The sequence below is a fragment of the Microtetraspora glauca genome, from assembly GCF_040656155.1.
Classification (GTDB): domain Bacteria; phylum Actinomycetota; class Actinomycetes; order Streptosporangiales; family Streptosporangiaceae; genus Microtetraspora; species Microtetraspora glauca.
Map to the genome: position 1 here is coordinate 114,665 of NZ_JBFALK010000012.1, position 57,671 is coordinate 172,335.

The following is a 57,671-nucleotide window of genomic DNA, read 5'->3' on the forward strand; positions in this document are numbered from 1 at the left end:
CCCACGTGCTGGCGGGCGGGTGCGTGGAACTCTCGGCGGAGGGTCTGGCCTACGCGCCTTTCACCGCCGCCCTGCGGCAGCTCGTCCGGGAGCGGGGCGCCGCCGAGGTGGCCGCGCTCCTGCCCGAGGGCTCCCAGCGCGAGCTGGCCCGGCTGCTTCCCGAGTTCGGCGAGCCCGGCGGCAACCTGGACACGGAGTCCGCGCGGGCACGGCTCTTCGAGCTGATCCTCACCCTGCTCGAACGGCTCGCGGAGCGGCGGCCGGTGGTCCTCATCGTCGAGGACATCCACTGGGCGGACCGGTCCAGCCGCGACCTCATCGCGTTCCTGAGCCGCAACCTGCGCGGCGCGCCCGTCCTCATGGTCCTCACGTACCGCTCGGACGAACTGCACCGCACGCATCCCCTCCGGCCGGTTCTCGCGGAACTCGGCCGGGTGGAGGGCGTCGCCCGGATCGACCTGCCCCGGTTCACGCAGAGCGAGGTCGCGGCGCAGATGGCCGGCATCCTCGGCGTGACCCCGGAGTTCGCCAAGGTCGGCAGGGTGTTCGAGCGCAGCGAGGGCATCCCCCTGTTCGTCGAGGCGCTGATCGACTGCGACGAGTGCTCGTTCCCCGAGTCCCTGCTCGACCTGATCAGCGCGTCCGTCGAACGACTTCCCGAGGAGACCCAGCACGTGCTGCGGATCGCCGCCGCGGGCGGGATCCGCGTGGGTCACGCGCTGCTCGCCGCCGTAAGCGGGCTGTCCGACGACGACCTGGAGAACGCGCTGCGCCCGGCCATCGCCGCGAACGTCGTGCAGGTGGCCGACAGCCACGTCTACGCATTCCGGCACGCCCTGATCCGCGAGGCCGTCCACGACGACCTGCTCCCGGGCGAGCACATGCGGCTGCACGCGCGCTACGCCCTGGAGATCGACCGCGACCGGGAGCTCGTCCCGCCGGGGCGGGCGGCCATCGAGATCGCCCATCACTGGCACTCCGCCCGCGACGACCTCTGGGCGCTCATCTCGGCCTGGGAGGCGGCGGAGAAGGCGGCGCGCGCGTTCGCCTACACCGAGCAGATCGACCTGCTCGAACGCGTCCTCATGCTCTGGGACAAGGTGCCCGACGCGGCCGAACGGATCGGGGTGGACCACGTCACCGTCTTCGAGCGGGCCTCCGAGAGCGCGTACGTCTGCGGCGAGAGCGACCGTGGCAAGAAGTTCGTCCAGGGTGCGCTCGCCGAACTGGACGAGGAGACCGAACCCGAGCGGGTGGCCACGCTGCTGGTCCGCCGGGCCAACATCAAGGTCCAGAAGCACACGTCGGGGTTCATCGAGGACCTCCGCCGCGCCGAACGGCTGGTCGCCCGCCCCACCGAGGCCCGTGCCTCGGTCCTGATCCATCTGGGCCGGGTCCTCATGCTCTGCGACCAGGTGGCCGAGGGGACCGCCGTCACCGAGGAGGCGCTCCAGATCGCCCGCGACCTCGGCGACGAGTGCCTGGAGGCGGATCTCCTGCTGAACCTCGCCCTCGGACGCTCGATCTCCGGCGACCTGGAGACGACCCGGACCACCAACGATCGAGCTCTGGCCATCGGGAGGCGGCTCGACTCGGCGCGGATCACGTTGCGCGCGATCGGCAACAACGTGGACACGCTGAACAATCTCGGCAGGTCCGAGGAGGCGGTGCAACTCGCCATCGAGGGCGAGAAGCTGGCCAAGAGGTACGGCAGGTACCGTCATCAGGGCGTGTTCATCGCCAACAACCGGGCCGAGGCGCTGGAGGCACTCGGACGGTGGGACGAGGCTCTCGACGTCACCGCGCGCGCCCTGACCATGGACCCGACGCGACAGAACCGCTGGCACCTGCTGCGGGTGCGGGCCGACATCGCGATCGCCCGCGGCGAGGAGGACGTCGCCAGGGAGATCCTCGTCGAGGTCGGCGCGTTCGTCCCCAGGCCCGAGGACGGGACGCAGGAGTGGACGGCCAACGCCCGCCTGCTGATCGGCTGGCACCTGCTCCGCGGCGAGCCGCGCAAGGCGGTCGAAGTGGCCGAACTCGCTCTGAGTACTCCGCGCTGGTCCGGAAAGGCCATGCTCGGCTGGCGGCTGCTCACCGCGGTCCGGGTGGCCTGCGACCAGGCCGCATCCGTGGCCCCCGAGCTCACGGCGACCGTACGCGACCTGACCGACGCGCTCGCGTCCGACATGGTCACCGCCGGACCGGTGGGCGACGCGTTCCGCCAGGTCTATCAGGGCAGGTTCGACGAGGCGGCGGCCGGATGGAAGCAGCTGGGCCGCCCGCACACGCAGGCCAAGGCCCTGGTCTACGCCGCCGCCGCGGCGGCGGCCGGAGGCGACCGCGACGGCGCCGCCGTACGGCTCCGCGAGGCCAAGCCGCTCGCCGAGACGCTGGGCGCGGTTCCGCTCCTCACCCAGATCGACGCCATGGCCCGGCGCGTCGGCGCGGCCCTCGATGAGACCCCGGAGCAGGGACACGCGCGTGAGATCTCGCTGACGCCGCGCGAGCTGGAGGTGCTCCGGCTGGTCGCTCAGGGGCGGACCAACCGGGACATCGCCGGCGAGCTGTTCATCTCGGCGAAGACCGTCAGCGTCCACGTGTCGAACATCCTGCCCAAGCTCGGCGTCTCGACCCGGGGCGAGGCCGCCGCCGCCGCTCACCGCCTGGCCCTGCTCACCTGAGGCACGGCCGGGACCCGGCCGTGCCTGGGAACACCGTCACGTGGACCGATGCGGCGCCCCGTCGCGCCGGGCGAGGGTACGCGCCGCACCGGCCCCCGGTAGGGCGGCAGGCCGGATCTCAGTCAGGCGAGCAACGGTTCGACCAGGAGGAGCACGCCGAAGACCGCGAACGCGGCGGCCGCGCCGTACTTGATCCACTTTTCGGGGAGGTGCGCGCCGAGGAACCGGCCGACGACGATCGCGAGCGCGTCGGCCGCGACCATGCCGACGGTGGAGCCGATCCACGTGCCGAACCAGCCGTGCTGCGTCGCGAGCGTGATCGTGGCGAGCATGGTCTTGTCGCCCAGCTCGCTGAGGAAGAACGCCACAGTCACGGCGACCAGGACGTTCCGCGTGGTCCTGGCGGCCTTGCCCGACTCCTCGTCGCTGAGCTCGTCGCCGCGGAGCGTCCACGCGGCGAAGCCGAGGAAGGCGATGCCGGCGGCGATCGAGATCGCGGTGGTGGGGAGGGCGTCGCCGATGATCTGTCCGAGGCCGACGCTGAAGAGGTGGACGACGGCGGTGGCGGCGGTGATTCCGGCCAGCACCGGCCACACCTTGAACCGTGTGGCGAACGTCAGGGCCATGAGCTGGCTCTTGTCGCCGAGCTCGGCCACGAAGATCACGGCCAGTGATATCCAGAACGCTTCCAAGGGGCGCCTCTCGTGCTCGCGCGACCGGACCGCGTTCTGCACCCGGGGAGTTTTCGGGCACACGACTTCGGCCCGGCAGCATGACTGTCGGGCCGAAGGTCTCGTCCGCCACATGGGCTCCGCGACCGGGCGTGAAAGCTCACACCAGTGTGTCGATCAACGGATTCGGGACTACTCCCCTTCGGGTGGTTCCACCACAACATAGCGGACGACAGGCGGTGCGCATTCCCTCGATCCCGCCTACCGATCCAGGACGGCGGGATTCCCCAGGCCCGCGCGCCTACCGATCCAGGGGACGGCATGTATGCCTCCCGACCCCCCTACCGACCCGGGACGGTGCGCATTTTCTCGGCCCGGCCTACCGACTCAGGACGGTGCGCACTCCCTCGGCCCGGCCTACCGATCCAGGGCGATGCCGACCATGACGGGCTCGTTCACGAGGGTGACGCCGAACTTCTCCCGCACTCCGTCGCGTACCTCCCTGGCCAGGGCCATCAGCTCGGCCGCGCCCGCCTCGCCGGTGGGGTTCGTGAGGGCGAGCGTGTGCTTCGTCGAGATGCGCACCCGCCCCTTCTCGTATCCCTTGGGGAACCCGGCGTTCTCGATCAGCCAGGCGGCCGGGACCTTCACCGCGCCGTCCGGCATGTCCCAGCGGGGGTATCCGGGCGCGCGGAGTTCGAGATCGGCCGCCGCCGCGGCGTCGAGCACGGGGTTGGTGAAGAACGAGCCCGCGCTGCGCGTGTCCGGATCCAGCGGGTCGAGCACCATGCCCTTGCCCCGGCGGAGCGCGAGCACCGCCTCCCTCGCCTGATCCAGCGGCACCCGGTCGCCGATCTCCACGCCGAGCCGCGCGGCCAGTTCCTTGTACGCGATGGGGCCCGACAGGCCGGACCGGGTCAGGGCGTAGGTCACCGCCAGCACGACGTGCCGCCCAGGATCCTCCTTGAAGGCGCTGTGCCGGTAGGCGAAGCCACACTGCGCAGCGGTCAGGTCGGCGATCTCGCCGGTCATCCGGTCGTAGACGCGGACCCCTGTGATGGTCTGCGACACGTCCTGCCCGTACGCGCCGACGTTCTGGATCGGGGTGGAGCCCACCAGGCCGGGGATCCCGGACAGGCACTCGACACCGGCCAGTTCCTCGGCCACGCAGCGGGCGACCAGCGCGTCCCAGTCCTCTCCGGCCTGGACGGTCACCCGTCCGTCACCGGTGATCTCGACACCGGTGGAGGCGGCCCTGACGACCAGGCCGTCGAACCCCTCGTCGGAGACGATGAGATTGCTGCCGCCGCCGAGGATCAGCACCGGCTCGCCGTACCGGTCGGCTTCGGCCACGGTCTCGACGATCTCGTTCTCGGATCGCGCCTCGACGAAGGCGCCCGCCGGGCCGCCCATCCGCAACGTCGTGTACGGCGCGAGCCGTACCCCTGCCAAACGGTCAGCCATGCGATTCCTCAGCGACGACGGGAAGCCTCAGCGGCCGCGGTCCCGCCGCGGCAGGCCCCAGCCTACGGCCGGTCGGCGTCCCGCCGGGCGCGCCGGTCCGCCGCGGACCCGGCTCCGGCGTCGGCGTCGGCGTCGGCGTCGGTACGAGCTTCGGCTTCGGTACGGGGCTCGGCATCGGCTTCGGTACGGGGCTCGGCTTCGGCCTCGGTACGAGCGTCGACGTCGGCCCCGGCATCGTCGGTGTCCTGGTCCGCCTCCGCGCGCATCGCCTCTGCTATGGCCTGATCGACCCTGGATGTCGCGGTGCTGCCGTCCCAGAGCAGTTGGGAGGCCACCATCGACGGCTCCCCCGATGAGGTGAGACCCGTTTCGATCGTCCCGCCGGGATAGACCTCCCACTCCGGAGCCCGAGCGGTCTCCTCGGAGGCCTCACGGGCGTTCCGCGCCCGCTCCTGCGTGAGCGGTGGACCCGACGCGCGAACGGCCCGCTCAGGCCGGCCCCGGGGCGCCGCCTGAGCGGCCTCGGTGCCGGGCGCGGTCTGAGCGCCGGGCGCCGTCCCAGGGGCGGCCTCCGTGCGTGCGGCGTCGGACTGCACGTCCTCAGCGCGTACGGCCTCGGCGTCGTGCCCGGCCTCGGCATCGGGCTCGGCACGCGTGGCGGGCTCTCGGCCGCTCCCGGCGGCGCCCTGTTCGCTCGATCGGGTCATGCGGGGACGCTACCCGTGCGGTCCCCGGCAAACCTTCGGTCAGGAGAGCTGGACGACGGCGCGGGCCTTGGACAGGACCCGGCTGTCGCCCGACCTGGCGGTGAGGACGACCACGACCCGCTTGTCCTCGAGCTTCTCCTCGATGACGCCGCTGACCGTGATCACCGCGCCGTTGTCGTCGTCGGGGACGACCACCATGGACGAGAAGCGCACGCCGTAATCGACGACCGCCGCCGGGTCTCCCGCCCAGTCGGTCACGAACCGGCCGCCCTGGGCCATGGTGAACATGCCGTGCGCGATGACGTCCGGCAGGCCGACGGACTTGGCGAACCGTTCGTTCCAGTGGATCGGGTTGAAGTCCCCAGAGGCGCCCGCGTACATCACGAGGTTCACCCGGTGGACGGGGAACTCGACGGCGGGGATCTCCTGCCCGGCAGTGACCTCGTCGTACTTGACCGTCGCAGCCATGGTTACGCCGCCCCTCCACGCTCGACGATGGTGTTGTAGGTCCGGCAGACGGGTTCGCCCTCGATGGTCGACACGTCGCTGCGCACCGTCAGGAACTCGTTGCGGCCCACGCTGCGGATCTCCGTGATCGTGGAGGTGCAGATCAGCTCGTCACCGGCGTAGATCGGCCGCTGATACTCGAAACGCTGCTCTCCGTGGACGACCATGGCGAAGTTGAGCCCGAGACCGGGGTCGGAGAGCGCCTCGCCCGCACCGGCGAGGCTGAACACGATCGGAAAGGTCGGCGGCGCGACCACGTCAGGATGTCCGGCCGCTGCGGCGGCTTCCCTGTCGGAGTAGATCGGGTTGGCGTCGCCGATCGCGGCGGCGAACTCCTTGATCTTTACGCGGCTGACCTCGTAGGGGACGGGCGCCGTATACGCCCGCCCGACGAAATCACGGTTCAAAGCCATCGCTGCCCGTGCTCCTTCGCGGCTACAGAGCTGAGAGGCCGACGGTAACAGAACAAGGTTCGGCTGTCTGGGTCAGGCTTTCGCCGTACGCCGGCCAGGACCAACGTTAGCCGGGTCCGGCCGGTAGATCATGTGTCGCCCCGCGCCAACGACGACCACCATGGTTCTGTATCGACACGACAAAGCGGTACATCTACGCCAAGGAGACGAACCGTCCCCACTCCCCCGGCAGACCGGGTTTCACGGGATCACCGATGGCCGTGTCGCACCCTGGTCGGCGGGCGTGCCGGCCAGATGGGCAGGTTGCCGGGTTGGCCGGTGGCAGGTTGGCGGGCTTGCGGTCGGGTTGGCGGCCGACCGGAAACGCGAGAAACCGGCGTTCCTCAACGGGAACGCCGGTCACGCGTTGATTGCCTGGCATGCGCCAGCACAGCACCTCTGCCCGACTGCCGGGCGCACCAGCGAGAAGCCGTGATGCGCCTGGTGCGTCCTGCGCCCGGACTGAGGGGCGCGATGGGCAGTACCTCTGAAGTACTACCCCGACACTCGGCGGCGGCGCGTCTTGCTCAGCGCGTCTCGCGGTGCGCCTGGTGCGTCTTGCAGTTGGGGCAGTACTTCTTCAGCTCAAGCCGATCCGGGTCGTTGCGCCGGTTCTTCCGCGTGATGTAGTTGCGGTGCTTGCACTCCTGGCAGGCCAGCGTGATCTTCGGCCTAACGTCTGTGGCAGCCACGTGGGAGTGCCTTTCTACGTTTGGGACTACTGGACAACCCGAACCCGGCGTCCTGTGTGAGGGAAACCGAGCAGGGTAGTAGCGGAGGCCGGACTTGAACCGGCGACACAGCGATTATGAGCCGCTTGCTCTGCCTGACTGAGCTACTCCGCCTTGAACCGGCAAAAACCGACCGGCCACGCAAGGATACCCGACCTGTACGGCTGTCGCGCACGCGCATACGGCCGTGATCGAGCTCGGGCGACTCCAGTGTGCCGGAGCTCACGGGAGAAACCCAAACCGTTTTGCGATGGGCAGGCGAAAAACCACCCATCACGCCAAAAGACCCGCCCGAAACATCGAGCGGGACTTGTTAGCGAGAGCCCCCAAACGGAATCGAACCGTTGACCTTCTCCTTACCATGGAGACGCTCTGCCGACTGAGCTATAGGGGCGTGCCCGCCGCCGCTCTCGCGCTGCGGACAGGTGTAACCATACACGGCCCCGGCGGCTGATGCGAAATCAACGTGCGATGCCACAGCGCCACAGGGGCAGGGGTTGGCGGCGCCCTCGCCCTGGCCCCGCACCGTCCCCGTACTACTCTTCCGGCGTCGGGAGGGCGCCCTTCAGGTCGGCCATCTCCTTCTGGGCCGCCGGCAGCTCCGCCTTGATCGCGTACTTCGTGAAGTAGCCGTTGCCCTTGAACGGCGTGACGGCGCTGAGGGTCACCGTCGCCTCGTAGGGCCTGTCCTGGCATTGGGGCAGGCACCAGGTGCCGCTGAGCCGTCCGACGCCGACCGCCCCGCCGGGTCCCCACTTCTGCCAGCTGATCCCGTTGACGGTGCTGAACTCCGACAGCACGAGGGCCTGGGGACGCTGGTCACTCCGGCCGTTCTCGTCGCCGTACAGGTTGAGCACGTAGATCGGCGTCTCGATCGGCGTCTCGGCCGCGGGAGCCGTACGGGACGCCTCGCCCGTGCAGGCGGCGACGAGGCTCAGGGCGGCCAGGCTGAGTGCGACGGCGGGCGGGCGCATGGTTCCCCCTCATGAGTCGGAATTCTCCGAGGTTAGAGGGGTCGCGCCCGGAGCGCTGGGAACTACGGGAGCGCGGCCCGCTTATCCTCACTCCGCGTCGGCAGAGGGATTACCTCACAAAGATCAGCAAGGTCGACATACCGGGCTACCTCCTCCACGGAACGGCAGTGGGCGACAGGCCGACCGTTCTGCCGCACCTGGAGCACCTGGCGACCGTCCCGGGTCCCGGGCACGATCTCGTAGCCGCACGTCCCCACCCAGCGTGATCCCATATCCCGACAAACTATCGCTTCGCCCCGACAATTTCCCTGAGCATCACAGGTCACAACAGTTCGGGCTTAAGTCCAGACCAAACGAACTCCAAGCGACTCGGCGCAATCTGACCGCGAAGACCACGACCGAGGAGTTCCGATGACACCCCCGACGGCTACCACGACGACCCCGAACGTGCTCGGGTTCCGCATCACCCACCGGGCCATGCGCGGCGACACCCGCCGCCTCGCCGACGTGACAAGGCAGATCGCGGAGGGACGGCAGCCGTGCGACGCGCGGCGGGCCGCGGCGATCCGCGACTTCGCCGTCCGGCTCTGCGACGGCATCCACCATCACCACAGCGTCGAGGACACGGCGCTCTGGCCCGTGCTCGTACGATCCGCGGGGGCCGAGGTGGACCTCGGCGACCTGAGCGAGGACCACTCCGAGCTGGACCCGATCCTGGACGAGATCCGCGCGGTCGCGGCGGACCCCGCCCGCGCCGCGGGGCCTCTCGCGCGGCTGGCCGATCTCCTCGACGAGCACATCGAGGAGGAGGAGCGTGTGATCTTCCCCATCATCGAGCGGCACGTCTCCGTCGCGGACTGGAACGCCGTGGAGGAGAAGGCCAGGAAGGGCGGCAGCATCCGCTTCGAGCTGCCCAGGATCGAGCAGTACGCCCAGCCGTCGGAGATGGAGGCGATGCGCAAGCTCGCGGGTCCGGTGCTCGTGATGCTGCTCGCGCTGCTGCGCGGAGGCCACCGGCGGCGGCAGCGGCTGATCTTCGGAACCGCCTGATCCGTCGCCCACGTCCCGAGATCGCCCCGAGATCGGTGCCGCCTCGGCTCTGCGGCCCGCCGTTCACCACCTCCATCGCCACCGCGTCGATCAGCGCCGCCTCGATCGACGCCACCGCGATCGACACCACCGCGATCGACACCAGCTCGATCAGCGCCGCCGCGATCGGGGTGTCCCGGCCGGTGCTCACCTGGCGCTCAACTGGTGACGGACGTCAGCGCGCGCAGTGCCCGTTCGCGCCAGTGAGGAGAGCCGGCCCGGCCCGCCACCTCGGCGGCCGCGGCATAGTGCGCGGCCGCGGCGTCCAGGTCGCCGAGGAACGCGGCGAGTTCCCCGAGCGTGTGGGCGATCGGCCCCAACGTGATCGAGCCGCTGTGCAACCCGGCCAGCTCGTCCTGAAACGGAAGGAGCAGCCGGAGGCACTCCCGGGCCACCCCACGATCTCCGAGTGCGATCGCGTTGCACGCGCGCATCGTCATCATGATCTGCCAGTAGTAGTCACGCCGGGGAGCGTGCCCGGCCTGCCACACCGCCCTGGCCTCATCCAGACGCCCGGAGAGGATCAACGTATGGGTGTAGACCTCGTCCACCTGGTCCGGCATCCGCTCCCACAACGCGTGGATGCCGGGCAGCGACTCGTGCCCGCGTCCTGAGGACAGGTGGACCACCAGCCTGCCGAGAACGCCGAACGCGGCCCCGTTGGGGGCGCCCGCCTGCACCATCTGCTCCGCGATGGAGCTGTACGCGGCCTCGGCCCGCTCGAACTCTCCTCTGACCAGGAGGTGCAGGGCGTCGAGCACGGCCAGAACGCCGAGAGCGAGCCCGAGCTGGCCGCTCGTGGAGAGCTCGACCGCCTGGTCCGCGTGCCGCCGCGCCATGGCCCAGTCGTTGCGGCCGAGCGCGACCATGCAGAGGGCGATGTGGCCCAGCGTCTGGTAGCCGAGCAGTCCGCCGAGCGCGGACGCCTCCAGCAGGTCCTGGCCGAGCCGCTCCAGCTCCTCGCGCCGCCCCGGCTCCACGCAGACCCAGTAGCGGGCGTTGAGCGCCATGCAGAGCAACCGCGGATCGTCCAGGTCGCGGGCGATCCGCAGGGCCTCGGCGCTCACCGTCTCGACCAGCTCGGAATCATGGCCTTCGAGCTGGTGGGCGAGCGCGACGAGGACCCGACAGCGCGCCATCCCCGCCTCGGCGGGCATCGCGTCCCAGGCCGCCCGCACGACGTCGTCGTCGATCCGCCGGTCCGGCTGGATCGTCCAGATGACCGGCGCGTCGAACGCGGCCACCGCGCGGGCGATGAGCAGTGGATCCCCGATGCCCCGGGCGAGCGAGAGCGCCGTCGCCCGCGTCGAGAGCGCGGACACGACGTCCCCCGCGTGGGCCTTCGCGGAGACCAGGCGGCACAACAACTCCACGCGCGTCCTCGCGGCCGGACCATCGCCGCTACCAGTGCGGTTGCCGATACCGGTTCCGATACCGGTACCGGCTTCGAGGTCGAGCGCGGCGAGCGCGCCTTCGAGCAGTGTGGCCGCCTCCTTGTGCGCGTAGAGACCGGATGCCTGGTCCGCCGCCCTCGCGGCGTACTGCGCGGCCTTGGCCGCCGTCGCCGTGGTCGCCGCCGCGAGGGCGTGGTGCCCGAGCGCGCCCACGTCTCCCGGCCTGACCCGCTCCAGCGCCGCCACGACCTTGCCGTGCAGGCGGGTACGGCGGAGCCGGGGGACGTCCTCGTACAGCGTCTCGCGTACGAGGACGTGGGCGAAGCGGACCTGACCGGGCAGCGGTTCGGTCAGCAGCCCGGAGAGCACGCCTGCCTCCAGCCCGTCGAGCACGGTCTCCTCGTCGGTGCCGGACATGGCGATCAGCACGTCGGCGTCGGCGTCCCTGCCGAGGACGGCGGCGTTGCGCAGCGTCGTCTGGGCCGTCGCGGGCAGGCGGGCCACCCGCCTGCGGATCAGGTCGCGGACGCCGGGCGGCAGCGCGTGGACCGCCGAGGGCCCGTCGACGGCGAGCAGCCGCGCGATCTCGGACACGAACAGCGGGTTGCCCCCGGTCCGTTCGGTCACCGTACGGGCCGTGGCGGGATCGACGTCCACGCCGGAGCGTTCCCGCAGCAGCCGGGCCACGTCCCGCTCGCCCAGGCCGTCCAGCGTCACGTGCTCCGCTGCCTGTACGGCCAGCGCCGCCCCGGTGGCCATCAGGTCGGCGGCCGCTTCGGACGGCCGGTGGGTCAGCAGCACCAGGACCGGGGTCCGGGCCAGCCGCACCGCGAGGTGGCGGAGTAGTTGGAGGGTCTCCTCGTCGGCGCGGTGCGCGTCCTCGATCACGATCAGCAGCGGGCCTGGCACGCCTTCCAGGTACTCCCCCGCCGCCTGGGCCAGCCAGAACTGGCCGACGACCTGCCGTGTGTCGTCCTCCAGCAGGGGGGCGAGCCGTACCGCGATCTCCGGGGCGGGCGGGGAGCCGGCGGAGAGGTGGCGCAGGACCTCGCTCCAGGCCCAGGCGGGCGGGACGCCGCCGACGGTCTCCGGGCACCGGCCCACCGCGGTCCGCCAGCCTTCGGCGGCGAGCGTGCGTGCGAGTGCGTCGGCCAGCGTGCTCTTGCCCGAGCCCGCGTCGCCGCCGAGCCAGGCGACCCGGAACCCGCTCCTCGCCTGGGCGGCGGCGGCCGTCAGGCGGGCGAGCTCCGCCGTACGGCCGATCATCGGGTCGGGGGCGTCGCGGAGCGCGGCGGGCGCCTGGGCCGCGGAGGCGGCTGCGGGAACAGCGACGGGAACAGCGACGGGAACAGCGGCGGGGACACCGGCCGTGACCTGGGCCGGGATCAGGTGGAGGGAATCGGCCTGGGCGAGGATGTCGGTCTCGAGGCCACGCAACCGCGGCCCGGGGTCCACGCCCAGTTCCTCGGCCAGGGTCTGCCTCGTCCGGCGGATGGCGGCCAGCGCCTCTCCCTGCCGTCCCGACCGGTAGAGGGCGAGCGCGAGCAGGCGCACGCCGTTCTCGCGGAGCGGGTGCGCGTGGGCGTGACGTTCCAGCTCGGGGACGATCTCGGCGTGGCGGCCGAGCGCGAGCGCCGCCTCCGCGCGGTAGTCGACGGCGACCATGCGGAGCTCGTCGAGCCGGGTCGCCTCGGGAGCGGCCCACTCCTCGTCGGCGAACTCCGCGTAGGCCGGACCGGTCCAGAGCGCGAGCGCCTCGTCGATCGTCTCCAGGGCCTCGGCCGGCCGTCCCGCGTGGAGCGCGGCGACCGCCGCGTCGACCAGCCGGGGGAAGCACCAGGCGTCCACGGCGTCGGCGTCGAGATTCAGCCGGTAACCGGGCGGCGCGCTGACCAGCACACGGGCCGGCGTCCGGGGAGGTCGGCCGGGTTCGAGCACGCGCCGCAGGTTGGAGATGTAGACCTGCAGCGCGGCCAGGCCCCGTGGCGGCGGCTGGCCGTGCCAGAGGTCGTCGATGAACCTGTCCGTGGAGACGACGTGTCCCTGGGCGCAGACGAGCCTGGCGATGACGGCGCGCTGGAGCGACGTGCCCAGATCCGCGGGGCTTCCCTCCACCTCGGCGCGGCACTGCCCGAGAACCCGCAATCTCACCATGAGCGCCCTATTCACGCCGGGTAGTGGTAGAAGCCGAGGATGTCCTTCACCGCGGCGACGTCGTCCATCCTCGTCGTCGTGCCGGTGGCGAAAGCATTGATCATCTTGCCGTCGCCGACATAGACGCCGACATGGTGGGTCCTCTTCCGGTTGCCGTAGAACACGAGGTCGCCCGGGCGCGGCACGCGCACCCTGCGCATCCTGCGGATGTGGTCGTCGGTGTTGCCCCTGCCCAGCACGTCGTCCCCGAAGGCGAGCCGGTACATCCAGCGGGTGAAGCCGGAGCAGTCCAGGCCCCGGGTCCGCTCCGCCGGGCAGGGCCGTACGGATCCGTGGTAGCCGCGGCAGGTTCCGCGGGACGGGCCCGGACTCTTCCCGTGGCCGCCGCCCCAGGAGTATGGGATGCCCTGGGACGCGTAGGCGTAGGCGACCACCTTGATGAGTTCGTCCTCACGGGGAATCGATCCCGTGGCCAGGGCGAGCACGGCCACGCCGACAGCGAACCGCCCCCAATGCATGAACGCGACAATAGCTTTTAATCACGCCTTACCGCAGCAAACTTCACCGACAGCTCACAATATTCCACTACATAGGGTGACATTTTCATCACCATCCGCCTATCGTCGGCTGCGAAGGCCAGCGGCGAGCGGGAGGACCCGGGGGCGCCATGAAGATCGTTGTCGACCTCAACCGGTGCCAGGGGTACGGCCAGTGCGCGTTCCTCGCACCCGACGTGTTCGTGATGCACGGCGAGGAGTCCCTGCTCTACGCCCCGTACGCCGACGAGTCACGGCGCGAGGACGTCCTGAGAGCCGCCGCGGCCTGCCCGGTACAGGCGATCATGGTCGAGGGGTCCCATGCCGGATAGCATCGCGATCGTCGGCGCCTCTCTCGCCGGTCTGCGCGCCGCGGAGACCCTCCGCGCCGAGGGCTACACCGGCACCATCACCATGGTCGGCGACGAGCCGTGCGAGCCGTACGACCGGCCGCCGCTGTCCAAGCAGGTGCTGCTCGGGCAGGTGTCGGCGCACCAGACCGCGCTCCCCGAACGCCGCCCGCTGAACGCCCGATGGCGGCTCGGCGTCCGCGCCGTCGGGCTGGACCGGGACGCCGGGCGGGTGCTCCTGGCCGACGGCGACGACGTCTCGTATGACCGCCTCCTGATCGCCACCGGCGTACGCGCCCGGCCGTGGCCGAACGCCGCCGAGGGCGCCCTGGACGGCGTCTTCACCCTGCGCACCCGCGAGGACGCCGCACGGCTGCGCGAGCGGCTGGACGCGGGACCACGCCGGATGCTCGTCATCGGGGCCGGGTTCACCGGCTCGGAGATCGCCTCCGCCTGTCGCGAGCGTGGCATCGAGGTCACCGTCGCCGAGCGCGGTCCCGCTCCCCTCGTCGGCGCTCTCGGAGGCGCGCTCGGCGCGTTCGCCGCCGCCATGCACCGCGCGCACGGCGTCGACCTGCGGTGCGGCGTCACGGTCACCGGGCTGGAAGGGGACGAGCGGGGGCGGCTCCGCCGGGCTTACTTGTCGGACGGTGGCACGCTCGACACCGACGTGGCCGTCGTCGCACTCGGCGCCGTACGCAACACCGAATGGCTGGACGGGTCCGGGCTCGCCGCGGGCCCGAGAGGGGTCGCCTGCGACGCCGGATGCCGCGCGTTCGATCTCAACGGCATCATGACCGACGACATCTTCGCCGCCGGTGACGTGGCCCGCGCGCCCCATCCGCTGTACGAGTACCAGCTGATCGCCCTGGAACACTGGGGCAACGCGGTCGCGCAGGCCGAGGTCGCGGCGCACAACATGATCGCCACCGGGCGACGACGGCGCCCCCACCTCGCCGTGCCCGCGTTCTGGTCGACCCAGTTCGGGATCAACATCAAGTCGGTCGGCGTCCCGACCTTCTCGGACCAGGTCATGATCGCTCAGGGCTCCCTGGAGGACCGCCGTTTCGTCGCCGTCTACGGCTACCGCGGGCGGGTGACCGCCGCGGTGACCTTCAACCAGGCGATGTGGCTCGACTACTACCGGATGCTGATCGAGACGGCGGCGCCGTTCCCACCCGAGCAGCGCGCCATGGACCGGCCGCGCAGGATCGCGCCGGGCACGACGGGGCCCGTGCCGTCGGACGTGCCCGACCCCGCCGTGCTCAGCCACGGCCCCACGATCGCCCTCACCGGCCATCTGCCTGACGAGCGGCAGGTCAGGCTTGTCCGGTACGCCACCGCGTGACCGGCGACGACCTGGGATCGCCCCTGCGACCGATGTGCGAGGAGCCCCGATGACGACGCCGGACACGATGTTCAAGCGGATCGTCGACGACGCCAGCCGGCCGGACCCGTATCCGCTGTACGCCGAGCTCCGCAGGACGCCGGTGGCACGGCAGGAGGACGGCACGTACCTCGTCAGCACGTACCACGAGATCGTCGCCCTGTTGCACGATCCGCGGCTCAGCTCCGACCCGCACAACCGGGAGGACGCGCCGCCCGACCTGTCGGCGGAGGCGGGGCTGGCCCCCGCCTTCATCAGGATGGACCCGCCCGACCACGACCGGCTGCGCGCCCAGACCATGCGGCTCTTCGGCCCGCCGCACAACCCGGCCCGCGTGTACGGCATGCGCGACGAGCTGACCCGCATCTCCACGGGCCTGATCGACGGGTTCGCCGTCAGGTACGACGGCGGGGAACGGATCGACATCGTCGACGAGTTCGCGTATCCGTTCCCGGTCACCGTGATCTGCGCGCTGATGGGCGTGCCACGCGACGACGAGCACCTCTTCAAGGAGTGGGCGGACGCGCTCATCCAGACGCTCGATCCCCGGCTGGACCCCGGGCTGCAGCGGCAGGCGATGACCGAGATGGGGCAGTACATGGCGGCGCTGATCGGGCGGCACCGCCAGGATCCCGGCGACGACATGCTGTCCGGGATGATCACCGAGGGCCTGCTGCCCCCGGAGACCCTGGTCACCACCGCGATCATGCTCTTCATCGCCGGGCACGAGACCACGGTCAACCTGATCACGAATGGCATGCTGACGCTGCTGCGGCGGCCGGAGGTCCTCGATCGCCTGCGCCGCGAACCGGAGCTAATGCCGGGAGCGGTGGAGGAGCTGCTGCGCTACGAGCCGCCCGTGCACATGCTGTCGCCGCGCGGCGCCCTGGCGGACATCGAGGTGGCCGGGGTCACGATCCCCAAGGGAGCGTCGGTGGTGCTCGTGCTCGCGTCAGGCAACCGCGATCCCAAGCGCTTCCGCGATCCCGACGTGTTCGATCCGGCCCGTGAGGACAACCAGCACTTCGGGTTCGGGAGCGGCATCCACAGCTGCTTCGGCGCCCCACTCGCCCGCCTGGAGACCCAGATCGCGCTCACCGGCCTCATCCGGCGGCTCCGCGATCCGCGCCTCGTGGCGGATCCGCCTCCCTACCGGTCGAATCCACGGCTGCGCGGCCCGGAACACCTGTTCATCGAACACGGCTGACCGCCGTCACGCGTCGTCGCCGGGAGGCCGATCCCGGGAGGGCCCATGTCCGGGAACGGGCGCTAGCATTTCTTGATCCACTGCCTTCTGAAGCAGGACGGAACATGCCCGAAGAGCGCACGGTCGTCTCCGACCTCGGCGTCATGTCCGGACTGGTCTCCATACTGCTCTTCCCCATCGCCTTCGTCGCCGTGGCCGTTCTGGACAAGGTGGACGACCATTTCTGCGGCCCCGCACTGATCGGGTCCACGTACGGCGGCTGCCATCTGACGCGGCCGCTCCTCGTGTTGACGGGTGTCACGCTCATCCTGCTCGTCCCCGCGTGCTGGCTGGTCGGCTGGGCCCTTCCGCGCCGGTTCCCGCGTACGCGCGGCGTGCTGTTCGGGGTGGCACCGGCGGTGCTCCTGGCGGCGATCATCCTCATCGCCGTGGCCGTTCTCCTCGCCTGGTAGCCGCCAGGAGATCACCGATCGGTACGACGCAGGCGTCACTCACCGTCGCCACCCACCATCGAGCCGCTAGGAATGATCCAAAGCCGGGCCACCGGAACCCAACTCGGCGCGCCGATTCGACGGCGGGCCGTCGGGCGGCCGTAGAACGGAGCCTCGATCATCGTCGACGGAGGAGACCCGATGCCGTCTCTCTGGTGGAGAAGCGCGTGGCGGAGCCGTAAACCCGGGTCGCGGAGAGGACTCGTGACACCCGGGGAACACGCTCGGCCCTTTGTGGTCGCGGTGGCCGTCGCGGCCTGGCTGACGACAGTGGCGGCCGTACCGATCCCCGCTGTGGCCGCAGCCGCACAGGATCGGGAGTTCGCCTACGTGGCCAACCTCGACTCGAACACCGTGTCGGTGATCGACACCACGGCCACCCGGCCGTCCGTCATCGCGAGCGTCGCCGTCGGGACCGGTCCCCGGGCCGTGGCGGTCACTCCGAACGGCACCCGCGCCTATGTCACGAACTCCGGGTCGGATTCGGTGTCGGTGATCGACACCACGGCCACCCCACCGTCCGTCATCGCCACCGTCGGCGTCGGAGACGACCCTCACGGAGTGGCGATCGCCCCGAACGGCACCCGCGCCTACGTCACCGACTTCGGCTCTGACACCGTGTCGGTCATCGACACCACGACCACCCCGCCGTCCGTCGTCTCCACCGTCGGCGTCGGGCGCGAGCCGGAGGCTGTGGCGATCGCCCCGAACGGCACCCGCGCGTACGTCAGCAACTTCGGGGCGGGCACGGTGTCGGTGATCGACATCACCGCCGTCCCGCCCTCCGTCATCGCGAACGTCAGCACCGCCCCCCCGAGCGCTCCCCGGGGACTGGCGGTGACCCCGGACGGCACCCGCCTGTACGTGCCCAACTCCCTTCCAGGAAGAGTGTCGGTGATCGACACCACGACCACCCCGCCGTCCGTCATCGCGCACGTCGGCGTCCAGCTCAGCCCCATGGTGGTCGCGTTCGCTCCGAACGGCGCCCGCGCCTACGTCACCACCTCCTTCTCCGGCTCGGTGCGGGTGCTCGACACGACGACGCGGCTGCCGATCGTCATCGGATCCGTCGACGTCGGGAACAACCCTTCGGGGCTGGCGATCACCCGGGACGGCACCCGCGCCTACGTGGCCAACTCCTTCTCGGGAACGGTGTCGGTGCTCGACATCACCGTCAACCCCCCGTCCGTCGTCGCCACCGTCGGTGTCGGAGCGCATCCCGAGGGGGTGGCCATCGGACGCATCGTCAGCGACGTCCCGCAGCCTGGCGGATCGAACGGTGGATCGAGCGGTGGATCGAGCGGTGGATCGAGCGGCGGGTCAAGCGGCGGATCGCCCGGTGGCGGTCAGCGGGGTAACGGTCAGCAGGGTGGCGACTCACCTGGTGGCACACCGGCCCACTCCGGCGAGATCAAGATCAAGACTGGGGTGGCCATGGCTCAATGCGGCCACCAGACCGAACATCGCCGCCCCCGTACCCACTGCGGTGGCAAGAACGGGCACCGCGCGTCCGGGCCATGATCCGTTCGGGAGGCGCGGACGTCCCCGGCTCTCCCATTCGGGTGCCGGGGGCCGCCGCGATCGACAGCCTCACGACCGCGCCGGCGACCGCCGTGACCGGCGGCGACGATCAGCAGCCCGACGTGGGCTCGTGCGGCCGCGGCGCCAGCTGCGTGAACCGGATCGCGTTGCCGAACGGGTCACGCAGCGCGCAGTCGGTGCCGTAGAAGTGCTCGGTGGGCTCCTGAGTGAACTCGACGCCCTTGCCGAGCAACGTCTCGTAGGTCTTCCTGCAGTCGTCCACGGTGAAGATCAGCAGGCCGATCGCGCCCTTCGCGACCAGTTCCCGTACCTGCTCGGCCGTCGCCTCGTCCAGCGCGGGCGGGCCGGGCTTCTCCAGCAGGATCTCGCGGTCCGGCTGGCCGGGGACGTTGACGGTCAGCCAGCGCATGAACCCCATGTCCGCGTCGGTGTTGACCTCCAGGCCGAGCGTGCCGACGTAGAAGTCGAGGGCCTCGTCCTGGTCGAAGACGTAGATGTGCGAGTGTGTGAGCGCCTTGAACATGCTTGTCACGCTAGTCATCCACGGTCGCGCGGGGCTTCTCCGAAATTGCTCGGTCGCGTCCAGGCCATCGCGAAACACGTGGGCACGTTCGGAATGCGCCCACGTGTGCGATGCGCCGTCGGGGATTCGCCCACGATGGCGCGGAACGTCCGGCTGAACGTGCCCAGACTGGTAAAACCGACGTCCAAACAGATCTCCGTCACGCTGCGGTCGGTCTGGCGGAGCAAGAACATCGCGCGCTCGACCCGGCGGCGCTGCAGATAGCGGTGCGGCGTCTCGCCGAACGTCGCCCGGAAGGTCCGGATGAAGTGCGCCTCCGAGACATGGGCGATCCGGGCGAGCGTGGGGATGTCGAGCGGCTGCGCGTACGCGCGGTCCATCGCGTCGCGGGCGCGAAGCATGCGCCGGTTGGACTCCTCCACCGCACGGCTCATCGGGCCGGCACCTCCGCCCCGCGCTCGGCCCGCCGGCTCCTCAGATGACCGATCCCCCCGGCCGCGTCCACGCTCTTCACGGTAGCCGCCGACCCGCGCCGCCTCCCACCCGCAGAGAAGGGGATTGCCCCGGAGGGGCCCGCATTGCTGAACTGTGCACTGTTCCAGGAGCCCGGCGGACCGGGATACATGGGGGGCATCGATGAGCGTGCTGGTGGACCGGGGCATCGTGTACGGGCCGAGCGGCAAGGCCCTCGACGTCTATCGCGGCGATGCCGGCCGCTCTCCTCTGGCCACCGTACTGCTCTGGCACGGCCGGGGCCCGGACGAGCGGGACGTCCTCGAACCGCTGGCCCGCGTGGTCGCGGAGCGGGGCACCGTCGTGTTCGTCCCCGACTGGTGTTCCGACGCGCCGGACGGCGGGCGGTGTCACCTGCTGGAGTCGATCGCCTTCGTCCGTGAGAGGGCCGGGGTGTTCGGCGGCGATCCCGATCGCGTCCTACTGGCCGGATGGTCCATGGGCGGAAAGGCGGCGGCCGGCATCGGAGTCGCCGCCGGCTGGCGACCGGCCGGGGTGGTGGCCATCGCCTCCGGCTTCGACCGGCCCGCGCCTTCGACCGGGACGACCCCCCTCGACGAGATCGCGACGACGGCCGCGGAGCCCGTTCCGTTCTGGCTCGTCCACGGCGTCATGGACCCCATCGTGGACGTGGCGCGGTCGCGTGACTTCGCCGCGGCCCTGCGGAGGCGCGGATGGCCGGTGACCCTGCTCGAAACGGACACCGACCACGCCGGCGTCGTCATGACGGAGTACGACCCGTCGAGAGGGCGCTGCTCCGCCACCCGGGCTCTGCTCGTGGTCGAGGCGGGCCTCCTCACCGCTCGCGTCCTCGCCGAAGCGGCCGTCACCGCCGGCCGACCTCCCCCTCATGACGGCGAAGCCACCACGCGGCCGGCCCGCTGTGGAGCCGTACCTCCCGGGGTGCCGGGTCCGTCATATGGGGGACGCGAGGTCCATCACGTTGGGGACATCGCCCCGGATCGGGTCCCCGTTCCCGGGGACGTCCCGGCCTGATCAATCTTTGTACGCTTCGATCGTGCCGGAAGGGACGTGGAGGCTTCGATGGCGATCACGCTGGTCATCGCGGACGATCAGGCCATGATCCGGGCCGGGCTCCGGCTCATCGCCGAGACCGCGCCCGGCGTCGAGGTCGTCGGAGAGGCGGCCGACGGCCACCAGGCTCTCGCCGTGACCCGGCGGCTGCGGCCGGACGTCCTGCTGATGGACATCGAGATGCCCGGTCTGGACGGGCTCGCCGCCGCGCGGCGGCTCCTCGACGACCCCCGCCCACCGAAGATCATCATGTTGACCACCTTCAACACCGACGACTACCTGTACGCCTCGCTGCGTACAAGGGTGCACGGCTTCGTCCTCAAGAGCTCGCCACCCGAGCAGTTGCTCGACGCCATACGGGCGGCGGCGGCCGGGGACGCGGTCATCGATCCCGCGGTCACCACACGGGTCATCGCCTCGTTCGCGAACCATCCCGAGCCGACCGCACCGGCCGAGCTGGCCACGCTCACGCGACGCGAACTCCAGGTCTTGCGGAGGCTCGCGCACGGGATGTCCAACTCCGAGATAGCACGGGAGCTCCGCATCGGTGAGGCGACGGTGAGAACCCATGTCGTCCATATCCTGCACAAGCTCAACCTGCGGGACCGCATCCACGCGGTCGTGTTCGCCTACGAGGCCGGTGTCGTACGGCCGGGGCAGGAACCGCCGGGGCAGGCGGACGAGGACCGGACGTGCTGACCCGACCGCTCCGCGACCGGCGGCCGACGTGGCCGGACGTGCTGCTCTCTCTCGCCGTGGCGGTGGCCGGGCTGGTCGAGTCCTTCGGCCGCCAGGGAGCCGGGCTCGAACAGATCAAGGATCCGATGCCCCTGGCCGCGGGAGCGATCGTCTCCGGGGCGCTGTTGCTGTTCCGGCGCAGGTTCCCGATGGCCACGCTTCTCACGCTGACCGCCGTCGGCTTCGCCGTACAAATGATCACGGACGCCGGGTACTACGCCGCATGGCACTTCTACTCGACCCTGATCATGGTGCACACCGTGGCGAGCGCTGCCGAGCTGCGCAGCCGCCGCGGGATCGCCGGGCTCGGCTGTGTGCTGATCGCGTACGGCCATCTGCAGACCTTGCAGTACAACGACGTCCCCGAAGTCCTGATAGGTGCCATCTTCGTCGGGGTGGCGTACACCAGCGGCATCCTGCTGCGCCGGCAGATCGACCGGACGGCACGGCTGGCCGAGCACACCACGCGGCTGGAGATGGAACGCGAGGAGCGGGCCCGCTGGGCGGTGGCCGAGGAGCGGGCCCGGATCGCCCGCGAGCTGCACGACATCGTCTCGCACAACGTGAGCCTGATGACCCTGCACGTGGGCGGGATGCGCAGGATGCTCGGGGACGGCCGCGACCACGAACGCGAGTTGCTGCTCGGCGTCGAGCGGGCCGGTCGCGAGACGGTCGAGGAGCTCAGGCTCATGCTGGGGATGCTCCGCGGCACCGAGGACGGCGACGCGCCGACTCCCCAGCCGGGACTGGACCGCCTGGACGACCTGGTCTCTCAGGTCCGGGAGGCGGGACCGGAGGTCCACCTGCGGATCATCGGCACGCGGCGTGCCCTGCCGCCCGGACTCGACCTGTCCGCCTACCGTCTGATCCAGGAAGCCCTGACGAACGTGCTGAAACACGCCCAGGCCGCCGGGGTCGACGTCACCATCGCGTACGGGCCCGACGAGTTGAGCGTCGTGGTCATCAATGACGGGGCGGGATCGGGCCGCACGCCGCACGGCGGAGGCGGGGGGCACGGCCTGATCGGGATGCGCGAGCGGACCGCGATGTACGGCGGCGAGCTCTCCGCCGGTCCGATCACGGGTGGAGGCTATCGCGTGTTCGCCCGGTTCCCGCTGGGCGATCCCGCTGGGGCCGGCTGAGCCCGCAACTCTCCCGCCCATTCATCGTCGCTCATCCGCAGCATCCTCAGCCCGATCACACCGGAACCGGCCAGGTAGAGCGCCCCGCCCACGACGGTGCCGATCGGGAAGACCGGCGCCCCCAGAGCGCCCAGGACCATCGCGAAGGGGGCCCACCACGGCGTGTGGCGGGCGTAGGCGAGGGCCAGACCCAGCAGAAGCAGGCCGAGCAGCCCGAGGAAGCCCGGGATCTGGAACGCGTACCGGGCTCCGGGGTCGGCGAACGCCTCGTCCGCGAGCATGGCGCCCTGAGCGGCCGGCATGGCGCGTTCGAGCCGCGAGTAGAAGAAGTCGCCGAGCATCAGCCCGGAGAAGTTCACGATGCCGAGGAAGGCGAGGCCCCCGGCGATGTGCCCGAATACCACCCCGCGCCACCGGACCAGATGGATCATCCCGACGATGCCCGGGAGCAACAGCACCCAGCTCCAGTGCAGGAGCGAGGCGCTGACCGAGACCTGATCCGGATATCTGCCGTAGACCCCGACGGTGTCACCCCCCTGCCTGAGCGCCGGGTCGGCGACGACACCCGCCACGTAGAGGACCGGGGCGACGACGAGGCAGAGCCCGGCCGCCGTTCTGCGGAATCTGCGCGGATCTGAGAGCGCCGACATGAGACCTTTCCCTTCCGTACGGCCCGCCGAAAACCGGCGGGACCGGATCGGAAAGCTAGGCGGCGGCATCGCCCCACGTCGTCCCCCACAGGGCCGACCGGCGGTCCACGATTCAGAGGACGGACGGCGGCGGCAGGTGCTCAGCAGATCGGTGCCGGGCAGCCGACCGGTGGGTGGTCATGGCCTGCAAGGGGTCTGCTGAGGTTGAACTCGTGGTGTCGTAGAGGCTGGCTGTGACTTGGCACTTCATCTGGCGGGGCTGAGCGCTCTAGTTGGCGAGCCGAGCATTGCGGCTGGTGAGCGAGCTGATCTCTGTGTGGCGACGGTGCGGATGTCGTCGCAGAGCGGGTGCATAGGATCGCCGGCATGGCGTTGCGACCTGTCCAGGTGAACATAAAGGCTCTTGATCACTCCACGATCGGCCGGTTCTGGGCGGAGGCACTCGGCTGGAGTGCTTACAGCCCCGGCGTGACCACCTACGTTGGACCCGCTGGCGGCCTCGTTTGGCCGGACCCGGTCGCCGTCTGCGTCGACGTCGTTCCCGTTCCGGAACCCAAGACAACAACAAAGAACCGTGTGCACCTCGATCTCGCCACCACCTCTGCGGCCCATCAGGCGGAGTTGGTCGCGTTCCTAGAGGCTCTCGGCGCGACGCCCGCCCACGTGGGCCAGGGCAAAGTGCCGTGGACGGTCCTCGCCGACCCCGAGGGCAACGAGTTCTGCGTGCTGGAGCCTCGGGAGATCTACCGGGACACCGGGCCGATCGCCCGGGTGGTGGTCGACTGTGCGGATCCGCAGGCCATGGCCCGGTTCTGGGGTGAGGCGATGGACTGGACCCTGCATGAGGTGAGCGACGATCATGCGGTGTCGCGCTCCGCCAAGGGTGTCGGCCCGTATCTCGAGTTCCTCCGCACGCCCGGCGTGAAGACCGTGCCAGACCGCGTCCATCTTGACCTGCTGCCGTACCCCGGTGACGACAAAGCAGCGGAGGTGGCCCGGCTGCGGGCCCTCGGCGCCACCGACCTCGACCTCGGCCAGGGTGACGTCCCGTGGACGTGCCTGGCCGACCCGGAGGGCCACGAGTTCTGCGTCCTCGCCCTGTCCTGACGCGCAGCCTTAACGACACCCCGACACGTGAGCCTTGTGTGCTCATGTGCCATGACCCGGGTGGGTCGGGCTGCGGTGTCTCGGCACGCAGCTAGAGGCGGACCTGGCCAAGGGTCCGGCCGCGCACGACACGGCCGAGCGGGCGGGCCGCGCACGACACGGCCGAGCGGGCGGGCCGCGCACGACACGGCCGAGCGGGCGGGCCATCGCGGTGACGCCCTTCCGCGGGTCCACGCCACGTGGGCGCACTCAGGTCATCGTCGGCGACGTCCCTCGCTGCCGCCGTCCACGTCTGCGGCTCGTCCGTACTCACGCCTGGTTGTGGCCGCCGACCTCCAGCCGTGCCGCGACCGTGCGGATGGATGCCTGCAGGTACTCCTCGTCGTCGCCGCCGAGGGTCCCCATGGCCGCCGGAAAGGCGGCTGACAGATCCACCATGATGTCGAGGACCACCTCGTCCAGGAGCTCGTCGAGAGCCGACGGCCCCACCTTGGATCGCGCGCTGGCCAGCCGTGGCCCATTGACCATGGCTCGGGCGACCTGGCCCAGTTCCTCGGGGGCGAGGATCACCTGCGGATCCCAGGGACGGCTCTGATCGAACCGTCGCTCATCGAACTCTTCGATCTTCAGTTTGAGTATCGGGCGCTGCTCGGGAGAAAGGGGGCTGTCGGGCCGCAGGACGATCCCCTCGGCCACGTTGTCCGGCAAGCCGGGCAGACCGAGTGCCTGCGGCACACGGCTTGGGAACCGGACCGGCAGGGTGTCGAGGTCCGACCGACTCCCTCTGGCGAGAAGCGGCACAACGTCGAGATCCGCGTCAGCGGCGATCGAGGCGACGTCCGCGTACGCCAGGAAGACACCGGGATCGCCCGGCTCCTTGTGGCGCAGCACGTCGAAAAGGGCGAAGCGGATTTCCGGGCTGTACCAGATCCCTGTCTGAACCGGAGTGACACCCGGCATCGGCGTGACATCACGGTGGGGGTAGCTGCCGCCGTACAGTTCACCGAAGACGCGCACGGCCGCGTCGCCCCGGGCCAAGGCGGCCTTCGCGACCTTCTCGAAGCGACCGCGTAGAAGCTGCCATCCGAAGAACGGCTCGTCGCTGCGTAGCCACGCCTTGCGCTTACCCACGCAAATGTTCCGACCGTCGTAGGCGATCACCATTTGAGCCCCGTGAACCTTCTCGGTCGCGGCCCAGGGGCCGCCGAGGACCGTTCCGCCGGACCGCTCCGCCGTAGGAATCTTGGGATAGGCCAGGTGTCGCATTGAAGCAGTATGAAGCGCTTCCCCTGGAAGGGGATCACCGGGCGCGCTCGTGACGCCGCCCGCAACGCGTGGGAGCGGAGCGGCCGGCGCCGCGAGTCGGCGCGAGTCGGCGCGAGCGGAAGCGTACGGCTCCCGATGCGATCGTGCGGTACGCCATGGAGCTCGGAAGGCTAGCCCACACCGTGGCGAGGGCGGATGAGCAGCATGCCGATCAGGGCGACAGCCATCCAAGCCGAGAGGTAGGCCCAGGCGGCATTGGGTGAGACAAAGGTCCACAGCAGTCCGGCGACGGCGCTGGCGGCGAAACTTCCGAGAGCTTGGACTGTGGCCAGCAGACCGAAGGCCGACCCGCGCAGCTCGGAAGGGGCCAGGGCGGCGACGGCCGCGTGTTCGGCGGTCTACGCACCCGACGGCCGGTCCCGCGGCGCCGAACGGCAGGGCCAGCAGGAGGTAGCCGGTGGTGTTGACGGCCGGCGCGGCGTAGGCGAGGCCGAACAGGGTGATGCCCGCGGACGTGACCAGGACGGGCCCGCGCGTGCCGAGCCGGTCGGAGGCGTGCCCTGCGGGGACGGACACCATGGCCGCGGCGATGTTGTAGGCGATGTACAGGCCCAGGGCGATGCCGGTCGCCGTACAGGTTCCGTGGACGGGAGCGAGTTGCTGGGTGGCGCGCAGGATGAGCAGGGTCGCCGCGGCGTTGCCGACCTCGAAGGCGGTGATCGCTCCCAGCAGGCGGCCCAGGTCCCCGTGCAGGACGGGGCGGATGCGTAACCAGATGGGCGCGCGTTCGCGTACGACCGGCTGGGCGGCCCGGTGGATGGCGTAGACGATGGCGAGCGCGGCGCGGATGCCGGGGACGACGGAGACGAGGATCGCGGTACGGACGCTGAAGACGGCGACGAGGCCGAGGGCGAGCAGTGGTCCGCCGATGGCTCCCAGGTTGTCCATCGCCCGTTCGAACCCGTATGCCCGGCCGTAGGCGTTGGCGGGGACGAGGTCGGCGAGCAGGGCGTTGCGGGATGGCACACGCAGGCCGCGAGCGAAGCCGTACAGGCACGGTGCCGGAGGCCGTCCGGGCACCTTCGGCATTCCTGCGGCCCGATCCAGGGAATGCGGCCCGATCCAGGGAATGCGGCCTGATCGAGGAAATGCGGCCTGAACTGGGAGATAACGCCGGGCGCTCACGTGCCGGTGAATCCCAGCAGTCCGACCCGAAGGAAATTGTCGGTCCCCGCCCATACCGTTGGCCGTAGCCGCAAGGCTGCCCGCTTCCGACCGCCCGGCGCTCACACCGCCGCGTGGGACGAGGGCAAGACCTGTTCCAACCAAACGATCACACAACCGTCTCCACGAATTGAGGCAGGATCTTGAGCACAGTCACCTCGCAGGACGGCACGGTCATCGACTACGACCGTTACGGTGACGGGCCTGCTGTCATCTTCATCGGCGGGGCCACCCAATACCGCGCCATCGACCAGAACACCAGGCAGGTCGCGCAGCAGCTCGCGGCCGAGGGCTTCACCGCGATCGACTACGACCGGCGAGGGCGCGGACGATCCGGCGACACCGCGCCGTGGGCACTGGAGCGAGAGATTGAGGATCTCGCCGCCCTGATCAAGGCAGCCGGAGGGACGGCGACTCTCTACAGCAGCTCGTCAGGAGCGACCGTGGCTCTGGCAGCGGCGGTCGCCGGCATAGGTGTCACCGCATTGGCGCTCTACGAGCCACCGCTGTTCGCGGGTGCCGACCATGCCGAGCACCTGGCCACACTGCACTCTTTGTTGGCAGCCGGCCAGAACGACGAAGCGATGCGCTACAACCTCAAAGCGGTGATCGGGATCCCGTCCGAGGTCGTCGACGGGATGGCTCAAACACCCGGATGGGCCGAGATAGTCGCCGTCGCCCCAACGCTCGTCTACGACCTCACGGCCGTCCATGAGATCAACATCGATCCCGACTGGGCCACCCGTTGGGCTTCGATCATCGTGCCGACGATCGTGTACTCGGGTGACCAGACCTTCCCCGGCCTGCCCGAGGCCGCCGACGCGGTGGCGGCAGCCCTGCCCGACGCAACCCGCCGCGTCCTGCCAGGCCAGGGACACGGGCCCACACCCGAGGCCATAGTGCCGGTGCTCCTGGAGTTTCTCCGCTGAACTGAGCACCCCGGTGACTGACACGTCGGATCAAACGGGATCTTCAAGGAACTGCAGGCCGCTCGGCCGCAAGCTGCTGCGCGACCTGCAGTCGTTTGGCGAAGATCCCGTGGTCGCCGTCTCCGGCATCGGCGAAGGCCTGACCGCGCGCCCGTGGCAGGAGCGGCGTCCATCCCTCACTCGGCGCTGTTCTCCTACTGGTCTACGCCTAGCGCCACGACGGCTAACAAGAGATCGTCGACCGGAGATCGATGACGCTCTGGCAGCGTGACGTACGAGGCAGAGAGGCAGGGTCTCGGAAGCCATCCGTGACCCTGCGGCCTTCCTGCTTTCTTGAGCCATCAAGCCATCAAGCCATCACCAGCCCGTCATTCGCCGGCGCCACCACGCCGCCGCGTGCCATGTGCTCAGGGGCTCCGCTCCCGGGTCAGGCAAGGTGCGGTTATGGAACTGGTCGTCCAGTCGATCCACAACGTGGCGTAGCTCAGAACGAGCAGCGGAGGGAAGGGCCTGCAAGGCTTCTTCCAAGCGATCACGAGCCTCTACCGGATCACACCAAGGGCAAGCCCGGTTCACATAGATGTACCGGCCTCGACCTCGAAGAAAGCTCGTGTACGTGTCCAGCGCATCGGCAATGGCATTGGGCCAGAAACGTTGATCTTCAAGTCGCCGTATCGCGGCATCGGTCTTGGCCGAGAGTCCACGTATGTGTCTACGCGGGCTGCGCTCGGACGATCCGCTCCACCCAGTTCGCAGAGCACCGGGGGGCTTACGCGGCATGGTCCTTTCGGGTCAGCATGACCCACATCGTGTCACGTCGTCGCAGCCGATCGGAGGGTCACCTCCGCAGTCCCGCAGAAACTCCCCTGCCGGACCCTCACGACCATCATCTGAGGGAAAGCAAACCAGCACCAATCAGACGACGCGCCCACTAGACGATTAAGTCCGATGTTTTGGGGCCGGTGGTCGGACATAGGGAGAGGGCGTTCAAGATCATGTTGTGACGCAAGACCTGAACACCGTCTTGACCGCACTCTACGTGAAGATCGACGACGAGATCGGAGGAACCCGGTGCATGGGCAGACCGCCCCTGCTCAGCGACTCCGAACTCGTCTGCCTGGCCGTGGCCCAAGCCCTCCTCGGTCACCACTCCGAGGCCCGCTGGCTACGCTTCGCCCGCAAGTACCTGTCCGGCATGTTCCCGTACCTGCCCCAGCAGTCGGGCTACAACAAACGCCTGCGCGCAGCGTTACCCCTGATCAAGCGGATGATCCGGGAACTTGCCATAGACAGCGACTTCTGGTTCGACAATCACTGGATCGTCGACTCCACGCCGGTGCCATGCGGAATGTCGCGCCCGACCGTACAGCGCTCGAACCTGGCGGGATGGGCCGGCTACGGCTACTGCGCCTCGCACTCGCGGTTCTTCTGGGGCCTGCGCTTGTACTTGGTGTGCACGCCCACCGGCATGCCGATCCTGTGGGCCCTGGCCAACCCGAAGATCGGCGAACGCGAGGTACTGGCCGCGATGCTGGAGATCGACGCCGACCTGGTCGCCACACGCAAGGGCATCTTGCTCATCTCCGACAAGGGCTTCGCCTCCAAGTCGTTCGAAAAGGACCTCGATGCCTCCGGGCAGGGGCTCTCCGGTTCCGGGATGGCGTTCGACCACATGCGGGCCTCCGCCGTACAACGGCCCGCCGTGACGGCATTGGCGGTGCCGGGTGCGAGTGCGACGGTGACGGTGACGGTGACGGTGACGACCAGCGCGAGCATGGTGACGGCCGTTCTCCGGATGTGGATGCCTGTCGGCCACGCCGACCAGAGTGCGCTGAACGCGCCGATCGGGAACGGATCTCGATCGGCGCGTCGCGAACGGCAGTCGCTGGTATCAGCCCAGATGCCGGGCGAAGAACCGCAACGCACTGTCGGCCTCGAAGGCCGGCACATCCCCGTGCTTGCCGGGATTGGCGTGCAGCGTCTTCTCAGTCGAGGCCAAGGCGTCGAACAGTGCCAGGGCCTCCTCGCGCGGCACCCGCTCATCGTCCCACTGCATCAGGAACTGCACAGGGATGGTGACCCCGGCGGCGCCCTCGGCCGACGCCAACGACGTCCCGTTCAGCCCCAGTACCGCCGCGCGGATCCGCGGCTCGGCGGCAACCAACGGAATGCCGAGAGCGCAGCCCAGCGACATGCCCCAGTAACCCACGGGGCCCAGATCCCCGAGCGCGTCCAGGACCGAGCGCCATTCCGGGACTGTCTGGGCGGCCAGCAGCGTGTGAAGCTCGGCCAGCAGCGGGACCGGGTCGCCCGCGCCGGCCATGCAGGCCCGCATCTCGGTGATGATCCGGTCGTGTTCGGCGGTCTTGGGCCGGTCGCCGTGGGCTGGGGCGTCGATGGCCGCCACCGCGAAACCGCACTCGGCCACCAACCGGAGGGCGCGGGCCACGACGCCAGGAGCCTGCTTGTCCTGTCCGCCGCCGTGTCCGATGAGGATCAGGGCACGGGGTTCAGCATCTTCCGGCGTCCACAGCACGCCGGGGATCTCGCCGAGGGTGAAGGATCGTTCGGTGACGCCGTCGGTCGACGTCTGCGAGGTGAAGCGCATGCGCGTTTCAAGCCTTTCGGGATGCCTTGTGCGGGCGCTCCCTAGGCGATACATGGGAGGGAGCCCCGACCTGTCACAGCGTTGATCGGTCTCACCTCCTTCGGTCGATGCGGTGCACTGCGGTGCGCACCGTATCACAACGGGCTTCACTCACGTCTCGCCAGGGCGAACGTTTCCTGACGCGGCACTATCGGAACCTGCTGCAAAATCGCTGGGCCAATGGGCTAGAGAGAAACGCTTTTCGATAAACAGATGAGGCCTCCGGCATGACAGGTGATCGCCTCTCTGCCGTCTACGGCCACGCCAGTGACGGCGCGGAGGAACCACACACATACGTCTTGGTCCAGCCGGACATCGACGGCAGCCCCCACACCATGAACGCCCGAGCCACCATCGCCGCCACCCCGATGATCATCGCCGATCTCGTCGAACTGGTAGCGGGAGCCGAAAAGGACGCAGACCATCCGGTGTAGCGCCGCCGTTCGAAGTCACGCAGCCTGACAGGAGCGCCCAGCAGTCACCTTCTTGATGATCGCCGGGCGTCTTCTGGTTTGGCTCAGCAGCAGGACTTGGCCGCGATTGTCGTGTCGTCTGCCGAGTCGCCGACAGCGCAGCAGACCGAGTCCTCCTGCTTGGTCAGAGCATCGGCGTCGGCCTTGACCACGTAGACCTCCCAAGGCTCGCTTCCAGGGCCGTGGACCCAGACCTTGTCCTGGAGCGCGTAGCAGCAGGTGGTGTCGTTCTCCTCGAAGGTCGCCAGGCCGGCCTCCTTCAGACGCTCGGTGGCGGCGTTGACCTGGGCGGTGTCCTCGACTTCGACGCCGAGGTGGTCCATCCGGGTCGGCTCGCCCGTCTCACCTTCGAGGAGGACCAGCTTGAGCGGGGGCTCGGCGATGGCGAAGTTGGCGTAGCCGGGCCGCCGCTTGGCGGGCTCGACACCGAACAGCTTGGAGTAGAAGGCGATGGAGCCTTCCAGGTCGGCGACCCGGAGGGCGAGTTGGACACGGGACATGGCGTTCCTCCTGACGGTGATACGGGTCTTACGTGTGGGCTGGATCAAAGGCGGCCGAGGCCGGCCGCGAGAGCGGAAGTACGGGCTCGATCGAGGCGGGCGTCGCTGCGGCAGGCGGAGTCGCAGACCTCACCAGTGGCCTCGTTGAACGTCACGACGCCGCGTAGCGGGCGAGCCCGGTGGGTGCTCCTGCGGATCAGGGCAGAAAGCCGGCGGCCCATCGCAACCTCCTGATTAGATGTCCGTCTAATTAACGGATGGGCCCAGCTTGCCTCGACGCATAGATATCTGTCAAATTAGAGCTATGTCGAAGCAAGAGCTACCGATCATCGATGCAGGTGTGGACGTGGCAGGCGCGGCATGTTGCGCGCCGTTGGTGTGTGAGCCGCTCTCGGAGAGCGAGGCCGCCGAGCTGGCACCGCTGTTCAAGGCGATCGCCGACCCGGTGCGACTGCGCCTGCTGTCGCTGATCGCCTGCCACGAGGGCGGCGAGGCGTGCGTGTGTGACCTGACGGTGGCGTTCGACCTGACCCCGCCGACGATCAGCCACCACCTCAAGGTGCTCAGGCAGGCGGGCCTCATCGACTCCGAGCGCCGGGGCACCTGGGTCTACTACTGGATCAACCCGAGCATGCTGGAGCGGCTTGCGGTGGTTCTGGGACCCCGGGTGGCGGCGACGACATGACCGACGTACGCCCCGCTGCCAGCGCGCGCGGCATCGCGGACGGAGCAGCGGCGGTCGTGGGAGGGCTGTCGATGCTGGACCGGCTATTGCCGGTCTGGATCGCCGCCGCGATGGCGGCCGGACTGGTGGCCGGACGGGCGGTTCCCGGCTTGGGTACAGCCCTGGAGGCGGTGCAGGTGAATGGGATCTCACTCCCGATCGCTCTCGGCCTCCTGGTGATGATGTATCCGGTGCTGGCCAAGGTCCGCTATGACCGCCTGGAGTCGGTCACTGGGGACCGGCGACTGCTCCTCTCGTCGCTGGTGCTGAACTGGGTGGCCGGACCCGCCCTGATGTTCGCACTGGCCTGGATCTTCCTGCCGGACCTGCCCACCTACCGCACCGGACTCATCATTGTCGGCCTGGCCCGCTGCATCGCCATGGTCGTGATCTGGAACGACCTGGCCTGCGGTGACCGGGAGGCCGCCGCCGTCCTGGTCGCACTCAACAGCGTGTTCCAGGTCCTCGCCTTCGCCGGTCTCGGCTGGTTCTACCTCACCGTGCTACCCGGCTGGCTCGGCCTACCGCAGACCGAGTTGGACGTCTCCACCTGGGATATCGCCCGCTCCGTACTGATCTTCCTCGGAATCCCGCTCGTCGCCGGCTACCTCACCCGCCGCCTGGGCGAGAAGGCCAAGGGCCGGTATTGGTACGAGACCCGTTTCCTGTCGAAGATCGGCCCCGCGGCGCTGTGGGGTCTGCTGTTCACCATCGTGATCTTGTTCGCCCTGCAAGGTGAGGCCATCACCTCCCAACCCTTCGACGTGGCCCGGATCGCGCTGCCGCTGCTGGCCTACTTCGCGATCATGTGGTGTGGATCCTTCGGCCTGGGACGGCTGGTCGGCCTCGGATACGCGCGCACCGCGACGCTGGCGTTCACAGCGGCGGGCAACAACTTCGAGTTGGCCATCGCGGTGGCCATCGCCACCTTCGGCCTCACCTCCGGCCAAGCCCTCGCCGGAGTGGTCGGCCCGCTGATCGAGGTTCCCGCCCTGGTCGCGCTCGTCTATCTCTCCCTGGCCCTGCGCCGCCGCTTCCAGTCGCCGACCTCCTGATCCGCACCCCACCCGCTGAGGAGTCACCCGTGTCCGACATCCCCGAGGTGCTGTTCGTCTGCGTCCACAACGCCGGACGCTCGCAGATGGCCGCCGCCCTGCTCGACCACCACGCCGCCGGTCGGGTACAGGTCCGGTCCGCCGGATCGGCCCCCGCCGACACCATCAATCCCGCTGTCATCGCGGTCATGGACGAACTCGGGCTCGACCTGTCCAAGGAGTTCCCCAAGCCGCTGACCGCCGAGGCCGTCCAGGCCGCCGACGTGGTCATCACGATGGGCTGCGGAGACGCCTGCCCATACTTCCCCGGTAAGCGCTACCTGGACTGGCAGCTCGACGACCCCGCAGGCAAGCCAATCGACCAGGTCCGCCCCATCCGCGACGAGATCGACCGCCGCGTACTAGACCTGCTCGCCGAACTCATCGCCACGCACTAGTAGAACGCCTTAACGCCTACCGGCCCGGCATTCGCTGCGCCGGTCTTTGGCTCTTCCATACCAGCGATTCATCGTCTACCGCCGATGAACGATGAAAGGCGAAATGAAACCGATCGACCGAGCCACCGCCGCCGAGTACGCCAGTTGGTTCAAGGCCCTGGCCGACGCCACCCGCATCCAGATCGTGCCCTGCTCGCCCGTGCACAGGCGCCCATGGCGGTCAAGGACATCGTCGAGGTCGGCCAGTCGACCGTCTCGGCCCATCTCAAGGTGCTGACCGAGGTGCGGTTCGTTCTGGTCGAGCGTCGCGGCACGGCCAGACTCTTCAGGATCAACGACGCCTGCGTGGAGCGCTTCCCCACCGCCGCCGACGTCGTCATGGGCCGTCCCGTTCCCGATCCCACGCCCTCGCCCTGCTGATCGGAGGAGCCATGTCCGACGTCACCATCCACCCCATGATGGAGACCGACGCCGGGCAGGTTCTCGACATCTACCAAACCGGTCTTGACGGCGGAAACGCCAGCAGCTCGGGCCGCCTTACGCTCTTGACCTCAATCCGGATCATCGGAATAGCATCCCTCTCATGGCACAGGGACAGTTCCGCCCCGAAGGCGGCCGTGGGGCGTCGAACACCCTGCTGTTAATAGGATGGGCCGTCATGCTCTACGGAGCAGGAGCCGCCGTCATATCGCCTCGCGATCCTTACGGATTCCAGGGCCTTGGGATCGGCCTCGTCGGCTTGGGCCTCATGGTCTCCGGCGTACTCATCAGGCTTCACCAACTGGTAGATCGCCTCTCACTGCGCGTCCCACCGCCGCCGACCGCTCCGCCAACCGGAGATGCGGTCCGCAGCGCAGAGCCTTGTCAATAGCCCTCAATGCAATTGCCTCCGGCGGGGGCCTCGGCTCCGGGATGATCGCCAGGGCGTGAGCCGGGGCCGTAGCTGGCTGAGGTGGAAGCCTGATCATCCCGCCCGCCACGACCCAGGCAAGCCCAGCAGACCGGCCCCTACGGCTCAAGCCCGTCTGTGCCCCTTGGCGTCCCATGATCGGAACGGCGACCGGCTTGCGTACACGCGAAGGCGGGCTTGCACCTCCGTCGCCGGCCCGCTGCCGCTGCGTGATGGGTCGAGGCAGACGGGATGATCAGAGGCGAGACGTGCGCGTCCGCACCGAGTTCCGGGTTGATCGCGTGCCACACCCGTGCCATATCTCGCGGGGAACAGTGGGAAATCAGAGGTACTCACAGATCAAGAAACGAAGAAGCCCCCGACCGGCATCTCTGCTGGTCAGGGGCCATCTTTACTACTGGTGGCAGGTCCAGGGTTCGAACCTGGGTAGGCTGAGCCGACGGTTTTACAGCGCGTGACCTTTAATGGTTCTCAGGTACTCCTGACCTGCGGCGTAATCCTGCCGAATGGCTTCCGTGAGCAAGATCATTGCACGTATATTGCACACTGAGGCCCCAGGAGGAGCTAACAGCATCGCTCGTCCCCACCGCAGGGCTAGTCGGTGAGGTACCTGCGCGCGGTGATGCCGAGCGTTGCGCAACCGACAAAGGCTGCGCCACCGGCCCCCAGAGCAGCCGGAAGGTTGACACTCAGAGCTCGGAACACCAGGTAGGTCAGGGCAGCCGCGATCACGGCCCCCAGCACGATGAGCGCGAGCCAAATACCCCGCGTTGAATCATCGCTCCTTCGGGCACCCTTCCTCATAGCCGATCGTTCCTCTCCCGATAGTTGGGACGGCTTGACTGCGGTTCGCGAGGCATTTCTCGCCTCTGATCGAAGAGTGCCAGAGGTAAACCTGCAGTTCAAACGGCATTACCTACGCTAGCGAAGGACACGCACGACGCTTGCAGCAGCGTAAATCGGCAGTTGGAGCGGGGTTATTACACGATCTCTGCGGAGATATGCGACCATCTCAAAGGAAAGGAAGGTATTACTGATACAGCCAGGACCCCCGTGCACCCCCGCATCCCCTGTTTCTCCTTCAGGAAGGCGAAATTCGTGTCAGCGGACGAGCCACGCGAGCATGCCCTAGAACTGTTGAGAGCCGCAGCTAACAAGGCACGACGGTCCGGTAACGTGCCGTTCCCGCCAGCCTTCATGCTTGCGAGGGAGGGGGGTCGCCCGCCACTAGCGCGACTTATACAAGGAGGGAGAGGAGGAGAGGTACGGCTCAAGCTCTATCTCTGCATCACGATGATGGCGACGAGCAGGCCCTACGACCTCAGAACAACCCCCAGCCCTGCTAGGTGGGCCAAGCTCCTGGCGCTACCACGCGACACCGGTCCTCGCCGCGTCACTAGCAACCTCAAATGGCTACACGCACAAGAGTTCATCTCGCTCCAAGCCCGTTCTGGGCTGCCGCCAATGATCACCCTGCTAAGTGCCGAGGGAGACGGAGGAGAGTACGTTCGCCCTCCAGAACAGGGGCGTTACGTGGGTGTACCTATCGAGTTGTGGACGGAAGGCTGGATAATCGACCTATCGGCTACCGGCTTGGCGCTACTCTTCATCCTCATGGAATTACAAGGTGGACATAAGATGCCGCGCTATGTGACCACGTATAGACGCGAGGCATATGGGCTTTCTGCCGATACCTGGACACGCGCCCGCAAGGAGCTAGAACACAACGGCCTACTGAAAGTGCACCGTATCCCACAGGGCGGTGATTTCGATTATCAGAGGCTGCGCAACACTTACTGGATTCACGTGGATCGCTTGAAGGCACCTCCGACGCTGACCTGAACTCATTTGACTCGCCGCAATTCCCCGTTGATTCCCGGCCCTGCTGGCCGGCGAGTGGCACGCTCCAGGAGCTTCGAGTGCTGTTCTACCGTGCCGCCCTGCCGTTGTCACGCCGCACTCTGGAGGTTAATCAGCAGGAAGTAGAGCCGGATCCTGTGTCACCGACTGAAAAGGATTGATCTGCGATGCTCATATATGAGCAACCATCGCCTACCCCGCGTGAGCAGTGGTTCGATGCGCTCTTCGCCCAAGTGCTGACCTTAGCAGGGGATTCGGCTCACGTTATGCGGGCGTTTAGACCAGTGAGCAGCCGACCAAATTTAGGTGCGGCTTCTCTAGTGGCGTGGATCTGCCTTCAGGCCGGCAAGGCCAAGATGACTGGTCAAATCGTTCAGGATTTAATGGCATCAGGCACCTTAATCAACATTGATCGGTCGGCAGCTACAGCCGCTGTCCGTGCCATACGCGTGAATTTTGCTCAGCGAGGTCTCCCGATTCCCGACTGGTGGGACGCCGGCCAACTCTTGGAGGCATCGCTGCACCACCTCTTACCACGGATACAGAACGAGCACGGCCGCGCGGCAGCCTCAGAACATTTAAGAATCTTTGGATTCCAGTCTGAGTCCATTATTGATAGTTTCTTAATGACTCCGCTTGAGCCGCCACCCGTTCCGGAGCTCCCCTCTTTTTGCGGCACGAATGTACAGAGCGCAGTCGATCTGCTCGCAAGTATAGCAAGCCAGACTGACTTCATTGAGAAAGTGCGTGATACCTGCGCACGTTCCATGATTGGCGAGGCAGGGGTGACTTTGAATCACTGGGCTAGTTATGAAGAGACGTCTGGCAACTGGCTTATTGGTGAACAGTTCGCTCTTCAAGGCTGGCGACTGCTCCAGAGAGTTATCGCATCGGCGCTAGAAGAACGCGGTCCAATGGCAGCCTCTACCCCATCACACGGCGATCGCGCAATACGTTTATTGAAAGAAGCTGCTGTCGTAGCCGATCAAGCATTAGATAGGTATCGCACATGGGCTAGTAGCTTATCTCTGGTGGAGCTTAACTTCATCCAACCACAGGATGAGGCTAATATACGTCGCCGTCGTTGGTTGGATACGCACCTGAAGGTGCGCAACGCAGGCCTGCTGCTTCCAGACAGTGTTCCTGATACTGAAGAAACCGAAGCTTCAGCATTAATACCTGCATGGGTCGAGAATATGGTCTTCAATAAAGGGGGTCGATCTATGCATTCAACCATCGGACCGTTGAATCTATGGGGAGCAGTGATAGAAATCGATGCGGACGAAAAGGCCCTACTTCCAACCCTAAGAGGAATCCGCAGGGTTCGCATACATGAGGAAGGTTCCTCAGTGGTATTCCAGGTAGCGATAGGCGCGCCAGAGTCAGACGATATAGCATGGGCGCAATTCTTTTTCAATCCAGATACGCTGGAGGGTGCGATCCAACTCTTGATGTTGTCATACAGCGGTGCTCGACTGGATTGGTATCGCCTTCACGATGAACGTCGCATATCACATTTGGCGGCGGAATTTCTGGAATTTCCTTCTGCTCTACTTGATGAAATGCTGGCTCGGGTCGACGAAACGTTCGCTCAGGCGGAAACGGCAAATCCAGACAAATCAATGATGGCACAGTTGTTCCAAGAGCTTGAACCAGCCAATGGAGACTGGATGATGTTTGAAATATCGGACTGGGCGAAATCGGAAGACATATTGTTTGAATTAGGTCTAGTTCTATCTCCACCGACAATCGGACATGAAGAGCATCTGGATCTAATTTCTGCGCGCATCGCGCTAGCAGATGCTGAACTAGCCAAGGTGTCCGCCACTTTAAGCGGGGAGGTTGCTCCTACAATTCTAGAGCACGCCGGGGAGGCGCAGTCCCGGTATGGTGTAGTCCGGCAGAATACGGTTGCACGCGACCATATTCGCTCAGTAACTGATCTAACTGCAGGCATAATCGGTGAGGGCCGAGTATTTGTCCAGTTTTCTGAATCTGATGAATGGCTAGCTGCAATAGTCGCATTCGACCTTGGCGATGGAGTAAATGTTCGTTTCGTCGATCTTGGTCGTGTTCCTGTGAAACGACTTCAATATGAATCCGACCGTTGGGTGTCACTGTGCGCAAGATCATGGATCGAGTCAGCCGATATCCTTGATGAGCTACTCTATTGGGTTGGCAACAATATTGTTGATCCACTCGTCGACACACTTAGTGAAGTCGAAGCTCGCCATGTCATCTTTTGTCCAAGCCGATCCCTCGAACCCATCCCTCTTCACGCGGCACCACTTGGGGAAGGCGCTTTTTGCGATCGCTTCAATGTCAGTTATGCGCCTAGCGCCGCCATCACTTCTCGACTTGCGTTAGCTCCGTCCATCGTGCGGCATTTAGATTTAGTTGTCGAGTCAAATGGAGCTAGTTCTCCAAGTGAACTGGGGCTGAATATCCTCAATGGTCCTATGCAGGAAGCTGAAGCACTACGAAGCCTGGCAGCGCATGTAAGCGTACTCACAGGAGCATATGCAGAACCTACTGCAGTTCTTGCTGCGATCTCGAGATCGCGTGTAGTGCATATAGCCGCCCATGCCTGGGCATCGGCGGACAGATCAGCATCTGGCCTTTGGCTTGCCGGTGCTCGGCCGCCAGATGCGCTCTTATCGGCGGCTATGGTCTATGCCGGGCCACCCCTTAGTGAAACTGCTTTAGTGGTTTTATCTGCTTGTGAAACTGCGCACCATCCGTTGGTTGGGCGGGCAGTTCAGGCGTGGCGTGGATTGGATGGCACCTTTTTGTCGCGCGGCGTTCGGGCCGTCGTTGCCAGTCTATGGAATGTTGAAGATCTTGCTGCACTAATCTATGGGACAGTATTTCACGTGCTCCTGTGGGAGAATGCCTCGATCGCTGAAGCGCATAAAGCGGCGACAAGGGCACTCAGAGGATTCCCTGTGAATCAAAAGGCGATGGATTTGCTCGATAGAGTTCGACCCTCGTGGCGAACCGAGATGGTTGAGCGAGGGCTCAATCGAGCATATCGGTGGTCCACCTACAGGCCCTCTGGAGTTTGCTGGTAGCGAAGCCATAATCTCTGTCAACGCCGTCCGTTCTCCCGTGACGTGGATACGACCGGTAGAGCACTGAGCTCTTTTCGTGCGTCCAGCAGAGCAACACAGGTGGAGCCGTACCGTAGCGGAGGATCTTGTTCCTGTAAGGTCGTCGTCGCTTGCTGGCGGAGTCGGTCCGTGTAGCTGACAGGAGGTCTGGTAGCAGGCTGGCGGTTCCGTCTGGAAACCGGGCGGAGTCGAAGCCCAGCGTCAACGGCTGGCCCTGTAACAGGGAGGCAAGAGTGCGATCCGTAGCATGGTTCTCACTGCAGACCCGGGCACGGTTCTCGGCGTCGTGCAGCCAGCACGACAGGATGACGAGCGTTGGCGTTGCGCCAGCGCTGATAAGTCTGGAGCTTGCGGGCCAGCACGGTGTGATTGGGATGGTTGGAGTTGCCCATCACGAAGCTGCTGCGCAATGGGCCCAACTGTGCCTCGATCGGGTTGGCCCAGGACGCACTGGCCGGCGTCAGACACAGCTCGACCTTGTTCTTTTAGGCCCAGGCGCGGATGGCGGGAATCTTATTGGCGGCAGGTTTATCCATGATCCCGTAGATCGGGGCGCCGTCCGGGCGGGCGGCCCGGATCGACTTCAGCGCGGCCAGGCTGTGGTCTGCGCCAGTGCTGGATCTGCCGCAGCCGCTCCGGCCGATCCCAACGATGCGTCAGGGTTGTCAGCCAGGTAGGCCAGCTGTAGCGGGTGAACACGCGGTGCACAGTGGGGGGGGTCAAACCCAGGCGGGCGGCGATCCGCGCTGGTCCGGGCATGTGGGCGACGCGGTTCTTACGGATGCGTCGTTCGGTGCGTTGTGGGGTGCGGCTCGGCTGTGGTGCGGGCGGCTAGAGCGGTCGGTCATCCCGGCAACGGGCGCGGCCACGCCGTCTTGGCTTGTATCGCTGGGCCCAGCGGGCGGCGGTGGTGTGGGAGATTTGGAAGCGTTTGGCCGCGCGGCGGATGCTCCACCGATCCTCGGTAATGAAGCGGACGAGGCGAAGATGGCCGGTTTCGGTCAGCGGAGCGTTACGGTGGGGCATTGAGGGCCGTTCCGGTTGGCGCGAATCTTGGTTGACTCACACCACGCCAGAAGGCCCTCACCCGTTGCAAGACCATGAGCAGCGTGTCGCCAAATCCGGCTCTGCTGTCACCAACGTCCGTGGTCAGTAACCTAGGTAGGGATCACTCGGCCTCGGCGCCATCGAGGTCAATCTGAGGTTCCGGCTCTGGGCTCAGACTGGGGCGGCCCGTTGGCATCTGCATCGGCCGTGCTTGACCAGTTGCGGGTTGGTGGCCACCCTGAACTCTCTTCGGCTGATACCCGCGGGTTTCCTCCGCGTGGGCTATCTTGGACTCCCGCTCCTCTTCCGCCATTCGTTGTTCCTTCCTGTGACTCGGGTGCTTCGACGAACTCAAGCACTTCGATCTCGTTCAACTGTACATATAGCCCAGACGAACCTTCGACCTCTCGAGCGAACTCTCCGTCTGAAGTCATCTCGCATCCCAATTCCAGGAATAAGTCTGGCGTCTGAGGGTAGGCCGAAGCATGTGAATTATAACCGTACCAGCCACCGATCCAGCGCCCGCTTTTAAGCCGAGCTCTGACGAAACCTGCTCTACGATTCGCGAAGGCGTAGTCCCAGGATGTGGGCGTTGGTAGGTAGGCGCTCTTCCGACGCCTGCTCTCTAGGAACGAGAACCCGAGGGCCGCTACAGCGGGTATGCCAACAAGAAGAAGCAGTCCAACAAGGGCGAAGGATCTCGGGTTGGACGCGAAGGCCGTGAGCCATTCATCTGACCGCTTCCTTAGCGGCATGGCCAGCACAGGGCCAAAGATGATCACATAGAGTGCGTCCAAGACAATCGTTGCGACGACCGCCCGAAGCACTCGTTCGCCGAGATCGCGATGCCCTGGGAGAGGGCCGCGGAAGCGCTCCCGGAGGAACTGGTAGACCACACCCGGCAGTACAAAGCACGCCACTAGTACGACCTGGACGAACGCCGCCGGAGTCTGAGACACTACGAGTTTCTCCTCGAGATAACGTAGAGAGCCGTTAACATACAGGAGAACACGATAGAGCACTCTTTGCAGTCTGTTCGCCAATTCGCCACGGTTCGAGGACGCTGTTGAACTTCGACGAGATGCATGGCGTGCGTGACCGATGGATCGAAGATCTGATCAGTAGCGTCATCGACACGCTTGACGAGGACCCTAGCAATCTAGTGCCAACTTTTGTGTTTAGGACGGGAATCGGCCGCCTGCCACAGGCTCTCACTGTCGTCCGAATCGCGCTCCTCGACTCCATCGCGATAGAGTCGACCTCGATTGCCGAGGAACTTCAGAGTCATGACCTTACTGCGTACGGACTGGCCGCTGCAGATGTCCGCAATCGACTGGTGCTCCCCGTAATCCGAAGATTTCGAGTAAGCGGTGCTCCTTGGGCTCGATGGTGGGATGTAGCGGGGCTCTTTGAGGCGTTAGTTGAACTCTGGACCGCCGAGCGACTCCTCGTCCACTCGAGCACACGTGTACGCCATGAGCTACGAACGATCTGGAAGGTCCAGGACGAAAGGAAACTCGACTGTCTGCTCAAGTGCAGAATCAGCCCCTACGCTTATCTCCCAGAAGACGTGCTCGAAGAAGGACCGCTTAGCATCCCCGCACAGATACTGCAGAAGCATACGCGTCATCCGCTCACGATCGATCTAGATGAGCAAGTGCGCCAACGTCATCCTGAATTCGGGAATCGCCCAGATCTAATGGAGGTACTGCGACGGAGCCTTCTGCGTGTCCAGCTTGAAGCACGCCTCACGCGTCTACCCGGCTGGGCTGATAGCAGCGAAGACGAGTTCACGAAGGAAATCGTTAACGCGTTTACCGCTTGGGACAACGACTTCGCACGATGTATGCAGAGCATGACCGCGCATGAGGTTGAGCTTCTTCAAGAGCACGAACCAGAGAGAATCCGGCGAAATATTATTCTCTCGGCCGCTCGCGATTATTCGGCCCATATTCCTGCAGATCTCGATGTTCTGTCCAGCTCTCGCGATCTCCAAAGCGAACCAGCTTATGCTGCCCCATGGATTGTCGACAAGGTAGTCGTGGATGGTGCCAGGAGTTGGCACGCGTCAACCGGGCCGCTCTCAGCATGGTTCATCGCCGCCGAAACAGATGATCAAGAGATCATGCTTCGTCGCTTACTCGCCAGCGGCTCGTTCGGTCTTGGCTGCGGCATTAGGGACACTACGGTCCAGCTACGCATCAACCTCTCTGGGTCTTCCGATGAAGAGGAGCCTCCGCTAGAAGTTCCGTTCTTCTACCGTATGAGTCAGGTTGGAAGTGCTTGGGAGCTTCTTCTGATGTCTGCAGTTGGTAGAGTGCGACTTGTGGGGCTCCGGCTCACGCCTGACGGAGAGGTCAGAGTTGTGGGCGCCAATTCTATAGAGCTACCAAAGTCGCTTATACATACCTTGGAAACTAACTCATTAAACGCGCTTCGCAACTCGGTCGGCGATGATATGGAAAAATTGCGACACGAAATCGAGACCTGCGATGTGGCAGAAGTCAGCCTAGAGCTCTTCATGGCCTGCGAGCTCGCGAAGGCTGAAGATCTCCTCGAGGAGTTGACGGCGCTCTCTCCCGTAAACGTCGACTCCATACCCTGGACCCGCTTTCGGCAGGCTAGCCGTGCGCTTGCCAACGCACGGGCAGATCGAGCTGCCACTGCTGCCGATGGCGGGGATCCCGAGAAATTTGATCAGCCCATCAAGCGGGCCATTGAGTCACGACAGCGAGCCTTGGAAGTCGCCCGAACCTGGTCTCCGAAATCCCTCAAACACGATAACCGTCTCAGATCACTCGTGGCCAGCCTCCCCGATAGCCGTACGTCCTTCGCTCATTTGATGATCAAAAATGAGAAGCTGTATCTGCTAACTCTGGTCCAATCCCCGGAGCCCTTGATTGAATGGCGCTATCTGCGTGTTTCCGTTGCGGACCTCCTCATGCTGTGCAGCAGGTGGACCACTGGGACCGCCCAGCAGCGCCGCGAGATGATCAGTGATGGAAGCATGCTTCCTCTACGTGACATCGCCAAGAGTGTCATCTCCGCCCTGCCGCCAGAAACTGGCGTAAGACGACTGATACTTAGCCCCGTAGCACCGCTGGACCTGCTTCCGCTCCATGCGATTCCCATCGATGACGAGGACGATACTGCGGGCCTGCTCGACTACTTTGATGAAATAACCCATGCACCTACCCTTGCGATCGCCGCCAAGCTCGCCCAGGCAACGGCGTCGCCCTCGGGGTATCCACTGATCGTCGCGCAGTTAGGTGGCCATCTTCCAGACCTCCCACTACTCAAGATGCCCGTGGCGGAGGCCGCGATCTTCTCGGTGCTGTATCAAGACGCTCGCGAGTTAGTCGCAGGACATGCCACCCGAAACGCGGTTATCGAAGCTATGTCCGGCGCCAAAGTTGTCCATATAGCTTGCCACACACTCTTCACAGGTGACCGCTGGGGCGATGGTTTGATTCTTGACGGAAGATCACTTGGGAGTGCACTCCTGAGCGCTGGCCACATTATGGCTGAGACAGATCTCCGAGGCGCCGAGCTTGTCGTGCTGAGCTCTTGTCACACTGCAGGGCATGCCAGTCTTGGTTCAGCCGTACAGACGGTGCGAGGACTCGAAGCGGCCTTCCTTGCCCGCGGGGCACGGGCTGTGATCTCGTCTCTCTGGAGCGTCTCTGATATCCCTGCGCTGGTATTCTCAACCGTGCTGCATGCGAATATCGCCGGCGGCGCGACCGTCGGACAGGCCTATTCCGGTGCCATAAAGTATCTCCGCAGTCGAGATTGGAACCTCGTTCCTCCCGCCGCAGATGCGGCACATATGATTTCTCCTGAGCGCTGGGCCGAAGTCCATCTCGACCTCTGCTGCCCCGACTGGCGGATCCTGATGGATCGTCATGCTGACGATGGTGTGGCTATGTGGGGGACATTCAAGTTGAGCGGTGCTGCCTGGCGTTGACTTCTGGTGTTGTGCGGTTCCTCGGGCCTTTGCACCTCGGCAGGGTCGAACCCCATGCGACGCACAGCTTCTTCGATGGTGAGGACACCTGCGTCGAGGATTGTCGCCGTGTACGCCATAGTGCCGAGGCCGAGGTAATCCAACATGTCGGTGTAACGAGCGACGACCTCATCCAACATGACTCGATTGACCTTTCTACGCAACGGGTGCCCCCAGGGGCACGGCGTGGCAGCTCTACAGAGCACACGCTGTAGGAAATCGCGGTCGGTACTGCTTGGTTACTACGGGGGATCTGCAAAATGCCGAGTACGACACTCGCGATTCTTATGATCACCCCGCTCATGTCCCGCATCCACCGATGGTCGGCGAGGACAGGACTTTCCTACCGGGCTAGTGATCGCGCGATAGATCGAACGCTCTAGCATGAGATCTGGCAGGTCGAATGCTGCTTCTTGAGGCCATGCGACCGACGGCGGCCGAATGGGTGGGCCGAATCATCGCTGGCCTGTGACTGGGGACCATTCGTCGGCGAAGGTCTCCAGCTGCTGGATGACCTTGTCGATGGCCTCCTTCTCTTCTTCCGGCGGGTAGCCGTGCTTGGCGAGTAGCCGCTTGATGATAGAGCGAAGCTTGGCCTGAACATCGTCTCGGGCGGCCCAGTCGGTCGAGAGATTCTTCCTGACAGCCACGACGAGATCGCGGGCGATCGCTGCGAGTTTCTGCTCCCCGATGGAGGCATCGCCGTCGCCCATGAGCGCCTTCACGGTGTCCTTAGCCGCTACGGCGTCGAAGAAGGCGAGTTCGTCGTTGTTCAGCGCCGGGTTGAACTGCTCGCCTCGCCTGGCGTCGGCGGAGACCTCCTTGGCCATCTCGATCAGCTTTGCGATGATCTCGGCGGCGCTCAAATTCTGGTTGGTGTACTTGCGCATCAAGTCGATGAGGCGGTCAGAGAAGGACTGCTGCCGGACGATGTTGTGCTTGGTGACCTTGCGCATCTCCTGCTGGACCAGCCGGCGCAGGGCCTCGATGGCCAGCACGGGCTGGTGGGCCGCCTGCATCCGCTTGAGGTACTCCTCATCCAAGTCCGATAAGTCTGGACGGGTCAGCCCGGCCTCGGCGAACAGGTCGGTGACCGCGTCGGCCTCGATTGCGCCGGCCGTGAGCTGCTTGAGGAACAGCTCTACGTCAGCGGGGATCGGGCGGCCCTCGGCGACCCGCTCGGCGGCGTCGAACTTGGCCATCACGGTCCGGACTTCCTTGAAGAAGACGATGTCGTCCTTCACGTCGTTGAGCAGCCCCGTATTGCCACACAGACCATAGAACCTGAAGAGCCGGGCGCTCTCAGCGGCGAACCGCTCCTTCAGTGTGGGCTCTCGCTTCTCGGCCTCAAGGTCGACCTGGTTACCGGCGTGCTTGGGGTCGCGCAGGAAGGCCGCGGCACCTCGCACGGTGTCACGCCAAGCCTTCGGCGAGTTCGCCGCAAGACCTTCGCGCCAGGGGTAGCCGTGCAGATGGGTGTTGCCGAGCACGTCAAGGATGTCACGGACCTTGGCAATCGCGCCGTGCTGCTCGTCCAGCAGATCCTGGCCCATCGGCTTGCTCTTGGCGTCGCTCTGGTCGTCGGCGCTGTATTCGGCGAGCGCCTCCAGCAGGTTGTCGTGGAGCGGGGCGTACCCCACCATCAGACCGTCCTGCTTGTTGAGGTACGTGCGGTTCACCCGGGCGAGGGTCTGCATGAGCTGCGCGCCGCGCATCGAACGGTCGAGGTAGAGGGTGTGCAGCGGAGGGGCGTCGAACCCGGTCAGCAGCATGTCCTTCACGATGATGATCTCGAGGTCGTCGTCGGCGTTCTTCATCCGCCTCTGGACGGTCTTCTGCTCCGACGGACGGAGCCGGTGCGCGGTCAGCTCTGGCGGGTCGGAGGGGCTGCTGCTGTAGATGACCTTGATCTTGCCTTCGGTCACGCTATCTGAGCGCCAGTCCGGCCTTATGGCGATAATTTGCCCGTACAGTGCGGCGCAGATCTCCCGGGTGCCGCACACGATCATCGCTTTGCCCTTGGCGTCGATGAACTGCTTCATCGACTCGGACCGGGCCTCCCAGTGGCCGACGATGTCGGCGGCCAGCTTCTCAAGACGCGCCGGCGCCCCGTACACGCTGGTCATCACTGCCGTTGCCTGCTCGACCTGCTTGCGCTCGTTGTCGTCAAGCCCCTCGGTCGCCTGGTCGACCTGCTCGTCCAGTTCCTCAGCGGTGAGGCCGTCGGGCAGGTGTACGGGGATCAGGCGGCTTTCATAGAAAACCGGGACCGTTGCGCCGTCCTCGACCGCGCGGGTCAGGTCGTAGGTGTCGATGAGCTCGCCGAACACCGCTGTGGTGTCCTTCTCTGCGGTACGGATCGGGGTTCCCGTGAAGGCGATCATCGTCGCGTACGGGAGCGCGTCCCGGAGGTGCCGCGCGTAGCCGTTGAGGTCGTCGTAGTGGCTGCGGTGTGCCTCATCGACGATCACGATGATGTTGCGCCGGTCCGACAGCAGCGGGTGCGCGGTACCGGAGTCCTTCTCGGCCTTGGTCCGGCCGAACTTCTGCAGGGTCGTGAAGTAGATCCCGCCGGTGCGCCGGTTGGTGAGCTCGGTCCGCAGGTGGTTCCGGCTGGTCACCGGCACCGGCTTCTCCGGTAGCAGCTCGCTGGCGTTGAAGCCTTGGAACAGCTGGTCGTCCAGGTCGGTCCGGTCGGTGATCACCACGATCGTCGGGTTGCCGAGCGACTTGTGCCGCAGCACCTGCCCGGAGTACAGCTCCATTTCCAGCGACTTGCCGGACCCCTGGGTGTGCCACACCACGCCGGCTTTGCCGTTGCTGCGGACCGCCTCGATCGTCTTGCTGACTGCGCGCTTTACCGCGAAGTACTGGTGCGGCTTGGCGACCAGCTTCATCAGGCCGTTGTCCGAGCGGGAGAAGCCCACATAGCCATCGAGCAGCTCGATGAACCGTGCGGCGTCGAAGAGGCCGAAGAGAGAGAGGACCAGCTCGGAGTTCTCCCAGCCGGAGTTCACGTCCGCGACAGGCCGGCCGCTGTCGTTGACCTTCCAGGGCGCATAGTGGTTCCACGAGGTGAAGGCAGTGCCGTAGCGCGCCTCGATCCCGTCGGATACCAGACAGATCACGTTGCTGCGGAACGCACGCCATGCATCCTTGGTATAGGAATCCAGCTGGTTCTTGGCGATCTCCGAGGTCGCGTGCGGGTCGCCAGGCTTCTTCAACTCGACCACGCCGACCGGCAGACCGTTGAGGTAGAGCACCACGTCGAACCGGGACTTGATGTCCTTGTTCGCTGCGTTGACCACGGTGACCTGCCGCACCGCGAGGAAATCGTTGTCGTATGGATCCGCTCGATTGATGAGGTGCACCGTCGGGTTCTGCTCGGCGCCGTACTCGTCGGTATAGGCGATGTCCCGGATCCCCTTGGTCAGGAACTCGTGTAATCGGAAGTTCTCGTTCCGCAGATCCTGCGACTCGGCCGTCAGTACCAGCTGGACGACCTCATCCACGGCCTTCGCCGGCAGCCCAGGATTGATCCGCGCCACCGCCTCCCGCAGCCGCCCCGGAATGATCGCCTCATCCCAGGACTCCCGCTCACCCGACCCGGGAGCGATCTGCTTCCCCTCCTTCGGATCCCACCCGAGCTCCCCGAGAATCTCGAGAACGTCGTACTCCAGATCCGCTTCGCTATACCCGCTCATACGACCCCCTCCACAACCTTCACCGCATCCCGCACCTTGACCTCTCCCGACATCAGCTTCGGCAACAATGTGTCGCGTAGCTCAGCCAACCTTCTAGATTCTTGAGCGCACACGACAATCCGGCGATGGAGCGGTTGCGATACCGCCTCAAATGCAGCGATTTCGTTTCCCTGAGGAATAATGACGCTGAGAGTGGCTAGATCACTCTTATTGAGATGGGCGACTGTCGTGCCTGTCTTGTAACTCTCGACGAGAGCCAACGGCCTAAGCAAGGCTTCATGCGCCAGTGCATCTCCCCCGCCGACTCGCGAGCGAGCTCTCAAGACCCGTTGATTCATCACTCCCTCCTCTCCAAGCCAATAGGTGGGTCTGAACTCTGCGTCCATCCCCGCAACTACCTCGCCGGGAGCGATTACCGTTTCCTTGCCTTCCAGCCGCTGTGTCGTCCACGTCTGAGGCATGAAGGTTTTCAGATCACGGATGCGGATCAGCGGACGTCCTTCTCCCGCACTATTGAAGCCCGAAGATGCAAAAGGAGCGCCAAAGGCGATGTCGACTGCCTCGAACAATGGAAGTTCTTCCGGGGTGCCTCGGAGGAGTGCTTGCGCATATAGCGATCGGATGAGCTCTTTGCTCGTTGTCGACAAACGATCATTCATCGAGATCTTGTCGTCAAGGGATCCGAGAACGTCGATTACGCCAGCTTGCTGATCAAGGGGCGGGATCCTTATCTTGAGCGACTGAATATCCGACAGGCTGAGGTAGTCAGCCATGTCAGTCTGCCCCTTGAGGGCATCAGCCTGGTTCCAGAACTCAGTGCTCTTGAACCAGTAGTAGAGGTACCGCGGTTTCAGTGGGCCATTAGCGGTTGGGCGAAAATAGCACAGTTGGGGGCTGTAGGCGAAGACCGGTCCCTCGGGTGGCATCAGAGTAACTCGCCCTACGGTGCCCTTAGTGGTGAGGACGACGTCGCCCGGCCTGGAGACCTTTGGCCCCATTGCCATCCGATAGGCATCTGGCGCGTAGTCCTGGACCGATGATTCAATCCTGCCGTCCAGAACTTCTGCGACACGCAGGATAGGAAGTGAAGGATATAGATCCGAAAGTGCAGAGCGTGGCCGCCCAGCGCCGAGCTCCAGCAGGTTTTCGTTCTCCAACCCGGAGAAGGTAACTGTGCGGTCAGACATCGATTCGCTCCAGCTGTGCACGGATGACTTGCTCGAGGCGTGTGGACTCGCCGAAGTGGCCGAGGAGTTCTTTGGTTAGGCGGTCGATTTTTTCGGTGAGGAGTTCGTCGTCGGTGGTGTCGGTTTCGGTGGCGCCGACGTAGCGGCCGGGGGTGAGGATGTCGCCGTGGGTGGCGAGTTCTTCGCGGGTGGCGGAGTAGCAGAAGCCAGGCTCATTGGTGTAGGTGAGGTCGCCATCGCGGGCGCTCTTGGTGCCGCGCCAGGCGCGGTAGATGTCTGTGATCTTGCTGATGTCGTCGTCGGTGAGGACCCGCTCGGTGCGGTCGAGCATGGTGCCCATGTTGCGCGCGTCGATGAACAGGACCTGACCCTGCCGATCGGTGTAGCCGCCGCGTGAGGTTTTGTCCTTGGCGAAGAACCAGAGGCAGGCAGGAATCCCTGTGGTGCGAAAGAGCTGTGGGGGCAGGGCGACCATGCAGCTGACCAGGTCCGCGTTGATCAGTTCGGTACGGATTTCGCCTTCGCCGGATTGCTTGGAGGCCATGGAGCCGTTAGCCATGACGACGCCTGCGGTGCCGCGGACTCCGAGCTTGGAGACGATGTGCTGCATCCAGGCGAAGTTGGCGTTACCGGCTGGCGGGGTGCCGAAGCGCCAGCGGGGGTCTTCGGTGTTGCGGTGCCAGTCCGACATGTTGAACGGCGGGTTGGCAAGGATGAAGTCGGCTTTCAGATCGGGGTGCTTGTCCTCGTAGAACGTGTCCGCCCAGCCGTTGCCGAGGTCGGCGGACAGCCCGTGGATCGCGGTGTTCATCTTGCCGAGCCGCCAGGTGCGCTGGTTCGACTCCTGGCCGTAGACGGCGATGTCGTCGCGGCGGCCCCGGTGGTTGAGGATGAATTTTTCGGCCTGGACGAACATGCCTCCGGAACCACAGCACGGGTCGTACACCCGGCCCTTATAGGGCTCGAGGATCTCGACCATGAGGCGGACGATGCTGGAGGGCGTGTAGAACTCGCCACCTCGCTTGCCCTCGGCGCGGGCGAACTTTTCCAGGAAGTACTCGTACACCTCGCCGAGCACGTCGGCGGCGGTCCTGCCTTCGTGACCGGTGAACCGGGCGTCGCTGATCAGGTCGATGAGCTCGCCGAGCCTCCGCTGGTCCACCTCCTTGCGGTTGAAGATCTTCGGGAGGACGCCGGTAAGCGCTGGGTTCTCCTTCATGACCGCGTCCATCGCGTTATCGATGCGCTCGCCGATGGTGATCTCGCCCGGGTTGGGCTTCGCGTTGGCCTTGAGCTCGAGCCACTGTGCATCGGCCGGCACCCAGAAGACGCCCTCCCGTTCGTACTCGTCCTTGTCGTGCAGGAACGATTCGATCCGGGACTCTGGGACGCCGTCGGCGATGAGGTCGGCGTGCAGGAGGCGGCGGCGTTCCTCCCAAGCGTCGGAGGTGTACTTGAGGAAGACGAGGCTGAGGACAAAGTCCTTGTATTCAGCGGCGTCCATGGAGCCGCGCAGCTTGTCGGCGGCCTTCCAGAGGATCTCCTTCAGGTCCGCCATCGTGGTGGTGCCGGGCAGAGCTTCTTGGCTGGCGGCCGGCTTCTTGCGGGGCGGCATCGTGCTCCTCAGTCTCGGGTGACGTGGTCGGCGAGGGTCAGGGTTCCGTCGGTGAGTCCGGTCGCGGCGATCTGGCCGAGTTCGGCGAGAGCGTTGAGTTCGGTACGGGCCAGCCGGCGGCGTTCGTCGAGCTCGACGAGTAGCCGGTCGAGCCGGTGCAGGTCGGCCGGGGACAGCAGCGGCAGCCACAGTTCTTCCAGCCGCTGTACGGGGCGGATCGCCCCGGCGGCCCGGCTGGAGCGGGACAGCAGTGCGGCGAGGACCCGCGAGGTGAAATGCTCCCGGCCGAGTTCGCTGATCCGGAGCACCCGGGCGGGGAACTCGATCACGGAGTAGCCGTCATGGTCGACGATCACGCCCGGTTCGGGGATGGTGGTGATCACCACGTCGCCCGGGAGGCTGCGCCGCGCCTTGGGGTAGCGCCGCTCGAACTCCAGCCGGTCCACGACCCGGGACCCGAGACGCGACCGGCCGCAGGCCTCCTGCGGGCCGATCAGCGAATAGGAGTGCGCGCGGCCCGGCTGTCGGCGGATCAGCGCGGCATCGACCCGGGTCCCTCTGCGCATCGACAGAAGGTTGGCCTTGTCCCGTGCGCCCTTGGTCAGCTGGCCGAGGGTTTCGGTGCGGGGCCGGGATCGGGCGCCGCTGGTCTCGATGTGCAGGTCCAGGGCCCGGCTGGGCCGTGCTTCCTGGAGCACCCGCTCGATGTCGAGGGAGCGGGCGACCTGTTCGTACGGGTCGACGGGGTCTTCGGTCAGGTTCAGGTAGCGCGGGGTGAGGGTCCGGGAGGACCGGACGACCGCCGCGATCGGTAGCTGCACCGCGTAGGACAGGCGGTGCGCGTCGGGGTCGTAGTCCGGCTCGCGCCAGGTGAGGATGTCGGTGGCGAGGGCATCGACTATGCCCTCGGTGGGCGGCTGATCGGAGATGTCGGCGACGAGCAGGTTGCCTTTCAGATCGTCCCCGTAGTAGGCATTCAGCACCCAGAGTGCGACCTCATAGCCGGGCCGGAACGGGACAAGCCCGCCGGGCAGCCGGATGATCGCTTTGGTCGCGTCCTTGATGAGGTCGCTGCGGAGTCGGCCGGCCCGGCTGGTCGGGTCCAACGCGGCGGTGGTGTCGCCCGGCGCGACGATGATGGCAGTCGCCCCTTGCCGCAGGTCCGCCGACAGGTCGCTCATGAGCTCGAAGGTGTCGTTGACGCTGCGCTCCTCACCGGAACGGTAGGGCAGCTGGGCGACGATGACGTCGGCTTGTTGCAGGCTTGATCCCGGCGTCGTCCGTACTGAGAAGTCTCCTTCATGCAGGTCATGGACGGAGAGACGACGCCGGGTGAGCCGTGCTAGGTAGGGGTCGGTGCAGCAGGCGGTGAGGTGCATCGGCTGGTCGTCGCGGAGCCGAGAGACCTCGAGTAGCAGGTCCCCGGTGCCCGCGTACGGGTCTGCGATCTTCGCGGTGCCGTACCGGTCGGCGCGGGCCACGGCGGCGGCAAGCTTGGCGATGAGGCGGACCAGGAGCGGGTCGAGACGGTCGGCGGCCAGGCCGGCCGCGCCGAGGCGCTCCCTGATGTCCATGACTTTTTCGTATGCACCGGCCGTGCCGTAGGCGGCTTCGACCAGTTCGTCGACCACCGTCGGCAACCAAGACGCACGGATCGCCTCGACCTCCGACCGCAGCAGCTCATCGGCGGGGTCGTGCTCTGAAGCCTGCTCCTGAAGTCTGCCTAGAGCGCCCGGCTCACCGTCGTCGAGCTCGTCATCGGTGCAATGCCGCAGCGCGATCAATGAGGTCAGGGCTGCCATAAGAGCTCGTGGCGGTAGCTGGCCGGAGAGCCGACCGAGGGTGTGCAGGCGAAGATCTCCGTCGATGTCCCGGCGCTTGGCTCGGCCGGTTTCCACCAGCCAGTCGGCGATCTCAGTAGCATCAAAGAGCGGGTGCGTGTGGTCACCGGAGGCAGGTTTGGGGAATTTGGGGTATCTGCGACGCCAGGTGCTGACAACGGGTCGCTGGACCTTGGCCAGCTCTGCGATCTCGGACATCGAGATCAGCGTTGCGCCGTTCCATGGGTTCCGCATCGTCAGCACCTCCTCTCTCACGTCTACGCCCAACCTAGGCGAGCAGATCGAAATCAACCATCCGTTCGCTTGATAACCCCCGCTATCAGGCGCTTTCTTCCAATTCCTGCGCTTCGGCGATCGGCCGGACCTTACGGTCGGCAGCCGCAGATTCCAGCAGCTCGGGGCGGGTCAAGGGCCGTGCGGTGGTGGTCCGGGACTGTGGGCGCTTGAGATCAGCCTCGACGATCTTCAGTTCCTTGAACTTCGCGGCGGTGACGAAGAGCCGGCTCTCCATGGACCCGACGGTCTCGTTGTAGGCCTTGACGGTCCGGTCGATCGCGCCGCCGAGCTTCTCCATGTGCCCGCCCATGAGCGACAGGCGTTCGTAGATCTCCATACCGAGGTCCAGGACCTGGCGCAGGTTCTCGTGCAGCCGTTCCTGCTTCCAGCCGAACGCGGTGGACCGCAGGCTGGCGATCAGGGACATCGGGCTGACGATCAGTATCTGCTTATCAGCGGCGTAGTCGAGCATGCCCGGGTCCTTCTCCAGTGCCGCGACGAGGATCGCCTCAGCCGGCACGAACATCAGCACATACTCGGGAGAGTCGGCGACCTTCCGGTAGTACTCCTTGCCGGCCAGGACGTCGACGTGCTTGCGTAGCTGCTTGGCGTGGTCTTCCCAGTGCTTGGCCGCGACGGTCTCATCCGTCGCCTCGGTCGCCGAAATGAACGCGTCCAGCGACACCTTCGCGTCGAGGATCACCTTCTTACCGCCCGGAAGATGGACGATCATGTCGGGGCGCTGAGCCGCATCCTCGTCGAGGATGGGGACCTGCTCGCTGAAGTCGACGTGCTCCAGCATCCCCGAGAGCTCGACAGCCCGGCGCAGCTGGATCTCGCCCCACCGTCCGCGGGTCTCCGGACGCTTCAGCGCCTGCACGAGGCTGCGGGTCTGCTCGCGGCTGCGCAGGCTCTCCTCGGCCAAGCCCTTGATCTCCTGACTGAGGGAGGCGTCGGTAGACGCGCGCCGGATCTCTGCCTCCTTCAGACGTTCCGCCATCTGGGCTAGGCCGTCGACCACCGGCTTGCTCAGCTCCGACAGGGTGTCGCTCGCGGTGCTCACGAGGGCTTCGTTGGACTTGGCGAGCATCTCCTTGCACGCGGCCTCCACCGACTCCCGGTAGAGCCGCTGGTTCTCCGCCGCCACCTCGTCCGCCTGCTTGCGTTCGGCTTCGAGCGCCGCAGCCTGCTCGCGCAGCGCCTGATTCTGGGAGGTCAGCTGGCCGAGTTGCACATCCAGCTGGTGGATCCGCTCGCGCAGCTGCAGCTCGGTGGCCTGCAGCGCTGACACTGCGCGCTCAGTGTCGTGGAGCCTGCGCTTGGTCTCCTCAACGTCTGCGCCGCCCGCCTCCACTAACACCCGCAGCCGCGCGACCTCGGCCTCCTTGCTCTGCAGGTTGGTGCGGGTGGTCGCGAGCTCAGTGGTGAGCTTGCCCAGCTGCTCATCGAGAGACCGGCGCCCTGCGGCGAGATCGCTGTTGGCCTTCTCCATCTGCTCCGAACGCTCGCGAGCCTGGTCGCGTTCGACGCGGAGCTCGCTGGCCTGCTTGCGAGCCTCCTGGCTCTGCTCCTCCGCGACCTTCTGAGCCGCCGTCCGCTCGCTCGCGGCAGCGGTGGCCCGAGTCCGGGCCAGGAGGTAACCGACCACCCCGAAGGTCACGGCTACGGCGAGGGCGAGAGCGGTGAATCTGACGTCAGGCACTGCATTCCTCCGGGGAAGTGGCGCGGCCTGCACAGTGTGGCCGACAAGGAAGTGTGGTCGCGGTGACGCCCTGGCCTCTCGCGGAAGCCAGTGTCACAACTGTCTCGACCGTAGACCTTGCCAAGTGATATTGACGATAAATCACTGATAAGCAGGGTTATCAGTGATTACTCGTGCCGTTACGAAATCCCAGGTAAAACAGGAAAGATCACTGTGCCTCTAAGAGAGCCGCACCTATCCTGATTCGTTATCCCTGGGCGCGTAACCCGGCGAGGCCTTCGAGAACGCTGAAATGGCACGGCATACCGCACAAGTTGCTGCGTCCAGTGCCAGGTAGCTGGCCCATCCGCCGTATGCTTACGGCGCGCCATCCGGGTCATTCGGTGGCAAGCCGACCCGTAGCGCAGGGCCGCCAGGCCCGAGCAACGGAAGCGGCGCGGCAGGAATTACGGAATGTTGTCCAGACTGTCCGCACCTGTTTCTCCCGGTCGTAGGCGATGTTTCGGTGATGTCCGCGTGGGCGGCGCAGGCCGCGACCGGCCGAAGAGCCGCAGCGCGGCCAGCGTCCGCCCAACGCGCGGCGGGCCGCGAAGGCGGACCGCCCTTGAAGACGTAGAGAAAGTTCTCATCCGGCACTGTTGGCCCCAGCGTGTCGTGTCCCGTGCTGATGCTTGGCACTTGCGTCCCATCTGGTGCCCGACATGATCCTCAAGAGGCGTTGCGGAGGCCCTCACGGTCCGCGACAAGGGCGCACATCGCGGCAATTGCGGGCGTTTCTGATGACGGCTGTCGACGGCTTGACGTGAGAGCTCAGCCTCAGGCGTCACCGCGACGGCGCAACCGCTGTCCGGAAGCGGTAAGCCGCCGGCTGGGTGTCGCACAGGGCGAAGCGCTCAACCCAGCGGCCAAGATTGACCGTGGCGATACCATTCGCGTGCGAAACGAAACGCGGGACTTGTGCACCGCCTTGTAGTCCCTTCAGGAGGTGCTGACGATGGCCTTGCCGCGTGTCCCGCTCGCCGTCTTCATCGGCAGCAGTATCACGGGAGGCGTCGGCGTGGTGGCGGGCGCCGTCGGCGGCGTGCAGATCATGCGTGCTGAAACGCAGACCCAACATCACATGACACGTTTAGAGGATCGCCGCACCACTTACCTCGCGAATCTCGACGAGGCGAACGCAGCGGTGCAGTCATTCGGCCGAACGCGGGAACGAGCCCGGCGCGACGTCATCTTCCGGATGCGAGACTTCTTCGTGCGCCATGCCAAGCAGGTTCGAGTGGATGAGTACCCCATCCTCGACGGAGTCGACTACTCAAACACCGCCCAAGTCGTAGGGGTGGCGAAGCTCGATCCGGATGTCGCGGGTTGGATCCGAGGCGTCGTCGGCTCAGCCTTAGCTGGCGGCGCAACTTCGGTGTTCCTCCGTGAGGCCGTAACCCGGCTGGCAAAGGCCAGCACCGGGACGCCGATCTTGGAGCTGCACGGAGCCGCGGCAGAGAGTGCACGGCTCGCAGTCCTCGGCGGCGGAAGCCTCGCTTCTGGCGGCGGTGGGATGGCGCTCGGAGCGAAGGTCCGCAGGGCCGCAGTCGCTGGCCCCGTCGTCCTCATCGCAGGCCTCACGGTGAAGACTCGAGGAACCAAGGCACGAACTGAGGCTGACAACTGCCGGGCAGCAGTCGACGTCCTCATAGCGCAACTCGATGTTCACGACCAACTCCTCCGTGGAGTGCGGAAACGAGCGCATGAACTGGACGGCACCCTCAATCGGCTGGTTTCACAGGCAACGAATGCCCTCGACCTGCTCGAATCCGAACCTTTCGACATCGACGCTCACGGCGAACGTGTCCAAGCGGCTCTGCTCCTGGCCAAGTCGGTGCGGGAGGTAGCCACAACACCCATCGGTGACGAAGACGGCAACCTCGACCCGAACACCGAGCAACTCATCTTCAACTACCGCGACGCGCCCAAGGAGACACCGAATGCCTGATCCGAAAAGCTTGACCAAGGGCACCGCCCTGCCTGTGAAGGCAACCCAGGCCGTGGCCGGGGCGGCAAGAAGGCTCAGCCCGGCAGACGTGTTCAACGCACTCAACCAACTCGTCAACGCTACGCTCGAATCGATCCAGATCCACGAAACGGAAAGCACGAAGCGCGAAAAACTCAGAGCGTACCGGGAGACTGAAGTCAAGCGGATCAAGGCCTCTGAGAGAGCTCTGCGGGACTACTTCGACCTCATCTTCGAAGAGCGGCGCGAGGCGAACAAGCGACTGTTCGACGGCCTTGACCGGGCGTTTGAATCTGGCGACATCGCAGCGATGCAGACCGTCGTCGGGGGAATCGTCGAAATGGCACGCACATCGCCTCTCGCCATGATCGGCAACCTCGGCGAACTGAGGCGCGCCATGGATGACCCCAACACCGTGTTCGAGCTCTAACGCGATGTGCCCACACCTTGAAACGTCCGCTCATCGGCATGTGAGTGCGCCCACGGCCGCTCAGGTGCCACCGACTGTAACCAGGACGACTGAGCACCAAGGCCGGCTGTCGTGCATGTGCTGGGACGGATCGTCAAGCATGTGGTGGGACCAGACAACTGTTGGCCCCAGCGCCTAACGAGTCATCTGGTCAGTCGCCTGCAGTCTGTTCTTCGGGAGCCTTGACGAAGGAGCCCATGCCGGGCTCGGTGTGGATCAGCTCGGCTTGCCGGAGTGCGCGCATGACCTTCTGCGCGGTGGCGTTGGCTATGCCGAACTCCTCGATGAGATCGACGATCGAGGGGATGCGCTCGCCTGGCTTGTACTGCCCGGAGTGGATCCGATCGCGGATGATCTCGAAAACCTGCCTCCATCTGGGCTGATTCGACTTGAGTTCGACCATGCCGCTGAACGTAGGAGATCATCACATGCCATGGCGATGGACGGCACGCTATAGCGCGCCATATCTTTATCTGCCTATGATGAGGTCCCCCCAGACAGGAGGACGTCATGCCAGACGGATCACTCATCGATGCCTCCACACCGAATGTCGCCCGGACGTATGACTACCTTCTCGGCGGCAAGGAGAACTTCGCCGCGGACCGCGCCATGGCGGAGAAGGTCGTGCGGCTCGTC

At 66.2% G+C, this 57,671-nt stretch carries 44 protein-coding genes, 3 tRNA genes and 4 pseudogenes (2 of these 51 running past the window's edge); 24 read left to right on the forward strand and 27 right to left on the reverse strand.

What is annotated here, in order from left to right; all coding sequences use genetic code 11:
- A protein-coding gene (locus AB0I59_RS22125) for an ATP-binding protein (protein WP_358135533.1) crosses the window boundary here: on the forward strand, positions 1-2,684 show its 3' portion. It extends 193 nt beyond the left edge of the window; only the last 2,684 of its 2,877 coding nucleotides appear in the window; its start codon lies off the left edge, out of view; it ends in the stop codon at positions 2,682-2,684.
- Positions 2,685-2,806: 122 nt separating this feature from the next.
- On the opposite strand, the gene AB0I59_RS22130 is transcribed toward AB0I59_RS22125, so the two are convergent.
- The 9 genes from AB0I59_RS22130 to AB0I59_RS22170 form a co-directional block, all read right to left on the reverse strand.
- Positions 2,807-3,376 carry a TMEM165/GDT1 family protein gene (locus AB0I59_RS22130; RefSeq protein WP_061253637.1) on the reverse strand — a complete coding sequence of 190 codons (570 nt, stop codon included), beginning with the start codon at positions 3,374-3,376 and terminating at the stop codon, positions 2,807-2,809.
- Positions 3,377-3,772: 396 nt separating this feature from the next.
- Positions 3,773-4,819 carry a UDP-N-acetylmuramate dehydrogenase gene (locus tag AB0I59_RS22135; protein ID WP_358135539.1) on the reverse strand — a complete coding sequence of 349 codons (1,047 nt, stop codon included), beginning with the start codon at positions 4,817-4,819 and terminating at the stop codon, positions 3,773-3,775.
- A 62-nt stretch (positions 4,820-4,881) separates the two neighbouring features.
- Complete coding sequence (locus AB0I59_RS22140; RefSeq protein ID WP_358135542.1) at positions 4,882-5,526, reverse strand: hypothetical protein; 645 nt, start codon at positions 5,524-5,526, stop codon at positions 4,882-4,884.
- A 39-nt stretch (positions 5,527-5,565) separates the two neighbouring features.
- Entirely contained in the window at positions 5,566-5,994 is a 429-nt protein-coding gene (locus AB0I59_RS22145; RefSeq protein WP_061252889.1) for a MaoC family dehydratase, read from the reverse strand.
- Positions 5,995-5,996: 2 nt separating this feature from the next.
- A complete protein-coding gene (locus tag AB0I59_RS22150; RefSeq protein ID WP_061252888.1) occupies positions 5,997-6,446 on the reverse strand; it encodes a MaoC family dehydratase N-terminal domain-containing protein in 450 nt (149 codons plus the stop codon).
- 566 nt (positions 6,447-7,012) lie between these two features.
- On the reverse strand, positions 7,013-7,177 hold the full coding sequence (rpmG, locus tag AB0I59_RS22155) for a 50S ribosomal protein L33 (protein WP_030921771.1): 165 nt from the start codon (positions 7,175-7,177) through the stop codon (positions 7,013-7,015).
- Between the two features lie 79 nt (positions 7,178-7,256).
- Positions 7,257-7,330, reverse strand: a tRNA-Met gene (locus AB0I59_RS22160).
- 207 nt (positions 7,331-7,537) lie between these two features.
- Positions 7,538-7,610: transfer RNA gene (locus tag AB0I59_RS22165), tRNA-Thr, on the reverse strand.
- Between the two features lie 142 nt (positions 7,611-7,752).
- Positions 7,753-8,190, reverse strand: a complete 438-nt coding sequence (locus AB0I59_RS22170; RefSeq protein WP_358135546.1) for a hypothetical protein — start codon at positions 8,188-8,190, stop codon at positions 7,753-7,755.
- 411 nt (positions 8,191-8,601) lie between these two features.
- Between AB0I59_RS22170 and AB0I59_RS22175 the strand changes: the two genes are divergently transcribed.
- The gene (locus tag AB0I59_RS22175; protein ID WP_061252886.1) at positions 8,602-9,240 is read left to right on the forward strand and encodes a hemerythrin domain-containing protein; all 639 of its coding nucleotides are present in this window, start codon (positions 8,602-8,604) and stop codon (positions 9,238-9,240) included.
- A gap of 197 nt (positions 9,241-9,437) precedes the next feature.
- Here the strand turns inward: AB0I59_RS22175 and AB0I59_RS22180 are convergent, their stop codons facing one another.
- Together AB0I59_RS22180 and AB0I59_RS22185 are read right to left on the reverse strand one after the other, a co-directional pair.
- Positions 9,438-12,842: an ATP-binding protein gene (locus AB0I59_RS22180; protein WP_358135549.1), complete on the reverse strand. Its 3,405-nt coding sequence runs from the start codon at positions 12,840-12,842 to the stop codon at positions 9,438-9,440.
- The gene (locus tag AB0I59_RS22185) at positions 12,839-13,345 is read right to left on the reverse strand and encodes a C40 family peptidase (RefSeq protein WP_358135552.1); all 507 of its coding nucleotides are present in this window, start codon (positions 13,343-13,345) and stop codon (positions 12,839-12,841) included. Before AB0I59_RS22185 ends, AB0I59_RS22180 begins: the two co-directional genes overlap by 4 nt.
- A gap of 149 nt (positions 13,346-13,494) precedes the next feature.
- Between AB0I59_RS22185 and AB0I59_RS22190 the strand changes: the two genes are divergently transcribed.
- The 5 genes from AB0I59_RS22190 (at position 13,495) to AB0I59_RS22210 (ending at position 18,319) form a co-directional block, all read left to right on the forward strand.
- On the forward strand, positions 13,495-13,695 hold the full coding sequence (locus tag AB0I59_RS22190) for a ferredoxin (protein ID WP_358135555.1): 201 nt from the start codon (positions 13,495-13,497) through the stop codon (positions 13,693-13,695).
- On the forward strand, positions 13,685-15,061 hold the full coding sequence (locus tag AB0I59_RS22195; RefSeq protein ID WP_061252882.1) for an NAD(P)/FAD-dependent oxidoreductase: 1,377 nt from the start codon (positions 13,685-13,687) through the stop codon (positions 15,059-15,061). Before AB0I59_RS22190 ends, AB0I59_RS22195 begins: the two co-directional genes overlap by 11 nt.
- Positions 15,062-15,110: 49 nt before the next feature.
- Entirely contained in the window at positions 15,111-16,307 is a 1,197-nt protein-coding gene (locus AB0I59_RS22200) for a cytochrome P450 (RefSeq protein ID WP_061252881.1), read from the forward strand.
- A gap of 104 nt (positions 16,308-16,411) precedes the next feature.
- A complete protein-coding gene (locus AB0I59_RS22205; protein ID WP_061252880.1) occupies positions 16,412-16,759 on the forward strand; it encodes a hypothetical protein in 348 nt (115 codons plus the stop codon).
- A 243-nt stretch (positions 16,760-17,002) separates the two neighbouring features.
- The gene (locus AB0I59_RS22210) at positions 17,003-18,319 is read left to right on the forward strand and encodes a beta-propeller fold lactonase family protein (protein WP_358135559.1); all 1,317 of its coding nucleotides are present in this window, start codon (positions 17,003-17,005) and stop codon (positions 18,317-18,319) included.
- Positions 18,320-18,428: 109 nt separating this feature from the next.
- Here the strand turns inward: AB0I59_RS22210 and AB0I59_RS22215 are convergent, their stop codons facing one another.
- Positions 18,429-18,863 (reverse strand): VOC family protein, encoded by a 435-nt coding sequence (locus AB0I59_RS22215; RefSeq protein ID WP_358135561.1) that lies wholly within the window; start codon positions 18,861-18,863, stop codon positions 18,429-18,431.
- A gap of 14 nt (positions 18,864-18,877) precedes the next feature.
- Positions 18,878-19,297, reverse strand: a complete 420-nt coding sequence (locus tag AB0I59_RS22220) for a helix-turn-helix domain-containing protein (protein ID WP_061252877.1) — start codon at positions 19,295-19,297, stop codon at positions 18,878-18,880.
- Positions 19,298-19,499: 202 nt separating this feature from the next.
- On the opposite strand from AB0I59_RS22220, the gene AB0I59_RS22225 reads away from it, so the two are divergent.
- From AB0I59_RS22225 to AB0I59_RS22235, 3 genes are read left to right on the forward strand one after another with little or no spacing between them, the layout of a single operon-like run.
- Entirely contained in the window at positions 19,500-20,372 is an 873-nt protein-coding gene (locus AB0I59_RS22225) for an alpha/beta hydrolase (RefSeq protein WP_358135564.1), read from the forward strand.
- A 48-nt stretch (positions 20,373-20,420) separates the two neighbouring features.
- Entirely contained in the window at positions 20,421-21,110 is a 690-nt protein-coding gene (locus tag AB0I59_RS22230) for a response regulator (protein WP_358135567.1), read from the forward strand.
- Entirely contained in the window at positions 21,104-22,291 is a 1,188-nt protein-coding gene (locus AB0I59_RS22235) for a sensor histidine kinase (protein ID WP_061252874.1), read from the forward strand. Before AB0I59_RS22230 ends, AB0I59_RS22235 begins: the two co-directional genes overlap by 7 nt.
- On the opposite strand, the gene AB0I59_RS22240 is transcribed toward AB0I59_RS22235, so the two are convergent.
- Positions 22,240-22,941, reverse strand: a complete 702-nt coding sequence (locus AB0I59_RS22240; RefSeq protein ID WP_358135569.1) for a hypothetical protein — start codon at positions 22,939-22,941, stop codon at positions 22,240-22,242. The genes AB0I59_RS22235 and AB0I59_RS22240 overlap by 52 nt on opposite strands.
- A gap of 366 nt (positions 22,942-23,307) precedes the next feature.
- Between AB0I59_RS22240 and AB0I59_RS22245 the strand changes: the two genes are divergently transcribed.
- On the forward strand, positions 23,308-24,048 hold the full coding sequence (locus tag AB0I59_RS22245) for a VOC family protein (RefSeq protein WP_061252872.1): 741 nt from the start codon (positions 23,308-23,310) through the stop codon (positions 24,046-24,048).
- Between the two features lie 309 nt (positions 24,049-24,357).
- Here AB0I59_RS22245 and AB0I59_RS22250 read toward each other — a convergent pair whose 3' ends face one another.
- Positions 24,358-25,314, reverse strand: a complete 957-nt coding sequence (locus AB0I59_RS22250) for an RNA ligase family protein (RefSeq protein WP_061253636.1) — start codon at positions 25,312-25,314, stop codon at positions 24,358-24,360.
- A 480-nt stretch (positions 25,315-25,794) separates the two neighbouring features.
- Positions 25,795-26,553, reverse strand: a pseudogene (locus tag AB0I59_RS22255) (MFS transporter); the annotation flags it as partial.
- A 128-nt stretch (positions 26,554-26,681) separates the two neighbouring features.
- Between AB0I59_RS22255 and AB0I59_RS22260 the strand changes: the two are divergent.
- From AB0I59_RS22260 to AB0I59_RS22270, 3 genes and pseudogenes are all read left to right on the forward strand, one after another.
- Entirely contained in the window at positions 26,682-27,467 is a 786-nt protein-coding gene (locus AB0I59_RS22260) for an alpha/beta fold hydrolase (protein ID WP_061252871.1), read from the forward strand.
- Between the two features lie 1,000 nt (positions 27,468-28,467).
- Positions 28,468-29,091 (forward strand): annotated as a pseudogene (locus tag AB0I59_RS42125) (transposase); the annotation flags it as partial.
- Between the two features lie 1,250 nt (positions 29,092-30,341).
- The gene (locus AB0I59_RS22270; protein WP_061253742.1) at positions 30,342-30,548 is read left to right on the forward strand and encodes a hypothetical protein; all 207 of its coding nucleotides are present in this window, start codon (positions 30,342-30,344) and stop codon (positions 30,546-30,548) included.
- 83 nt (positions 30,549-30,631) lie between these two features.
- Here the strand turns inward: AB0I59_RS22270 and AB0I59_RS22275 are convergent, their stop codons facing one another.
- Complete coding sequence (locus AB0I59_RS22275) at positions 30,632-31,087, reverse strand: ArsI/CadI family heavy metal resistance metalloenzyme (protein WP_358135576.1); 456 nt, start codon at positions 31,085-31,087, stop codon at positions 30,632-30,634.
- A 304-nt stretch (positions 31,088-31,391) separates the two neighbouring features.
- On the opposite strand from AB0I59_RS22275, the gene AB0I59_RS22280 reads away from it, so the two are divergent.
- The 4 genes from AB0I59_RS22280 (at position 31,392) to AB0I59_RS22295 (ending at position 33,723) form a co-directional block, all read left to right on the forward strand.
- Positions 31,392-31,772, forward strand: a complete 381-nt coding sequence (locus tag AB0I59_RS22280) for a metalloregulator ArsR/SmtB family transcription factor (RefSeq protein WP_358135579.1) — start codon at positions 31,392-31,394, stop codon at positions 31,770-31,772.
- Positions 31,769-32,866 carry an ACR3 family arsenite efflux transporter gene (gene arsB, locus AB0I59_RS22285; RefSeq protein ID WP_358135582.1) on the forward strand — a complete coding sequence of 366 codons (1,098 nt, stop codon included), beginning with the start codon at positions 31,769-31,771 and terminating at the stop codon, positions 32,864-32,866. Before AB0I59_RS22280 ends, arsB begins: the two co-directional genes overlap by 4 nt.
- Before the next feature lie 29 nt (positions 32,867-32,895).
- The gene (locus AB0I59_RS22290; protein WP_082776627.1) at positions 32,896-33,303 is read left to right on the forward strand and encodes an arsenate reductase ArsC; all 408 of its coding nucleotides are present in this window, start codon (positions 32,896-32,898) and stop codon (positions 33,301-33,303) included.
- 213 nt (positions 33,304-33,516) lie between these two features.
- Positions 33,517-33,723, forward strand: coding sequence for an ArsR/SmtB family transcription factor (locus AB0I59_RS22295; RefSeq protein WP_358135586.1), 207 nt, complete (start codon positions 33,517-33,519; stop codon positions 33,721-33,723).
- A gap of 888 nt (positions 33,724-34,611) precedes the next feature.
- Here the strand turns inward: AB0I59_RS22295 and AB0I59_RS22300 are convergent.
- Positions 34,612-34,717, reverse strand: a tRNA-OTHER gene (locus tag AB0I59_RS22300).
- Between the two features lie 960 nt (positions 34,718-35,677).
- Here AB0I59_RS22300 and AB0I59_RS22305 point away from each other — a divergent pair.
- A complete protein-coding gene (locus AB0I59_RS22305) occupies positions 35,678-36,055 on the forward strand; it encodes a hypothetical protein (RefSeq protein WP_358135589.1) in 378 nt (125 codons plus the stop codon).
- A 185-nt stretch (positions 36,056-36,240) separates the two neighbouring features.
- The gene (locus AB0I59_RS22310) at positions 36,241-39,144 is read left to right on the forward strand and encodes a CHAT domain-containing protein (RefSeq protein ID WP_358135592.1); all 2,904 of its coding nucleotides are present in this window, start codon (positions 36,241-36,243) and stop codon (positions 39,142-39,144) included.
- 292 nt (positions 39,145-39,436) lie between these two features.
- Here AB0I59_RS22310 and AB0I59_RS22315 read toward each other — a convergent pair.
- The 3 genes and pseudogenes from AB0I59_RS22315 to AB0I59_RS22325 all read right to left on the reverse strand — a co-directional run.
- A pseudogene (locus AB0I59_RS22315) lies at positions 39,437-39,779 on the reverse strand (IS630 family transposase); the annotation flags it as partial.
- A gap of 52 nt (positions 39,780-39,831) precedes the next feature.
- Positions 39,832-40,209 (reverse strand): annotated as a pseudogene (locus AB0I59_RS22320) (helix-turn-helix domain-containing protein); the annotation flags it as partial.
- A gap of 167 nt (positions 40,210-40,376) precedes the next feature.
- Positions 40,377-41,252 carry a DUF6338 family protein gene (locus AB0I59_RS22325; RefSeq protein WP_358135594.1) on the reverse strand — a complete coding sequence of 292 codons (876 nt, stop codon included), beginning with the start codon at positions 41,250-41,252 and terminating at the stop codon, positions 40,377-40,379.
- Between the two features lie 44 nt (positions 41,253-41,296).
- Between AB0I59_RS22325 and AB0I59_RS22330 the strand changes: the two genes are divergently transcribed.
- Positions 41,297-44,197: a CHAT domain-containing protein gene (locus tag AB0I59_RS22330; RefSeq protein WP_358135596.1), complete on the forward strand. Its 2,901-nt coding sequence runs from the start codon at positions 41,297-41,299 to the stop codon at positions 44,195-44,197.
- Positions 44,198-44,691: 494 nt separating this feature from the next.
- Here the strand turns inward: AB0I59_RS22330 and AB0I59_RS22335 are convergent, their stop codons facing one another.
- From AB0I59_RS22335 to AB0I59_RS22355, 5 genes are all read right to left on the reverse strand, one after another.
- Positions 44,692-47,940, reverse strand: a complete 3,249-nt coding sequence (locus AB0I59_RS22335) for a type I restriction endonuclease subunit R (protein WP_358135598.1) — start codon at positions 47,938-47,940, stop codon at positions 44,692-44,694.
- Entirely contained in the window at positions 47,937-49,127 is a 1,191-nt protein-coding gene (locus AB0I59_RS22340) for a restriction endonuclease subunit S (protein WP_358135601.1), read from the reverse strand. The genes AB0I59_RS22335 and AB0I59_RS22340 overlap by 4 nt, the downstream gene beginning before the upstream one ends.
- A complete protein-coding gene (locus AB0I59_RS22345; RefSeq protein ID WP_358135604.1) occupies positions 49,120-50,742 on the reverse strand; it encodes a type I restriction-modification system subunit M in 1,623 nt (540 codons plus the stop codon). Before AB0I59_RS22345 ends, AB0I59_RS22340 begins: the two co-directional genes overlap by 8 nt.
- Positions 50,743-50,750: 8 nt before the next feature.
- Positions 50,751-52,781, reverse strand: coding sequence for an N-6 DNA methylase family protein (locus tag AB0I59_RS22350; protein ID WP_358135606.1), 2,031 nt, complete (start codon positions 52,779-52,781; stop codon positions 50,751-50,753).
- 121 nt (positions 52,782-52,902) lie between these two features.
- Complete coding sequence (locus AB0I59_RS22355) at positions 52,903-54,519, reverse strand: DNA recombination protein RmuC (protein ID WP_358135609.1); 1,617 nt, start codon at positions 54,517-54,519, stop codon at positions 52,903-52,905.
- Between the two features lie 1,036 nt (positions 54,520-55,555).
- Between AB0I59_RS22355 and AB0I59_RS22360 the strand changes: the two genes are divergently transcribed.
- Positions 55,556-56,548 (forward strand): hypothetical protein, encoded by a 993-nt coding sequence (locus AB0I59_RS22360; protein WP_358135612.1) that lies wholly within the window; start codon positions 55,556-55,558, stop codon positions 56,546-56,548.
- Positions 56,541-56,996: a hypothetical protein gene (locus AB0I59_RS22365; protein WP_358135614.1), complete on the forward strand. Its 456-nt coding sequence runs from the start codon at positions 56,541-56,543 to the stop codon at positions 56,994-56,996. Before AB0I59_RS22360 ends, AB0I59_RS22365 begins: the two co-directional genes overlap by 8 nt.
- 190 nt (positions 56,997-57,186) lie before the next feature.
- On the opposite strand, the gene AB0I59_RS22370 is transcribed toward AB0I59_RS22365, so the two are convergent.
- A complete protein-coding gene (locus tag AB0I59_RS22370; protein ID WP_358135617.1) occupies positions 57,187-57,438 on the reverse strand; it encodes a GntR family transcriptional regulator in 252 nt (83 codons plus the stop codon).
- Between the two features lie 107 nt (positions 57,439-57,545).
- Here AB0I59_RS22370 and AB0I59_RS22375 point away from each other — a divergent pair, with 107 nt between their 5' ends.
- Positions 57,546-57,671, forward strand: partial view of an SAM-dependent methyltransferase gene (locus AB0I59_RS22375; protein WP_358135620.1) — the 5' portion only. Its footprint extends 681 nt past the window's final position; 126 of the gene's 807 nt are visible here — the first part of the coding sequence; it begins with the start codon at positions 57,546-57,548; its stop codon lies beyond the right edge, outside the window.

What these genes read in the sequence shown, in the direction of transcription:
- AB0I59_RS22350 (WP_358135606.1), bottom strand. Translation starts at nt 52,781, where the DNA reads ATGTCCGAGATCGCAGAGCTGGCCAAGGTCCAGCGACCCGTTGTCAGC.
- AB0I59_RS22370 (WP_358135617.1), bottom strand. Translation starts at nt 57,438, where the DNA reads ATGGTCGAACTCAAGTCGAATCAGCCCAGATGGAGGCAGGTTTTCGAG.
- arsB (WP_358135582.1), top strand. Translation starts at nt 31,769, where the DNA reads ATGACCGACGTACGCCCCGCTGCCAGCGCGCGCGGCATCGCGGACGGA.
- AB0I59_RS22150 (WP_061252888.1), bottom strand. Translation starts at nt 6,446, where the DNA reads ATGGCTTTGAACCGTGATTTCGTCGGGCGGGCGTATACGGCGCCCGTC.
- AB0I59_RS22250 (WP_061253636.1), bottom strand. Translation starts at nt 25,314, where the DNA reads ATGCGACACCTGGCCTATCCCAAGATTCCTACGGCGGAGCGGTCCGGC.
- AB0I59_RS22220 (WP_061252877.1), bottom strand. Translation starts at nt 19,297, where the DNA reads ATGAGCCGTGCGGTGGAGGAGTCCAACCGGCGCATGCTTCGCGCCCGC.
- AB0I59_RS22335 (WP_358135598.1), bottom strand. Translation starts at nt 47,940, where the DNA reads ATGAGCGGGTATAGCGAAGCGGATCTGGAGTACGACGTTCTCGAGATT.
- AB0I59_RS22175 (WP_061252886.1), top strand. Translation starts at nt 8,602, where the DNA reads ATGACACCCCCGACGGCTACCACGACGACCCCGAACGTGCTCGGGTTC.
- AB0I59_RS22215 (WP_358135561.1), bottom strand. Translation starts at nt 18,863, where the DNA reads ATGTTCAAGGCGCTCACACACTCGCACATCTACGTCTTCGACCAGGAC.
- AB0I59_RS22195 (WP_061252882.1), top strand. Translation starts at nt 13,685, where the DNA reads ATGCCGGATAGCATCGCGATCGTCGGCGCCTCTCTCGCCGGTCTGCGC.
- AB0I59_RS22200 (WP_061252881.1), top strand. Translation starts at nt 15,111, where the DNA reads ATGACGACGCCGGACACGATGTTCAAGCGGATCGTCGACGACGCCAGC.
- AB0I59_RS22145 (WP_061252889.1), bottom strand. Translation starts at nt 5,994, where the DNA reads ATGGCTGCGACGGTCAAGTACGACGAGGTCACTGCCGGGCAGGAGATC.
- AB0I59_RS22225 (WP_358135564.1), top strand. Translation starts at nt 19,500, where the DNA reads ATGAGCGTGCTGGTGGACCGGGGCATCGTGTACGGGCCGAGCGGCAAG.
- AB0I59_RS22245 (WP_061252872.1), top strand. Translation starts at nt 23,308, where the DNA reads ATGGCGTTGCGACCTGTCCAGGTGAACATAAAGGCTCTTGATCACTCC.
- AB0I59_RS22140 (WP_358135542.1), bottom strand. Translation starts at nt 5,526, where the DNA reads ATGACCCGATCGAGCGAACAGGGCGCCGCCGGGAGCGGCCGAGAGCCC.
- AB0I59_RS22365 (WP_358135614.1), top strand. Translation starts at nt 56,541, where the DNA reads ATGCCTGATCCGAAAAGCTTGACCAAGGGCACCGCCCTGCCTGTGAAG.
- AB0I59_RS22135 (WP_358135539.1), bottom strand. Translation starts at nt 4,819, where the DNA reads ATGGCTGACCGTTTGGCAGGGGTACGGCTCGCGCCGTACACGACGTTG.
- AB0I59_RS22170 (WP_358135546.1), bottom strand. Translation starts at nt 8,190, where the DNA reads ATGCGCCCGCCCGCCGTCGCACTCAGCCTGGCCGCCCTGAGCCTCGTC.
- AB0I59_RS22310 (WP_358135592.1), top strand. Translation starts at nt 36,241, where the DNA reads ATGCTCATATATGAGCAACCATCGCCTACCCCGCGTGAGCAGTGGTTC.
- AB0I59_RS22205 (WP_061252880.1), top strand. Translation starts at nt 16,412, where the DNA reads ATGCCCGAAGAGCGCACGGTCGTCTCCGACCTCGGCGTCATGTCCGGA.
- AB0I59_RS22305 (WP_358135589.1), top strand. Translation starts at nt 35,678, where the DNA reads ATGATCACCCTGCTAAGTGCCGAGGGAGACGGAGGAGAGTACGTTCGC.
- AB0I59_RS22280 (WP_358135579.1), top strand. Translation starts at nt 31,392, where the DNA reads ATGTCGAAGCAAGAGCTACCGATCATCGATGCAGGTGTGGACGTGGCA.
- AB0I59_RS22345 (WP_358135604.1), bottom strand. Translation starts at nt 50,742, where the DNA reads ATGCCGCCCCGCAAGAAGCCGGCCGCCAGCCAAGAAGCTCTGCCCGGC.
- AB0I59_RS22270 (WP_061253742.1), top strand. Translation starts at nt 30,342, where the DNA reads ATGACAGGTGATCGCCTCTCTGCCGTCTACGGCCACGCCAGTGACGGC.
- AB0I59_RS22340 (WP_358135601.1), bottom strand. Translation starts at nt 49,127, where the DNA reads ATGTCTGACCGCACAGTTACCTTCTCCGGGTTGGAGAACGAAAACCTG.
- AB0I59_RS22230 (WP_358135567.1), top strand. Translation starts at nt 20,421, where the DNA reads ATGGCGATCACGCTGGTCATCGCGGACGATCAGGCCATGATCCGGGCC.
- AB0I59_RS22240 (WP_358135569.1), bottom strand. Translation starts at nt 22,941, where the DNA reads ATGTCGGCGCTCTCAGATCCGCGCAGATTCCGCAGAACGGCGGCCGGG.
- AB0I59_RS22360 (WP_358135612.1), top strand. Translation starts at nt 55,556, where the DNA reads ATGGCCTTGCCGCGTGTCCCGCTCGCCGTCTTCATCGGCAGCAGTATC.
- AB0I59_RS22275 (WP_358135576.1), bottom strand. Translation starts at nt 31,087, where the DNA reads ATGTCCCGTGTCCAACTCGCCCTCCGGGTCGCCGACCTGGAAGGCTCC.
- AB0I59_RS22295 (WP_358135586.1), top strand. Translation starts at nt 33,517, where the DNA reads ATGGCGGTCAAGGACATCGTCGAGGTCGGCCAGTCGACCGTCTCGGCC.
- AB0I59_RS22190 (WP_358135555.1), top strand. Translation starts at nt 13,495, where the DNA reads ATGAAGATCGTTGTCGACCTCAACCGGTGCCAGGGGTACGGCCAGTGC.
- AB0I59_RS22185 (WP_358135552.1), bottom strand. Translation starts at nt 13,345, where the DNA reads ATGCATTGGGGGCGGTTCGCTGTCGGCGTGGCCGTGCTCGCCCTGGCC.